The organism is Blautia sp. Sow4_E7 (genome assembly GCF_052116245.1).
GTDB lineage: Bacteria > Bacillota > Clostridia > Lachnospirales > Lachnospiraceae > Blautia_A.
In genome coordinates this window covers 1-52,853 of the sequence record NZ_JBQKLL010000012.1, presented here as the reverse complement: position 1 = coordinate 52,853, position 52,853 = coordinate 1, and the positions used below count along the sequence as shown (strand labels likewise).

Below are 52,853 nucleotides of genomic sequence, written 5' to 3'. Positions count from 1 at the left end.
CGCAAATGCGAAAAAGGCGCACTAGACAAGCGAAGGGCAAAGTGGTATTCTGATAAAAGCCCGATAAGCTATGTGTCACCCCTAAAAAAGGCATTGTTTTTCTTCTGTGAAGGCAGAGTGGGTAGGCAGAAATGCCGCCCGCTCAAAACTCCGGAATTATGAAAAATCGGTTAAAAATGGGTAATAAAGTGTACTTAGATCAGCTCGCATAGTATAATTAAATTGTAGATAATACGCATTAGCGAGAATAAAGGAGTGACAAAGCTATGGCAATTTGGACAAGCAGATACAGCAATAAAGAGCTAGTAGAGAACAAAGACAAGTATTATTGTGTCGGAATCAGTTTAGGAACGCCGAAATTTCCACTTGGCTATACAGTTGAACAGCAGTGCTATTCACTGGCACCAAAAGGATATATGCTGAGAATGGAACTGGAGAAGTTCACTGAGGAGTATTACCGTAAGCTGGAAGGCATCGGAAATGACAAAATCATCGACATGGTAATGAGATTCGAGAAGACGGCCGCAGACGAAGGTAAGGACCTGGTTCTTTTGTGTTACGAGGACGTAAGAACCCCGGAAGACTGGTGCCACAGAACAGTGTTTGCTCAGTGGTACTGCGAAATGACAGGAGAAATTATTGAAGAGCTGCCAGACCCGAATCCACCAAAAGTAAAGAAACCGCCTGTACAGAAGCAGGCAAAGAAAGAAGAAAGCAAGCGCACAGCCGCTCAGAAGGAAGCCAAGACGGAAACGGAAGGCTATGAACAGATGAGTTTATTTGGTATGGCTGGTGCGATGATATAATATCCGGAACTGGTGAAAGCATCACATTCCTCTTCCAGAGGGAAGTTCCTGTTCATTGCAGGGTTCCGGTCCAAAAGAAACGGCATCGTATCTTCGGGTACGGTGCCTTAATTTGTGCAATTTGCCAGAATGGTCTCTGAAATTCCCGGTGTGATATCAGAGATTGTCCTGGCTTTTTGTATAAAGTGAACAAAAAAAGGAGGGAAATTAGAATGGAGAGAGGCGTTGTAGCAGCTACCTGCATAGCACAACACATTGAGACATTCAGAAAGCAGGCCGCGAGTGATGCAAAAGCGGATTTCGGAGAGCCATGCCAGAACTGCCCGATGAATAAGGAGTGCAATTTTGACTGGCTCTCGAACATGGCACCGCTGTTGAAAGATTCAATGGTGAAGATCAGAATGGTTCTTCCGGCGCAGTGTTGAATACAGGACAAGATCCACGTGCATCCCGGCGAGGATAAGGGCAATCATCCGAACAGTCACAAGAATAGCCCAAGATCTTATAGCCAGGAGCTGCGGCACCGAGCATAGAAAACTCGGCGTAATCAACACGAACACCATGCCGTTCTTCCAGGTAAGGGCAGTAATCATGGTGTATGAGAGAAATCCGTCTCGACAATATAATTCACCTCCGGTTTATTACTCGGCTCGTATGAGCCTGTAAAGACAGTATAGTACAGTTTTAGAAAAACGGAAAGAAAGGAGAAGAAAGCAATGGCGTTTTTTATGGACCCAGGGGCAATGTTTTTGGGATGTTTAGGGCCATCGGAGCAGAAGTTTTTAGTCACTCTGATAGAAACGGCAGCAAAGTCCGGGTACACAAGATTTGTTGAGCCATGTGCCGGCACCTTCGCAATGGCAAATCTGGCAGTGCAGAACGGCTTTAAGCCAGAGCAGATTGAGACCAGCGATGTCAACATGATGTCAACGGTCCTTGGGTATGCGATAACAGGGCAGTCATTGGAACCACTGGAAATCCATGCACAAGGATTCAGCGATGAGGAGCTTCTTGATCCTGCAACAGCGTTGTACGCACAGCTGTATCTCAGAACATCAAAGAACGCAGGGAATGATTATTTCTACCAGATACTCACGGACCTACGGCTTAGGAGAGAAGAACACATAGAGAGCATCAACCGGCAGATAGAAGTCATTCGGAATCTGCTTGGTGGAATGAGCTATAGGCCACTGGATATGTGGGAACATCTGAAAGAGGTGCTGGACGATCCGCACGCTTTGGTGATCGCAAATCCACCGACCTATTTCTCAGGTTATGAGAAGTTCTATGACACACAGGGTAAGATGACCTGGAAGGAACCGCCGTATGAGCTGTTTGATCCGGAGACCGGACACCAGCAGTTCTACGATCTCTGCATGAACGCAAAAGCATTGGTAATTTGCTACCAGGAGAAAAGAGTAGGAGAGGCAGTCGGCTATACGATATACGCCCGATCCGGCACAAGAGCAGACTTGAACGCCTACATAACCACGAACCGGGAGGAAGAGGCAACAGCCTTGGCAAATGGCAAGAAAATCAAGCGGCCGGCAGAGAGTAAGCTACAGCCATTAGACTGCAGTATGCTTCCCAGGGACTACGAAATCAAGGAAGACAGCAAAGTGCAGGTTATCCCAATCAAAGCGGCAGAGGCTCAGTATTACAGAGAGCTATGGACACATAATTTCGTTGGCTCATCGGCCACGTTCAACAGGGCATTGCTGATTGATGGGTATGTAGCCGGCGTGTTTGGAATCTCGAAGATGGCATCTGACAGCGTGTTTGTATGGTATGTGATGAAGGTTCCACACAAAACGTACCGCCTCGGAAGACTGTGCTATATGCTGGCACAGAACAGAGCGTTTGTGGATACGCTCCTGGACAATATCGAGCAGGAGAAAGTCACGAAGATGCGGACTGCAATGCTTACCAGGTATCCGGAAAACAAAGAAGTCAGGGGCATCATGAAACTGGTAAACAGGGTGGAAGACAAGAAGAATGGATACAAGCTCACATATGAGGCAGAACTGGTTGAAGGCAGGAGTGAGCAGCAGACACTTCAAGAATGGCTAAGGAGGGAGAATGAATGGCAGAAGAACAGGGCAAAAGCATCCAGCAAATCGAAGGGTGCGAAGTAATCTACGATATGGGTTCGGGTTTGGTGATCGCCAAAGTTCCGCTGGATAAAGTCAAGGAACAGGACATCAACGCCAGAATCATGAAGAACGAGATGCAGGACCAGCTGACCGCCAACATCAAGAAACGAGGACAGTTGGAGAGCCTGCCTCTTTTTGTTTTGGTAGACGGAAAGTTAGAAATCATCAGTGGTCACCACAGAGTAAAGAGTGCAAGAGCTGCAGAGATGAAGGAGATCATTGCTATTGTTGATGTGTCTGGACTCTCACGTAGCAAGATAGCGGCGAAACAGCTGGCCCACAATGCAATTTCCGGTTTCGATGATGATAGCACGCTGAGAGAAATCGTGAAGATGATTGACGATGTGGACGATATGATTGAGTCGTTTGTTGGAAAAGAAATCATGGAAGAACCGCTGGAACAGTATGACAAGATGCTGAGTCCTGCGGTTCAGTTTGATTTTAAGAATGTCACTTTTACATTCCTTCCGCATCAGGTGAATGATATGGACGTCCTGGTGAAGGATTTGGAATCTAAAGCTCCGGAAATCGTTGGAGTTGCTTCATACGAGCAGTGTAAGGCATTTGTGGAGACATTAAGCAAATACCAGAAGTTTACGGACATCAGAAACGTAGGAGCAGCTATCCATTCTATGATCGAGAACGCAAACGAGAAAATGAATGCAGTTGGGTTTGATGCAGAAGAGGAATGGACATATCTGGCGAAGGTGTTTGGGAGCAATGCGATTCCTGCGGATGCCGCCGAAGTAATCAAACAGGCCATCAAGAAGGCTGAGAAAGAGGGAACCATCACCAGCAAGAACCGGTGGCAACTGATTGAATACCTTTGCGCTGACTATCTAGGTAAATAGATAAGGCATGGCAGCTAAGGTCAAATACAATCCAGATTATCACGATAACTGGGCGTGGTCTTTGGCTGCTATGGGAGCTACCAATGAAGAAATCGCAAAGGCAATGGGAGTTTCCAAGCGGACGATCATCCGCTGGAGCCAGGATCACGAAAGTTTCGGTAGCGCATTGGCCCAGGGAAAGGGAGTTTCCGATGCGAAGGTAATCAGGAGCCTGTATCAGAGAGCGGTCGGCTATGAGTATGAGGAAGAGAAGAAAATCATTGAGTATGACAAAGACGGAAACGTGAAACCAATCAAAATTGAGAAGACCAAAAAGCAAGTTCCGCCGGATGTAGGAGCGCAGTGCTTCTGGCTAAAGAATCGTCAGAGAGATAAATGGCAAGACCGGCCAGAAGTTATACCAGACACAGGAGCAGACGATGGAGACCAAGTACAGTTTTATCTTCCGGATAATGGGAGGGACGGCTGATGGGGAAAATAATCAGGATTGGACCGCAAAAAGGACCACAGGAAAGATTCCTTGCAACCTCTGCGGATATTTGTATTTATGGTGGAGCAGCGGGAGGCGGCAAGACCTTCGGGTTGCTTTTGGAACCGATCCGGCACATGAACAACAAAAATTACAATGCGGTTATCTTCCGAAGCAATTACACGCAGGTCACATCTCCTGGTGGTTTGTGGGACAGTTCAGGTAAGATTTATAGCCTCGTAAAGGGGGCTTATCCATTAAAGACACCAAAACTACACTGGACGTTCAAAAGTGGTGCTACGGTCAATTTCGCCCACTTAGGTAGTGATTCTGATTGCCAGAACTGGCAAGGTTCGCAGATCGCAATGATAGGATTCGATGAGCTGACGCATTTTTCAAAGCATCAGTTTTTCTATATGCTGTCACGAAACCGTACTGATTCCGGAGTAGCACCGTATGTTCGAGCAACGTGCAACCCTGATGCCGATAGTTGGGTAGCTGATTTTATTAAGTGGTGGATCACACCAGAAACCGGTTATCCGATACCGGAGAGAAGCGGCGTAATCCGATACATGGTAAGGCTGAATGATGAGATCATTTGGGGAGACAGCAAAGAGGAACTGGCAGCACAGGGATATGATGCACAGGATGTAAAAAGCGTGACGTTCATAGCCAGTACATTGCAGGACAATCAGATCTTGATGAAGATGGACCCTGGATATCTGGCGAACTTAAAAGCTCTGCCTACGGTAGAGAGGGAACGCCTTCTGCTTGGAAACTGGAAGATCAAAGCGGCGGCCGGTCTGTTCTTCCGCAGAACTCAGGTCGGAGAAATGCTGGAGGAATTGCCGAAAGATGTTATTTCCTGGTGCAGAGGTTGGGACCTTGCAGCAACCAGCGAAGATGAAGACGGAGATCCGGCATACACAGCAGGTGTTCTGATTGGAAAGAGAAAGAGTGGTAGATACATCGTGGCAGACGTAATCAATAAGCGTTTGGCTGCTTCTGATGTAAGAACAATCATCAAAATGACAGCACAGGCAGATAAGGCAAAATACAAGCGAGTGATTGAAAGACTTCCACAGGACCCAGGGCAGGCCGGAAAAGAACAGGCTCAATCCTACGTGAAGTTCCTGGCAGGCTTTCTGGTAAAGACCATAGGTGAGTCTGGAAGTAAGGAATCCAGAGCAGAGCCGTTTGCAGCGCAGTGGCAGGCTGGAAATGTAGATGTGTTGATTGGAGAGTGGAATGAAATGTACTTCAATCAGCTGGAATCATTCCCGGAATCAAAATTTAAGGACATGGTGGACGCCAGCAGTTCAGCTTTCAATGAAGTTGAGAGTGGAGCTACATTCTCGGCACCACCAAAAGACACGCTCAGCAAGAGCAGTTATTGGAGAGGATGAGATTAAGCATGAATGGAATGAGAGTAAACAATACTGCAGCATCTGCCAGTGCGATCGCAAGCATGGGCGGTTATGGCTGCAAAAAATACAATGTTCCTGGAGGAGACGCAGAAGAGTTCAAGGCAGACGGCATAGGAACTTTTGTTTCCGTGATACAGGCATTTGAAGATACAGAAATTCTGACCGTAAAGGCTTGTTGGGACGCACCGACAGATGTAGACGGCATTACTATTCCTGCCGGCATGTGCCTGTATGTGAAGGCAGAAAGCGTAACCATATCAAGCGGATGCGGCGTGATCTATTACGAGATGGCTTCATAAAGGAGGCGGTGAGTATGATGTTGTCATTGCAGAATAGCATAAACAGCAGGAATGGACCGGGAGGAAACAAGAACCGATCCGTTTGGTTGCATGTAGGAGTAACTGGTGTAGCGTTCCAAGCAGTAAATCAGCCATGTGGAACACAAGGACCATTGGCTAAGTCGGCGGTTGCTGGCTACATCGTCAGAGAAACAGTTCAGATTGCTGACTCTGGATACGGAGTGAGCTTCAGAATAAAAGCCTGCGGGCAGAAAAGGAGGCTGATGTAAAGTGAGTAAAGAAATAGGACGCATCGGCCAGAGGCGTTACGGTGGAGTTATCTATGAAGAGTTTCTTCCGGAACTGAGAGGAAGCAGAGGAGTAGAGATTTACCGAGAAATGTCAGAGAATGATGATGTAGTCGGTGCGATCCTTTATGCGATAGAAATGCTGGTTCGGCAGACCGATTGGATTGTAGAACCGGGAGGAGGCACAGCAAAAGACCGGGAAGCAGCTGAGTTTGTACAATCATGTATGGATGATATGCAAAGTACATGGGTTGATACAGTCTCAGAGATCCTGTCATTCCTTACTTATGGCTGGAGCCTACATGAAATTGTGTACAAGCGTAGAATGGGAAATACAAGAGATACCAGAACCAGAAGCAAATACAGCGATGGTTTGATCGGATGGGCGAAGCTCCCTATTCGATCTCAGGAAACTCTGTACCAGTGGGAATACGATGAAGCAGATAATCTGGTAGGTATGACGCAGATGCCACCGCCGGACTTTGGGCTACTGACAATCCCGATGAGTAAGGCACTGCTATTTAGAACCAAGGTACGAAAGGACAATCCAGAGGGTAGAAGCATTTTGAGAAATGCGTACCGGTCATGGCATTTCAAGAGAAGAATCCAGGAGATTGAAGGCATTGGCATTGAACGTGATCTTGCCGGACTGCCGGTGATTTACACTCCGGAAGACATGGATATATGGAACTCTGAAGACGAAACCATATCAAGGATTAGAGCAGAGCTGGAAAATATGGTTCGAGGTGTCCGTAGAGATGAAAGAGAAGGCCTCGTTCTTCCCGGGGGCTTCAAGATGGAACTTTTAAGCACTGGCGGCTCCAGACAGTTTGACACCAATGCGATTATTGACCGCTACGATACTAGAATTGCTATGACAGTTCTGGCAGACTTTATTTTCTTAGGGCATCAGCAAAATGGTTCATGGGCTTTAAGCTCAGACAAGACAGAATTGTTTGCGATGGCCTGCGGTGCGTATCTGGATATTATTGCAGAGACGTTCAATAGCCAGGGAATACCGAATCTGATCGATATTAACGGAGACCATTTTGCTGGAATTACAGATTATCCAAAGCTGACGCATGGAGACATTGAAGATGCCGACATTGCGAAGGTATCTGCGTTTGTTAAGGATATGGTTGGAATTGGAGTTTTGGTACCGGATGATGGTCTGGAAGATTATATCAGGCAGATCGGGAAGCTTCCGGAAAGAACGGATGATACTAGAGAGTTGAGCCAGACAAGGGAAGAACAGCAGGGACAGAATGAACCACCAGAACCCGAAACAGCCGCAGGCAAGGAACCGAAAGAAGACGATGAGGAAATCTCCGAGGAAGCGGTAGAAGCGGCCAAAAAACGCTTGGGAAGAGTGTAGGTATGGCATTTTTGATAAGACCGCCAGGTCAAGTGAAAAAGGCGAAAGCAAAGCTGAAACCGAAGTCAAAGAATGCTCAGGAGATTCTAAACAGACTGCAGGGTTTCTTGAACCAGAATACCAGCGAACCAGTAGAAATCCTCTGCAGCTTTTGGGAAGACCAAAGAAATGCCATCACCTATAAAGAACTGAGGGAAGTGGTGCAAAGTGGTATGCTCACACAGAAGCAGTTCGAGGATTGGCAGCAAGATTATTCAGTCCTGGTTGAGAAAAAGATGGCAGGTGTATGGATGTCTGCAATGGCGGCAGGTGTTGCCGGTCAGCCGATGTTTGATAGCTTATCATTCAGCATCAATACGCAGGACCCTGGAATTGTATCGTGGATCAAAGACAGGGGAGCTGAATTTGTGACATCGTGTACAGCAGAGCAGAAAAAGGCCATCCAGTCGTTGTTGGTAAAGAAGATCACAGATCAGCACACGGTTGACGAACTGGCAAGATTCATTCGCCCATGTATAGGCCTTACAGATGGTGACACAAAAGCGGCATTGAAGCTGTACGATACCGTAAAGGCCACATTGCAAACTAATCATCCACGAATGAAGCCGGAAAACATCCGGAAGAAGGCACTGGATGCGGCACAGAAGTACGCAGAGCAGAAACATCGGCAGAGAGCTTTCACTATAGCTCAGACAGAACTGGAATTTGCGTACAACCGAGGAGCCGACCAAGGAGTAAGACAGGCACAGTCCCAAGGCCTTATAGGAAAGACAATCAAGAGATGGATCACATCCGGAGATGATTCGGTTTGTTCCATTTGCGCTGCATTAGACGGTACCGAAATCGAGATGGATGATAATTTCGATTTTAAGGGCCGTCTTTTGTTTGCCGGTCAGAAAATGCTACCGCCAGCACATCCACGTTGCGCTTGTGCTGTTGAGTACATTGAGATTGAGCCACCTGTATTTCAGCCGGAAAACATGACTGATATTGAAACAGAGGTGGGTGCAGAAGAACAGAAAGAGTTTTTATCCGGCGAAGAGGCCGAGGAATACTTCGGAAAGCGGCCAGACAGATCGTTGCGGAGAAGTGATCGGGAAGAATATGACAGGCAACTGGATTATTTCAAAACTCAGTCACCGTATGGAAAGTGGAGCCAGCAGACAACATCACAGGAAGAGGCATCAATTACAAATTACTGCGGACCAGATTACAGTGCGATTAATGGATTACTGAGAAGAGAAATGACAGAAAACCAGGTTAAGTTGTGGGATGATCTCGGCAACCGTAAAATTTCAGAGATGATTTCGGATATCAGTTCTGCCATATCAAAGTTTGAGCTTCCGGAAGACATTAAGGTGTTCAGAACTTGTGAGAACGATGTTCTGGAGAAGTTGCAGACAAGGATAGGAAGTACGTTCCATGATGATGGTTTTGTCAGCACATCCGTTGTCAGAGAGAAACAGGCAAGCGGAAATATCTTCATGGAGATAAGCGTTCCTAAAGGGCAAGGTGTAGGAGCCTGGGTAAATCCATTGTCCGGAAAACCAGAAGAGTATGAATTTCTGCTGAACAGAGGGACTGATTTTCTGGTGACTGACATAGGCCAGGACGGAGCGGACACAATAATCCGAATGAAAGTTACTGGCAGAACAGAAACGGAATGGTCGTACGCAACGAAGGAAGAGGTGATAGAGCAATGGAAACGAAGAGGAGTTTACAGCGAAGAAAGCGCAAAACTTCTATGACGAAAGAGGAATTAGCCAGCGCCTTTGGTTTAGGGACGAGCAAGTTTCAATGTACAGCAGATCAGCTGACAGAAAATAAGGTTGAAAAGAGGAGAAAAGTGAAAATGAAGAAATTTTCAGATATGATCCAGAAATCCGGCAATCAAGAAAAACCGAAAGCCAGGGAATCTCCGGTAAAAAAGAGAATGTTTAAGATCACAAAGCGTGATGATGAGCAGATGCTTGCCTTCGGGTGGGCGAATGTATCCATTCGATCAGATGGAGAACTGATTGAAGACTGGCAGGAAGATATTGTAGAGCCGGAAGATCTGGAGCAGGCAGCGTATGAATTTGTGCAGCTATACCGAGAAGGTGGAGAGATGCACGAAAGAGGCGGCGTTGCTACTTTGGTTGAGAGCGTAGTATTTACCGAAGAGAAACAGCGGGCCATGGGTATTCCGGAAGGAACGCTTCCTGTTGGCTGGTGGATTGGCTTCAAAGTGCTTGATGCAGATGTATGGGAAAAGGTCAAAGATGGCACATATTCCATGTTCAGTATTGAGGGCGAAGCAGAAAGAGTAGAGGTAGAGGATGAGGATATTGATTGATATTGGCATTTATCTACTGGGTGTGTTCTCAGGCATAGCCTGTATCGCTCTTGCAGCTGCAGGCAGGAAGAACTTCGATGAAGTAAGAGATGAAAACAGCGGCGTATAGCGATTTTCAGCACGCCAAACCTATCAATCCTACCATAGAAGCCGTAAAAAAGGCTCTGGTAGGATTTTTCAAACTGAATATTGTGATAATTCAGAGAGGCATCCTTGGCGGGTGTCTTTTTGTATTATAAATCCAGAAGAAAGGAGGAACAGCATGGCAACAAAGTTAAAAAACCTCAAAGTCAAGAAAGTTGACTTTGTGGATGAGGGAGCCAATCCGGATGCACATATTGAGCTGTTCAAACGCAAGGATGGAAAACCGGAGGAAGATCCCAAGGGACCAAAAGAAGATGATGAAGAGGAAGAGAAGCAGAATGAAGGCGGCGTAATGAAGCGCCTTTTATCAGCTATCGCAAAGATGGTCGGAATAAATCCGGGCGAGCTGAACAGTGCGATAGAAGAGATCGAGAAAGGTAATTCAGAGTCCTTCAAGGAAAAGATGGCACAACGAAAGGCTCAGAAAATCGCAGATGAAATATGGGACTTTTGTTATGCACTGCAGTCTTCCTTATGCTCTGTTTTATGGGATGAAGACCTGGACGGAGCAGGAGCCACAGCAGCTATGGTTGAGAACCTGGACGAATTCTATTCCGTAGTGAAAGATGCAATCAGCCAGTGGTCCGATGGCAAGGTTTCCAATATAGCAAAGAACGATCAGGAAATTTCCGAAGAAGAGCTGGCAGTTATGAAGTCAGCACAGGTAAGACTGAACGAGGCAATTCAGAAAGCTTCCGAGGAAAAAGAAGACGGACCAGAAGACGATGAACCGAAAGGAGACGGAGAAGAAATGAAAATCGACAAGAGCAAAATGACAGAATCTGAAAGAGCGTTTTTTGAAAGTATTGAAAAACGCTATGGTACAGAGGAGGGCGCTGGCACACCGGAAACACCGCCAGCAGTAACTCCGCCAACACAGGGAACTGCTCAGTCCTCAGAAGAGGCAGTAGCAAAAGCCCTTCAGACCCTGGGGCTTGCAGGAGCTACGAATACCGGAGATGCCGGAACTGCTGATACCGGAGATGATATTTTTAAGGGCTTAAACCCCGGCTTAAAAGCACAGGTTGAAGCACTTATGAAATTTAAGGCTGATGCAGAAGAAAAGGAAATGAAAGAGATTTGCAAACGGTATGCAATTCTCGGAAAGACAGAGGAAGAGCTTCTGCCGGTACTCAAGAGTACAAAGGCAGTGAGCCAGGAAGCATACGATCAGGTAATCAAAACACTGGACGATGCGAAAGCCGCTGTTGAAAACTCCGGAACATTTTCTGAAATCGGAAAATCTGGACACGCTGGAGTAGCAAAAGGAGCGGATACCAGTTCTGCAGAAGGGAAAATTGCCAGCATCGCCAAAAGCTATGTTGAGAAAAACCCGACCATGAATTATGTGGATGCAGTTGCAAAAGCATGGGAAGACAATCCTGAGCTGGTACTCCAGTATGAAGAGGAAGCAGGACTTTAAGAAGGAGGAAGAAGACGATGGGTAAGAATTATAACGGAACACAGATCAGCCAGAGCGTAACAGTTTCCGAGGTGGCCGGAGCTACCGTTGAAGACTGCAGAAATAAGATTTTTGTGTATGACGAAAACGGAAAAGCAATCCTGGCTACCGGAGGAACAAAGCCGTTCATCGGTGTGGCTCTGATCGAAGCAGGTATCAATGATATGTTCGGAGAAGTATCTGGAAAGGTGGAAGCAGGAGATGACATCGACATCCAGATTAAAGACATCGGATCAGTGCTTGCAGGAGAGGCCATTGCTAAAGGCGATGAAATTACAGCTGGGGCAGACGGAACTGCCGCAAAGGCAAAAGCCGGGGACTATGTCCTTGGTATTGCACTCAGCAAAGTTGCCAAAGACGGATATGCCAGAGTGCAGATCAGCAAATATCAGAAAAATGAGTAAGCAGGAGGTAAGAAAGAATGGGTAGAAAAGTAACAGCAGCCGATATTCAGGTGGAAATTGCAAAAGGAGCCTTTAGACCGCACACAGCACTGTCTAATATGGCTCTTTCTTATTTCCAGAGTGACAAAAATTATTTTGCCAGAACAATTTTCCCGATGTGTCCGGTAAGTCTGTCAGCTGACAATTACTATATTTTCAGCAAAGAAGATTTACTGAGAGACAGCTGGAAGAGAAAACCGGCATATGGCAAGGTTGAGCCAGCAGTTCTCGGCGAGAATGGACAGACCTATGCCTGCCAGGTAGATCAGATGATCGTAGGCATCGATCAGATTCGTCAGACAGACCTTATTAGAAGACAGGGACCGTCTATCAGAGATCCGAGACAGCAGAGAACCAGAATGATTGCAACCCAGGCAAACATTCACCAGGACGTTCTGTTCGCAAAGAATTTCTTCAAAGCTGGCGTGTGGGAGAATGAGTTTGCCGGTGTAGACAGCGTATCCGTAACAGGAAAGCAGTTTATTAAGTTTACAAACGGCAACTCCGACCCTATTTCCTTTATCGAGGAAAGAGCAACTGAGATGGAAGAACTTACAGGACGTAGGCCGAACCGCATGGCTCTCGGTGTGAATGTTTACAATGCACTGAAAAAACATCCGGCAATTCTGGAAAGAGTAAAATACAGCGGATCAACAGCTAACCCGGCCATGGTCAATGCAAATGTTCTGTCTCAGCTGTTCGAGATGGAACGTCTTTCCGTGCAGCGTTCTATCATGAATAATGCAGCACTTGGGGAAGAGGCAAAAATGCAGTACATCGGCGATCCGAACGCATTCCTGCTGGCATACGCTACAGATTCACCGGCAGTAGATGAGCCGAGTGCAGGATATATCTTTACTTGGGATATGTTAGGAAACGGAAATGTGCTTCCAATTCGTCAGTATGAAGGCGAGCAGGGAACTCACAGTGAGTTTATCGAAGGCCTCATGGCAACCGACATGAAAAAGACCGGAGATGATCTGGCAATGTTCTTCAAGGACGCTGTCTAAGGAGGGTAAATATGAAACTGATTGCAAAGAAACCTTGCAGCTTTGGCGGCAAGGCTTTTTTCATCAATGACGAGATCCCGGCCAATGCCGTTCTGAATCCAAAACAGCAGGAAGAACTTGGAGTGTTGTCTATTGTTTCTGATGGAGAAACCGCAACTGGTATTCTGGAAACAGGCTTCCAGGAAACAGATATTGCAATTCCGGTCTTCAAAAGCTATGACGGAGATACTGCACAGGTAATGGGGATTCCACTGAATGCCGGGGAAATACAGGAAGTTTTCTCTATCATGCAGATGAACGTAGAGGAAGCTACGAAGGCAATCGAAGCCGCAAAATCTGAAAATATGCTGATTGTGATTCGTGCCTGCGATTCACGTGCTGGAGTAAAGAAAGCGGCTCAAAAGAAAGCAGACAACTTATCCTCCACCAATGGGAGTACAAACGTTCCTGCAGGCGGTAACGAGTTCGTAGACCATAGTACGGAAGACGAAACACCGTCTGGAAAATAATTCGGAGGTGAACCCTTATGGCAAAAGGCACATATACCTATGAACCAGGGAATATCACAACTGCAGGGCTTGATCTGATGAGGTTTGAACTGGGAGATACGATGGTAGAAGGTGGGGCAGATACCTGTGCATTGACAGACGAAGAAATTTCAGCGGCTTTGGAAAAATATCCGAAGAAGTGGAAAAGAGCAAAGCTTATGTTGCTGGAAAGCATCTGCAGAAGGTTTGCGTTTGAAGTGGACACGAAAGAAGGTCCACTTTCTTTTTCACTGTCTGACCGGGCAAAAGTCTGGAAAGAAGATTACCTAAGTCTGAAAAAGGAAGTAAGCCTGGAATCAATAGCAGTTCCATCACCGCCGACCGGAAACAGCTATAAAGACCCGTATTTCTATACAGGTATGCTGCGGAATCCAAGAACAGGAAGGCTGGATGAATGATGAGAAGAGCAATGATGTATCTGCGGCCAGGAAATCTATATAAAGAGTTTGTGATCGAAGATAACAAAGCTGATATCGGTAAAACAGGAAGAGCCACAGCTTCGTTTTCTGGTGATGGAAGCCGGACGCTAAAGGGAGCACTTGCGGAAGCAACACCGAAGCAAAAGGTTGAGTGGCAACAGCTTCAGCATCCGATTTCCCACACGATCATACAGGATGGGCGGCCGAAGGCAAAGGCAGAAGACAAGCTGGTATTGGGAGAAAGAATATTCTTGATTCAGGGCATAGATGATCCGGGAAGTATCGGAGTCTGCACCATTTACTATGTCGAGGAAAGGATGGATGTGAAGTGAGGTTGTGGATAGATACGGCAGCACTTGGAACAGCAGGCCAAGCAGTACAGGCAAAGGTTGGCGAAATGAAAGCCAGAGTAAATCAACAGGTGTTGTCAAGAGGAACAAGAGCGGTCAACCAGCTCAGAAACGCCGAATTGGAAGTCCTCAGAGGAAAAGGAAGCGGAAGAACTTATAGGAAATATCCGTATAAGTCAACCTACCAGGCATCCGCTCCTGGAGAACCTCCGGCAAGGCGTACAGGCAATTTAAGATTGCATTGGACAGGAAATGTAAAAGGCGGTGGCGGCGATATTACCCTGGAGCTTGAAAGCGCAGAGTTTTATGCTGGTTATCTGGAAAACGGTACAAGAAAGATGGCACGAAGACCATTCAAGGACCGGATCACACAGAAAGCATTGCCGCCGATCAAGGCAATCTTTAATGAACCATATTTGTAGGAGGTGATGCGAAGAAATGAGTCTGATTATGGACAAACAGGAAAAGGTGTTTGACTGCACCACAATTAAAAGGGGCGATCTGATAAGCGCACAGCATTCCTGCTGGAAAGAACCGAAATCCGGAATTGTATCTGCAGTTACGCCGGAGGAAATCAAGATATTGTATCAGCCGGACATTGCGAATGTTACCAGCTTTCTCACAATCCAGGCAGATGATGTTGCGACAGGCCAGTGGAAAATCCGCTGGTCTGAAAATCTGGAAAGCATTGAAGAATATGATCCGGAGAAAACGGAGGTAAAAAGCGAGTGATTCTTGAAGAATTGATGCATGAACGATTTGCCACGTATTCGTTTTTTAAAGACCAAATGGCGGTATACGCTGGACTGCCTGCAGTGTTTTACCAGGGAGCACCGGACGATAGACAGAAAGGGTGGGAAGGAGAACAGTACCCGAGAATCGTATATACGATTGATATGCAGGCAGATGAAGAGAGAAAAAGTGCTGGTGTCATGCAGGTTGATCTCTACTGCGATGAGAGAAAAACTCTTCCGGAAGATATCGAGCCATACATCAGAAAGTGCCTGGTAAATCTCATCGTGAAGCCGGAAGGAAATTCACATTATGCGTTTGCCTGGGCGAGAACAGAAATGTTTTCCCTGGAACGGAGTGCGAGAGATAGAGGCGTTGACACAATGATAGTTGGAGCCTCTGTCCGGTTTGATATTCTGGAGTACAGCCGGCAGGAAACAGCAAATCCAGACCCAGTACAGGCATTGAGCAGATGGTTGAAGAACCTGGAAAAAGAAAGCCTGGTTATAGGAAAAGATCATATTGAAAAATTCTTTGAGCCGAGTGGAGAACACCCAGCTTTTTACGTTCGTGTGCAGTCGTACAAAACGAACAGAGCGACCTATGCGCTTACATGGGTGGATTGCAATTTGGCAATTCATATCATCGTGCCGGAGCCAGAAAACCGTAGCCTATGGGCGAGATACATTGCGGACAGACTGAATATGGCAGGGGAAGTAATCATGTTGGATGATAGCCCAATGCTGATATTCGAGGTGTCCGTAGAGAATAACGCCGATTATTTGACAAGAGGACAGGTTATGGTGAAGGCACAATATTCTATTCCAAGGATCAGTGAGGTTGAACACCCACTGAGCAAGATTAAAGTAAGCCAGAAGGAGGAAAAGTGAATGGCAACAAAAAAAGCCGTAGAAGCTGCGAATACAGCTGAAAACAATGAACCCTTAAATTCCATTGCTGAGGAAGAAAAAAACGAAGCCAGACCCGGTAACGAATCCACAGCAGTATCAGAAGGGGAATCTACCTACACAATCAATGAGTTTGCAAAAGCAGCGGCAACAGCGTTTGAAAGGCCTTACAGTCCGGATATCGTTCGTGCCGCTTTTCTTTTGGCAGGAGCAAAAGAGGCAACTAAGAAAGAAGCCTCAGTTATTATCAAGAAATTCTTAGGCGAGGAGGTAAAAGAGTAATGAGCGGATCTTTTAGAGCAGGAGAAGAAAAGGAACGTCCTGGCGTATACAGACGGCATGTTAACGCAGGGGGCACAGAAGTTGCTGGAGCAGCGGAAGGTGTCGGCCTGGCTGTTGTAAGCGGAACATGGGGACCACTGAATAAGCCGATGGTTACCGATGCTTCCGATGATGTTGCTTCAATTATCGGAAGCGGCAAGGGAGCGAACGTAATCACACAGATGAGAATTGGCGGTGTAAATGACATTGTAGTAGTTCGAGTAGGATCGGGCGGAACACCTGCAACTATCACACTTAAAGATGATAAAGAAGCAGATGTTGTTACGCTGACAACATTATATCCAACTAGCAGAGCATTTACAGTAACCATTAAAGAATCGCTGGAAGACGATACACAGAAAATGGCGATCATCCAGGAAGGAACCAAGGAACTGGAAGCAGTATCTTTTACTGCAGGCCCTGCCGAAGTGGATGGAATTATCGCCGCTCTCAAAAACAGCGCATATGTAAAAGCTGTTAAAAAAGCTGAAGAAACTGGAAAGTTAAAGGCAGTTTCTCAGGCGAAGTTTGCTGGAGGAGCAGATCCTACGGTAAATACAGAAGCTTACGGCGCAGGATTTGAAGCGAGCGAAGAAGAAAGCTGGGATGGCATTGCCGTAGATTCCGAGGAGCCGGCAGTACATATGCTTCTTTATACATTCATCAACAGAAAGTTTGAGGAAGGAATGTATCCGTATGCCTGCGTTGGCGAGCCTAAGAGCGTGGATATTGACACGAGAATCCAGCACGCTGCAGCTTTTAACGATTTTAAAATGCACTATGTGCTGAACAGTTGGGTTGGTGCAGATGGAGTTGTGTATGAAGGATATTTAGCGGCTGCAAGAATTATCGGAATGATTATTGCAGTTGCTTCTAACGCATCTCTTACCCATTCAGTAATCACCGGGGCTACAAGCTTGAATGAGTCACTGAAAAATGGGGTCATTAAGAAAGCACTAAAAGCAGGATGTCTGGTCCTGTCTCTTAGCAAGAGCCGCCAGGTGTGGATTGAAAAAGCAATCAATACTCTTACTGTTCTGTCAGCAGATCAGGATGCAGGATGGAAAAAGATCCGCCGTATGAAGACCAGATTTGAGCTGGAGAATCGTGTAGATGCAACCCTGGAAGCGATGGATGGCTCCATTGACAATAACGATAATGGTCGGGCAACCGTAATGTCTGCAATCGTTGATGTTCTGGATGCAATGGCTGGCGAAAACAAAGTAGAAGCCGGAGGAACAGTTGCACTTGATGCTTCCAACCCGCCGAAGGGAGACAGCGCATGGTTCAGCATTTCAGTTGACGATATCGACAGCATGGAAATTATCTACCTCACCTATCGTTACAGATTTGCTCCGGAAGAAGAGGAAGAATAAGAAAGGAGATAAGCTACTATGAGCATTATCAATACACAGGCAACAGCAGATGCAAGAAAAGTCCGTACCGGTAAAGACGGTGCGCTGTACAATGGCAAAGGAAAACTTCTGGCTACTGTAGAAACATTTCAGGCGCAGATGGCAGTAAGCAACCAGAAGTACCATCCGCTCGGAGCATTAAGAGAGCAGGAGGTCCTGGACTCCATTGGAACTACTCTCACATTCACTGAATGTGTAGTAGAAGACAGCGGATTCATCAGCGATCTTCTGAAAATGCAGAGTACTGGTGTTCAGCCGGATTGGAAGTTCCAGGGCGTATTAAAGGGAAGCAATGGAAGCGAAGAGCGTTTCATTTATCCGAACTGTGTGCCTTCCGGCAATATCGATCTGCAGAATATTGCAATCGGAAGCATCGTAAAACGTCAGTGGTCCCTGTTTGTAAATGGTGAAGTAAAGCCACAGGGAAAATTAAAGGCCTGAAAAGAAGAAAATTGAATAGAAAATAGTAATTGGGCCGCAGCGTTAAGTTTGCGGCCCTTATTTCATTTAGGAGGAAAAATAAATGGCAAAGACTACAGAAAATGTAACAGAAGTTCAGATGTCACCAGAAGAGGCAAAAGCAAACGTAAGAATGTATGAAGATGATATCCTGGGAGGCTTAATGGCTGCAGCTTCTTACAAGACTGATATGGACGAAGTGGCGACAATCCAGATTGTTAGACACAAGGCAGTTGTCCTGGAGTTCAGAATCCGTCCTCTGTCAGAAGATGAGTATGCAAAGATCAGAAAGAGAAACACCAACTACAAGAAAAACAAGGCAAATGGCCTGAGAATTGCAGAAAGTGTAAACTCAGCAGATTATCGCTCCGAGCTGATTTACGAGGCAACTATCGAGGAAGACAGAACAAAGATCTGGGACAGAGCTGATGCGTGGGATAAATGTAATGTAGTCAATGGTATCGGTCTGGTTGATGTTGTTCTGAAAGCCGGAGAGAAAGATGCGATCCTGGAAAAACTGGATGAGATTTCTGGCTTCACACCGTCCATGGAGGATGTGGCAAAAAACTGATAACTGCCGGCGGCAAGACAACCTTACTTCATATCATCTTCCAAAGACATCATATTCCGTTTGACGAGGTATTGAGCAAGCCAAAATGGGCGCAGGTCTTAATGCTGGAGTCAATGCAGATTCAGCTGAAGGAAGAAGAAAGGCAAAGGAAAAAGAGGCAAGGGATCATAGAAGACGAGGAAGGAGGTGAATGATTTGGCAGAAACCGTAAGAATTGAGATCCCGGTGAGCGTGCAGGACAACACATCAGCCGGAGTGCAGTCGGCAACCAGAAATATGTCCAACTTCGAGAGAAGTATGAAAAGGACTGAACAGCAGTTAAATCGAATGGATCGGGCACATCATGTAAGAGTTGATGCTGACGATCAGGCATCCGGAACAATCAACAGACTGTCGAGTGCCACTGAAAGTTTAGATGGAACAGCTGCAGATGTAGATATTTCGGCCAACGATACGGCAAGCCAGATTGTAGACCAGGTCGAAGACCAAGTCAGCGCATTGGACGGATCAGCTGCAGATGTAGATGTTGGAGCCAATGACACCGCCACCCAAGTAGTAAATGCGGCCAGTGATGCTGTCGAGAACTTTGACGGACAATCCGGTGACGCAGAGATTGGAGCCGATGATGGAGCTACACCTGTTATACGAGCTGCAGAGGACGCAGTAGAAAATTTTGACGGAAGTTCCGGAGAAGCAGAAATAAGTGCTGACGATGGAGCTACGCCAGTGGTACGAGTAGCACAAGATGCTGTTGAGAATTTCGATGGTATGTCAGGAGATGCGGAAGTCGGAGCTGACGATCAGGCATCTCCGGTAATCGATGCGGCCAGGGACAAAGCAGAGTCCTGGGCCGGTTCCGTTTTTAATGCTACCATAGGAATCATTGATAATGTTACCGCACCAATACAGAGCGTGCTTAGAGCAGTAAGCAATCCTGTTGTTCAAGGAGCATCATTACTGGGAGTTTCGCTAGGGGTATCAGATACCGTAAACACATTCAAGGATTTTGAATCCATGATGTATCAGGTGAAAGCCATATCAGGAGCCACAGGACAGGACTTTGAAGATTTGACTGCAAAGGCGAAGGAGATGGGAGCAACCACAAAATTCACCGCTACGCAGAGCGCAGAGGCGTTCAATTACATGGCGATGGCCGGTTGGCAGCCTACTCAGATGATAGACGGTATTTCTGGTGTAATGAATTTGGCGGCGGCTTCTGGCGAAGACCTGGGAACCACCAGTGACATTGTAACCGATGCCATCACAGCTTTTGGACTACAAGCCGGAGATGCAGGGCATTTTGCGGATGTGCTGGCCCAGGCAAGCGCAAATGCCAACACAAATGTAGGTATGCTCGGTGAGAGCTTTAAGTATGTTGCACCTGTGGCCGGAGCGATGAATTATACAGTAGAAGACACATCCTTGGCTCTCGGTCTCATGGCTAACGCAAGTGTGAAGGGAAGCATGGCCGGCACTTCTTTGAAAACAGCTATCGCAAATATGGCAGCACCTACGAGCAGTATGGCGGCAGCTATGGAAAAGTACGGAATCAGCATAACGGACAGCGAAGGAAACATGAAAAGCCTTAAAGGGGTCATGGACAATATCAGAAGTAGTCTCGGTGGTCTTGCAGAAGATGAGCAGACTGCGGCAGCTTCCACCATTTTCGGGAAGGAAGCCATGGCTGGCATGTTAGCTATCGTCAATGCGTCCGAAGATGATTACAACAAGCTGAGTACGGCTATTTACAACTCTAAAGATGCAGCTCAGGACATGGCAGATACGATGATGGATAATCTGGCCGGTTCAATGACCTTGATGCAGAGCGCAGTAGAAGGAGTACAGAACTCTTTCGGAAAAAGGCTTTCTCCATATCTGAAAACTGCGGTTGAAGGAATTACTGCAGAAATGCCGGCAGTAGAAGAAGCACTGAACAATATCATGGATGTTGTGGACGGAAAAGCTACGTCACTTAAACGAAGCATTAAGAGTATGACAGGCTCCCAGGAGTGGAAAGATGCAGATTTCTTCGGGAAAGTTGATATTGCCTGGGACAAGATCATTGCAGAACCGTTTATGAGCTGGGCTGGATCAGAAGGCAAGTCGATGCTGTCACAGGGAATCGGGAAATTGTTTTCCAGTGCATCAGCAATTCTACCTGGCGGTGAAAAAGCAGGTCTGACAAGCTGGTTAAGTGCCGGATTAATTGGAGTTGGAGCATCAAAGCTAATCAGCGGAGGAAAGAATGTCGTAAGCGCATTAACACCTATCGGATCAGCAATAAAAAATATCGCATCAGCAGCCTCCGAAGCAGATACAGTCGGAGGATTTTTTACGTCCTTAACAGGAATGACTTCTAAAGCGGGAATGATCGGACTTGGAGCAGCAGCTATTGCGGCGGCTATTGCCGGTATCGCAGTGGCGGTAGATAATTACAATTCCAAAGTTCTGAACGATAATTTAGAAGAACATTTCGGAAAGATCAAATTGTCCGCAAAAGAAGCGGAAGAAATTGCTTCCGGTATCCTTAATCAAAAGTATCTTACGAATGTAGAACTTGCTCTAAACGAGGTAAAAAACGCAGACAGTCTGAGAGAGGCAGCACAAAAAGCCTTGGAGTCTAACGATGTGCTGGAATTCAAGAGTCGGGTAGGAATCACTCTCACTCCGGAAGAGAGAGAGGATTATACGAGCAATATTAAAACGTTTGTGGATTCTAAAATCGAAGAACTGCAGAGCAGGACGTTTGCCGCACATATTCATGTTCAGACCTACATTGGTGGAACAAAAGAAGGTGATACCCTCGCAAAGAATATTGAAGACTGGGCGAGAGCAGACAACTTGGAACTTACTAATCTGTCGAATGATCTGCAGACTGCTGTAGAAAAAGCCCTGACTGATGGCATCATCGATGTTGATGAAGAACAGGCAATCAGTGCTTTGCAGGAAAAAATGAACAATATTACTGCCCGTTGGAAAGAATCGGAAGCTCAGGCAAAGTGGGACTGGATCAACCAGGAGTACGGAAATCTGAATGCAGCTGATCTGGAAAGCGTGTCCTTTACTGATTTACTGGAAGCCATGAGAGGTCAAAGGCAGTCAGCAAAAGAAAGTGTACAGGCAGATGTTGAACAGTGGTACTCAGAGCTTAATTCAATGGAATCGGCCGGCAGGATTACAGATGCTCAGAATAAGCAGTACGAAGAAATGACCGGCTGGTATGTGAAAGGACAGGAAGGAAGTGAGCTGACTAAGAGCTTGCAGCTGGGAGCAAACACACTGAACTCTGCATATGCAGAAAAAATTCAGAGTAATAGACAGAGCCTTGCAGAAAATGCACAGTATTCTTTGGAATCAGCACAGAATATGCTGGCAAGCGGAGATACTTTCTCTGCGTCAAATGCACTGATGTATGGCTTCAATGAGCTTGGCAATGGAAAAACACTTGGATTCACTACAGACGCTACACAAAATGCTTTGAGTACGATGTATGAAAGCATGAAACCAGACGTAACGCAGATGCAGGGATTGATTGATGATTATAGGGAAGCCGTAAAAGCGGTTCCACAGAGCTTGATGGATTCTTTCAACGAAGCCGTTGAAGTCGGAGCGGCGGCAGGTGATACTGCGGCTACATGGCAGAATTACGCTAATCAGATTTGGCAGAATGGAAGCGATGAATTAAAGGCATCACTTACAGACCCAAGCAATCCTATGTACGAGACTATCCGTTCTCAGCTTCCACCGGAATTGACAGAGGCAATAGATCGAGCGGCGGCAGAGACAACTACAGAGGACGTAACCCTGGAAGGCTTAAAGGCATCGGTTTACGGTGACGTAGATATAGACAAGGACAAATGGGTGTCTGCTTTAAATGAAAAGTTGGGAGATTTGGCAACAACAGAGGAAGTTACCGCAGAGGGTGCGACTATCAAAGTTGAAGCTGGGGACTGCTTATGGGATATTGGCAATGCCCTTGGTGTTGACTGGCGGACTATAGCAGAAGAGAACGGCATCGAAAGCCCATACGTTATTCATCCTGGAGATGAAATCAAGATTTCCATGGACACATTAACTGCCGAAGTAGATGGAGATGCAGCACAATCAGCAATCGATCAGGCAATGTCTGCGTTGACAACTGAGGGCGCTGAATTTTCTGTTACTGCAGAAGGCGTTCAAGTGGATTTGTCCGATGTTCAAGTAGATTCAGAATCAGCAGCCGCTCAGATTGAAGCGGCACTTGGCATGGAATCAGGAACACTTGCGGCGAATGGAATCGAGGTGCAGACAGGAGCAACGGTAACTGTACCATCAGAATTGGTGCAGGTAGATGCATCTGGTCTGCAGGGAGCAACCCAGGAGGCAGTAAATCAGACAGACACAGAACCAGTTGAGAAGGATACGTCCGCAAATGTTAATGTTACGGACACAACAACAAATGCTGAAGATGTACAGGGAAAAGTGGAAGAGGATCTGCAAGGAGCTGTCGGGGATGCTTCGGTCGAAGGAAGTGCGAATGTTACATTCTCTGATGTAACGGCTGATACGTCTGGAGTCTTGGAACAGGTAACAGCAGAACTTGAAAGCGCAGTAAGCAGCGTGCCAGCCAATGGTCATGCAGAAATTACCCTGGATCAGACCAATAATTCATCAGAAATCTATTCTCTTGCGACAGGAGATGTAGAGTCTGCATTTTCGCAAACAATTCCAACAGATGGCCATGTAGATGTTGCGCTCGATCAGACAAACAATGCAGACGCCATTTATTCAGAATGTGCCGGACAGGTACAGAGTACATTTTCTCGGGGATTCTCAGCCTCAGCAGATGTCGCAGTTACACTGAACTGGCATATTACGAATCCATCAGCCAGCATTTCCACATCAAGTAGCGGATCATCTGTATCAGCTACTATTGCAGGTCATGCAAATGGAGGCGAAGTTGGATTAAGCGGAGCAGAATTGTCATGGGTGGGCGAGGAAGGCTTAGAGTATATCATTCCTACAGTGCCAGGACGCAGACAAAGAGGAATCAGTTTGTGGATGCAGGCAGGAAAAACTCTCGGTATGCTTGGCCCTGACGGAGAAATCTCAGCTCATGCCAATGGTGGAGCGGTAGGTGCCGGAAGCAGTATTATTCCGGAGGATTCCATACAGTTGGCGCAGGTTCCAGAAAAGGCAGACAACACAGTCTGGAGCATTATGGGGCAAGCAGTATCTAACGAGAGTAGCAAGGATGCGTCAGAAGGAGATGGTACGACCTTCACTATAAATAATGCGCAGCAGAATGATGGTGGAGGAAAAGTTGAAGTCAATGTAAATATGAATCCGGTCATTAAGATTGAAGGAAGTAACATGGATGAAGAAAAGATTTTCCAGGTTCTGCAGAACAGAATCCGAGAGATGGCAGATGATCTTGGCGATGAGATTGCAGAACGCATGGGTAAAATCTTCAACAATATGCCGGCAGTACAGGAGGCGTAAGAGATGAATGCATCGATCAGACCTTCCGGCGGGGCTGTTACTCAGTTTCCAATGATGCCGGAAAAAATTACTCTTGGGGCAGATGCAAAGTTCATGACCTATTCTATCATATCCCTGGGGGACGTAAAAATCCCCAGGGGACAGGGAATCAAGGAAATATCATGGTCCGGAATCTTCCCGGGGAAAGCGAGAAAAAATTATCCATTTGTATCATCGTGGGTTGATCCCAATACGCTGATTAAACGAATGGAGCAGTACCGAGACAATGGAACCATTTGTAAATTGTTGGTAACAGGAACCTGTATAAACTACAGCGTTTACATTTCCAGCTTCAAAGGCAAATATTCCGGCGGCCTCGGTGATTTTTATTATGATATCAAATTCATTATTGCAAGGGAGATTAAGATTTACACAACGAAAGAGCTGAAAATCGGAACATCTTCCAAAACTCAACGGCCGGCATCGAAGAAAAGCAACAAGAAGTCCACGACCGGAAGTAAGACAACAACCTACACTATCAAATCCGGAGACACGTTAAGCAGAATCGCTCAGAAGAAACTCGGTAAAGCTTCACGATACCCGGAAATCTATAAGCTGAATAAAAGCAAAATCGAAGCAGCTGCAAAGAAACATGGCAGGAAATCATCCAATAACGGGCATTGGATTTATCCAGGAACGAAGCTAACTATTCCAAAGAAGTAGGAGGTGGGTTCTTGATAAATGTAAATAATGTTTCGTATACGGTAATTGTTATCACTGAAAAGAAGTTGCAGCTGAATATTACTCAGGCAGTTGAGGAGCTTGGCTGGGAAGAAAACGAAGATGAGCTGGCAATGAAGATACATTTCAATATGTATAATGCGTTGTACAACAAAGAACGTCTTTCTTCTCTTGTAAAAATTAACTCTGTTGTGGTAGTGAAGGCCTACTGGGGGAGCGGAAAGGGCATTGTTGCCATGGGAAATATCGTGGAATGTGAAAGAAAGGTTTCAAAAAGTGATGATGTTTTTAATGTCGTTGCCTATGACAACCTTTTTAATTTGCAGAAAAGTAGCGACAATGTTTATTTTGCTTCCGGAAAAAAGACAAAAAGTATTCTGACAGCAATTTTCAAATCATGGGGCATTACCATTTCAAAGTACACCGGTCCGAATGTAGCACACAAGAAGATACTGCTGAAGAACAAAAAACTGGGAGATATTATCCGGGAAGTACTGGATGAAGCCAAGAAAAAAGGTGGAGGAGCTGCAATAGTGCGGAGCACAGAATCAAAGGTTCAGGTTATAGCAAAGGGCAGCAACACAGACATTTATCATTTTTCTGGTGATGTTTCCTCTCAGGTAAGCCACAAGATTAGTATTGCAAACCTGGTTACAAGGGTAAAAATTGTTTCTTCCGGAAAATCTGACGAAGCAGCAAAGGTAGAAGCAACCGTTAATGGAAAGACGCAGTACGGAGTGTTTCAGACGATTATCACTCATTCAAAGAGCGATAAGCTGGATGATGCCAAGAAGGAAGCAAAAGAAATCCTGGAAGAAAAGGGAAGCCCGAAAGTTACCAGTAAACTTATTGCACCGGATATTCCATGTGTCCGGAAAGGAGATATAATCCATGCAAAAGTCGGTTCTCTGAACGGATATTATCTGATAAATAGCATTCAGCATAATGCCAAAAATGGTCAGATGACTATGGATGTTAAAAAGACAGCCGGTCCTACCGCAACACCAAAGAAGAAAACGTCAGGCACTACGAAAAAGAAGACATACAAAGTAGGAGATGTCGTGAATTTCAAAGGTGGTACACATTACGATAGCAGTTGGTCAGATGCAAGAGGCTATAGAGCAACTGCAGGAAAGGCAAAGATTACGTTAGGACCGAACTGCGCAGGCAACGGAAAAGCTCATCCATGGCATTTAGTACACATGGATAGCAAGAGCAATGTTTACGGATGGGTTGATGAAGGCACATTTGAGTAGGAGGTGAAGCCGTGGCAGATACCGCAGGAGGAAATCCTGGAATGAATAAGCTGGCAAGAGTATTGCAGCAAAGAATAAAAGAAACTATGGAAGATGGAATAGGGGACATAGAGCCAGACTTCGGTGTCATAGGAAAAGACGGAAGTTTGACAACTAATATGTTCCCTATTCCTATTCCAAAAGGAGAGTATTACCTTGGACGGCTGGTTTCCGGATTAAAAATAAATATCTCCGGAGGAAGCCATGGAGGACACAACTCTGGAAACGGAAGCCACGAACATTCAGTAACTTTGCCAAAGGTGAAAGCTGGAGATACCGTTCTTGTAACATGGGTAAAGAATACTCCTGTTGTAGTCGATGTAGTAAAGAAATCATAGGAAGGAGGATTTATGGCAGACCAGTTATTTCCGGTATTTGACCTGCCGGAGATACCGGACGATCCCGAATACGAAGAAAGATACCGCTCTTCGGTGGCGTTTGACTTCGACAAGGGAGATTTCGTGAGAGACGGATCAAATAAAATGGTTCGTGCAGACGGCAGGGAAGCATTTATGCAGTGGTGCTGGAAAGTTATTCAGACAGAAAGGGAAGCATTTCTGGCGTATAGCGATGATATTGGCACCGAGTTTGAAGATATGGAGGATTTCCCGGACAAGGATTCGAGGGAAAGCGAGATTGAGCGGACGATTACTGATGCGTTGCTGGTTCACCCGGCAACAGAGTACGTCCGCAATTTTATTTTTGATTACAGCTCTGGAGATGCGGTGGTTTCGTTCATCGTCAAAGGAGCGCAGTGGGAAGAGGAAGAAACAATATCAACTGTCTTTGAGAAAGGGGTGAGCTAAGATGGTAGAAGACTTTACATTGCCTGCATTTCTACAGGATTGCGATGTAGATACAATTCATCAGAGAATGATGGATATGCTTCCAGATGATATTGACAAAACGGAGGCTGGTTTCCCATGGGATTTCACCAGGCCAACAGCATTGATCGCATCGGAACTTCTGGAATATTACATCCCGGAAACATTGAAGTTGATGTTCCCACAGTGGAGCAGTGGAGAATTTCTTGATTACCTTGCAAATATGGCAAGGTTAGCGAGAAAAGCACCGAACTTTGCCAGTGTTACGATTGAAATTACCGGAGAACCAGGAACTATTATAGCAACAGGAACGGTGTTTGCGACACCAGCAACAGAAGAAGTGGAGTCTATAGAATTTGCCACCGAAGAGGCGTGCGTACTGAACGAAAATGGCACTGGAACTGTAATCGCCAGAGCAATGATTGCCGGCGTTGAATCAAACGTGAATGCAAACACAATTACGATGATGTCAGTCCCAGTAGAAGGAATTGTATCAATCACCAATCCTGTAAAAGCAACCGGCGGCACAGAGGAAGAAACGGACGATGAACTGAGAGAAAGAATCATGGAGGCAAATGAGCAGATGGATGATTCATATATCGGTAATGAGTCAGATTACAAACGCTGGGCCGAGTCGGTAGCCGGAATAGGAACGGCCATTGTCGTACCAGAATGGAACGGACCAGAAACGGTAAAGATCATCGTGCTTGACGGAAACGGAGAAGCTGCAAACGAAACACTCCAGAAAGCAGTATATAACTACATAATGAGTCCTGAAAGCCCGCTGGACAGGCTTGCACCGCCGAATACTATTTTGACAGTTTCCGCCCCGGAGCTGGTAGAGATAGATTATACCATCAAGAGTATTGAACTGGAAGATGGATACGCTCAGGAAGAAGTCCTAAAAGATTTTAAAGCTGGCCTTGCGAAGTATTACAAGACCGTAAATTCGGAAGGAGAAGTGAAATATAACTGGGTACATTCGGTACTTACCAATACACCTGGCGTTGATGATTTTGAGGAGTTGCTTATGAATGGTGGCATTTCAAACATCGAAATCAAACTGGATCAGTATCCGAACACAAAGTCTGTCGTGGTGAAGGAGGGAAGCTAAATGTTTGATTTAGAGAACTTCCCAACCAGAGAGCTTGCAAGGGACATGATGGGTATGATTTCCCCCATTTATGACAACTCATATGTGGGAAAATGGATTTTCGAGGTTATGAGCGTACCTCTGTCATTGGCACAGGACACAATTAACGAATTAAGGGAGCAGGCATTTCCGGAAACGGCAACCTGGTCCCTTCCTTATTGGGAGCAAAGCTATGGACTTCCAACCAATGAAGCGTTGAGTATTGAAGAACGCCGGAGTCGAGTTATTTCAAAAAGAAACTACAGGAAGCCGATGAATCCGGCCAGAATTGAGATGCTGCTGAAAGAATTGTGCGGAAGAGATGTCAAGCTAATAGAAAACACAGCACCTCATACCTTTGAAATCAGCGTAAGCCCTGGAACTTCGGAAGCCAATTTAGACCAGATCATAAAGCTGGTGAATGAGGTGAAGCAGGCGCAGAAAAGTTTCCGGGTAGTTTTTGACACACAAACGACAATCAAAATTCGTGCAGATCCTCAGTCACAGAAATTCCCTTACCGAATGACAACAAGGGGAAGGAAAGCAGGAACCTATCCACAAGTTAATTGTCTAGGCGTTTCGGAACAGGCTTCCGTTATTGTGTCTACAGACGGAGCCGGCAAGGAATTTCCTTACGTTGTTGCTGGAACTAAACCGGATAGAGCATACGACGCCCGCCTGACTTCGTTACAGCTACAGGCTTCGACAGAAGGTAAGGGAGTCGAGTTTCCCTACCCTATTGCTGGTACAAAGCCAGATAGGAGCTTCCAGGCAACAATAGAACCTGGGGCAGTAAAAATGCAGATTGACAGCACAAAGGCAGAGGTTCTGTATCGTGTCTGTGGAAGCAAAAGAAAATTGTAAAAGGAGGAGTAGCAATGTTATCAGCTGCGGCACTGGCCGGATTTAGAAATCATGTAAAGAATACAGTTGCTTACGCCAAATACAAGATCGGTTCCACCTATTACCGGTCCGAGATTACGGATATCACCATCAACAGCGATGGAAAAGTAAAGATTGAATTTACGTTAAGCCCATCTGTATCTAACGAAGTAAAGGTGACAGAGGTACAGCTCTATAGTACCAGTGGGGAACTTTGGTGGAGCAAAGTAGAAAATATCACCAAGAAAGCCAAAAAGGAAGGTATTTATTACCGAGTAACCATCAACATTTTAGAGGAGTAGGAAGGAGGTATGCACAATGTACGAACCGACATATTGGAAAGATGAAGTCGTAGAAAATCCGTATCGGTACAAAGAAACTCAGAACTCGGATGGAAGCATTGAACACGTCCCTGATCCGGGAGAAGTCCTGCAGGAAGGCACTGAGCAGAGCGCAACTAATTTCAATCACATGGAGCAGGGAATCCTGGAAGCACATGAAATGAGCGCAGAGGCTGTCAGGATGCTGAAAAGTGTTATGAGAAAAGTGGAGGGACTTGACGGCGAGAAAGTCACAGTCACCCTGACAAATTCCCAAACATATCCGTTTAACAACTCAGTGAAAACCATTCAGCTGAAAACTCCACGCAATTATAAGACGTATCTTATCACAGCAGAAGTTATCAGCGTGTCTGGTGGTGCTGTGGGAGATATTGAGTTTACGGACAAGCTGCTGAATGGATTCAAGGTAGCTTACACCGGATCTGCGAAATCAGTAACCATGGACCTGTATGTGAGAGGAGGAATGTAATCATGGCAAATGTGATTATCCAGGACGAAAGAAGACAGGCAGACATCGAGTATGTTGCCAAGAAGTACGGAATCGACACCAACAACCCGGCAATGAGAGAAGCTGCAGAAGTAACTGCGGTCAGAAGCCGTGAAGCAATGGAGATGGGAAGAACACAGAGGAGGTATTATTGATGAAGATTACACATTTACCGGAAGACGGAAAGAATTTCATTCCATACGAGGTATCTGGAAAAACGATCGACTTTGACGATGGAGAGCTGATGTTCAATGTCTCAAAGAAAGAGCGTGACTATGAGGTTGTGATCGATATTTGCGAAGACTACACCGGTGGACTGGTAATGGGAGCCGATGCAGGTGACAAGTATGTTGCACAGATCATTATTCCTGCAAGGGAATATACAGAAGTGGAAAAAGAAAATCCGAACTATGATCCGGAAAATGAAGAGGGAACCGAACAGCCTACTATCAAAGAGCTGAAGCCGGTTCCTTTTTCTATGGATCGTTGCGAACTGAGATTATGGGAAAGAGAGGTCTAAATCATGGCAAATTTTGATGATATGAAGCTGGCAGTCGAGGCACTGTCCGGAGGAAAGAACACAGTTTTATTGGATGATCGTGGGATGCCGTCCATCATGGTTGCATTTCCAAAATTTAAAATCTCAGATGTAATTGCCGGAGGAAGTGAGAACGTCCATCCGGCATTTTCTGTAGGTGGTGCGGAAAAAGATGTTGTGTATGTCTCCAAATTCCAGAATATTGTAATGAATGACAGAGCATACTCACTTCCGTTTAAAGACCCGAAGACCAGCGTGAACTTCGACCAGTCCGTCAACTACTGCAGAAACAAAGGAACCGGATGGGGACTGATGCCGTATTCCTTATGGAGTGCTATTGCTCTGTGGTGCAGAAAGAATGGCACTATGCCGAGAGGTAACAATAACTATGGTTGCGACCATGGATATCCCCATGAGAAAGGAACACCGACATCTTATGACAGCGCAAAGGTCGGACGAGTTGCTACTGGTTCCGGTCCGGACACCTGGAGCCACAACTGGCTTCCAGATGGAATCTTCGATCTGAATGGAAATGTATGGGAGTGGTGCGCTGGCATGAGGCTTGTTGATGGAGAAATCCAGATTATTCCGTATGCAAACAGCATGATTTTGACAACCAGTATGGCGGCCGGCTCTACAGAATGGAAAGCAATCGCAGCTGACGGTTCACTGGTGGCTCCTGGCACTGCCGGTACTTTGAAATGGGATGTTGTTTCTGGAAAGATTCAGCTTACCAAAGGAACTATCACACCGAAAGACACAGGAAACTGGCTGCTATATAACAATATGACACTTGGTGAAGGACTTACAGCAGCTCCGGAGTTGGCAAAAGCTCTCCTCCTGTATCCAGATGAGCCGAACGGAGATTACGGTGGAGATTACCATGGAGTAAATACTTCCGGAGAGCGTTTGCCGCGCTGCGGGGGCAGCTGGGGCAGCACTTCCAATGCTGGCGTGTTCGGCGTGGACCTGGGCGGCCCTCGGGCTAACGCCAACGGCCTCCTCGGTTTCCGCTCCGCTTTTGTAAACTGAGGACTGTAAACTGATTGCCGCCTGGGAAGGCGGCGTTTGTAGTGAAAGGAGAAAGAATGTGGCAGAACAGAGATCCGACAGCATGACAGCAGAGATGGAAGAGGAAGGACTAACGATATTACAGAAAATTGAAGACATGGAAGTCTACGCTCTCCCTCTCATCGAAAGATGGTCCATTGCACACCAGAAATTATTAGGTGACGATATAGCTCATTGTATGAACAGAATGTCGCAGCTGGCGTCGGCATTAACGGTTGCATACTACAAGAAAACTTCCATCAGCGAGCTGGATGAGGCGAACAAAGCCCTCCAGTCTCACATCAGAGTGGCCTACCGCCTGGGATATTTAAAAGGGAAATCTTCCAGGAGTGAATGGGAAGGCCGTTCTGCAGAAATCGGAAGAATGATTGGAAAATATAAAGAATGGGTATACGGCGATCAAAAATCGTCACAACAGAATAAAAGTGCAAAATCAAGGTACAGCCGGTAATGATCCGGTTGTGCCGCCGGGAATAGGCTATTTCGTTTGCCGATCTGCGGGGGCAACTGGAACAACACTTCCAATGCTGGCGTGTTCGGCGTGGACCTGGGCGGCCCTCGGGCTAACGCCAACGGCCTCCTCGGTTTCCGCTTCGCTTTACTCTCATATGCCAGAACCGGTCAGTTCAAGGACTGCCGGCAGTGCGAGAGATTTAAAGGAGTCTATTTCCGCTCCGACCGTGTGGAAGGAGAAAAATGGTTCTACTCGTGCGTGAGTAGAGCCGTCCCTGTGGAGACACACAAAGCAGGAGACACCTATGGAGGCCGCAAGTAACGAGAGTGAAAGCTGCCACACATAGTCAAATATAAAGGAGCGATAACGCAACATGAAGATTAAGAATGTTTTTGATCTTATCTTCTCCATGGAAAATCTGTATGGAGCCTTAGAAGATGCTTCAGATCAAAGGAGATACAACAAGGATGTAATGCTCTTCAATTTCAACGCCTGGGATAATTTGAAAGAGATTAGAGATTCTGTTTACGATGGGACGTATACCATAGACAAATATTATATTTTCTATGTGTACGAACCGAAGAAAAGGATGATAATGTCCATCAAATTTAAACACAGAGTTGTTCAATGGGCGATATACAGAGTTATCAATCCTATGCTGATTAAGGGATATATCAAGGATTCTTACGGATGTATCCCGGAAAGAGGACCGCTGACCGCTATGTTTCGGCTTAAATACTGGTTGGAACAGGTGAACCGTAAGGATGAGCAGTGGTATTACTTAAAGCTAGATATAAGCAAATATTTTTACCGGATATCGCATCGGATACTAAAGAAAATACTTGCAAAGAAAATTAAGGACCAGCGGTTGCTGAAATTGCTGGAATCAATTATAGATTGCAAACATACACCGTTAGGATTGCCGCCAGGACGTTCACCAGGGGAAGTACCTTTGGAAGAACGCCTTTTTGATGTCGGAATGCCTATCGGAAATCTGCTATCACAGGTGTTTGCGAATGTGTATTTGGACGCACTGGATCAGTTCTGCAAGAGGGAATTGCAAATTCATTGTTATGTCCGATACATGGATGATGTGATTATTCTCAGTAGTAGCAAGGCACAGCTCCAGGAATGGAAAGTCAGAATTGCTTCTTTTCTGGAAACGGAGTTGGAACTGCAGCTAAACAATAAAACTTGTATCCGGCCAATAAATCAAGGCATTGAATTTGTCGGATACAGAGTATGGCCTGACAAAGTGGTACTCAGGAAGAAAACAACACTTCACATCAAGAGAGTTTTGAAGGCAAAGAAAGAAGCGTACAGAGTGAAGGAGATTTCTTTTAAGCAGGCAACAGACACGCTGCAGAGTTACTTAGGAATGATGAAATATTGTGACTGTGATGCACTGAAGGAGAAGATCCTGGATGATTTTGTCTTGACGCACGCAGACATGAAACAAATCTACGAGGAAGGAGGGGATCAGGATGAGAACCACTATCGCAGAGGTGATGGATGGTCAGTCGAAGATTATCCAGTTACAGACGAAACTCATAGACCGACTGGCACTTGCGTTGCTGCAGTATGGAACTATTGAGGATGAGGAACTGGCAATGATTAAAGAAGCAGCGGATCTGCAGAAAGGACTGGAAGAATGAAACCTAAAAGCAGAATCAACCGGCGGGCCGGTCCTGGATTCTTGATATATCAATGAATATTGCAGAAATCGAGGTAGAAAAGGAATGACATTAAAAGAACTCATGGAAACTGGCGGAGGAATCCTTTTCATTGTCCTTACATTAGTGCAGATAGCACCAATCAAGTTCAATCCCTGGACAGCACTGGCTCGGGCAATCGGGCGAGCGTTAAACAAAGAAGTCATGGATAAGATTGAGGAGGGGGATGCGAAAAATGCACGCTACAGAATTATTCGATTTAACGATGAAATTCGACATAATGTAAGGCATACGGAGGAACATTTCAATCAGATTATCGATGATATTGATACTTACGAAAAATATTGTAGAACCCATCCTAAATTTCCGAATGGAAAGGGAGTTCATTCAGTAGCAAACGTCAAAAAGATTTACGAAAAATGCAGTGATGAGAACTCTTTTCTGTAATTTAGGAGGTTGCAGGTGAAATGAAAAAAACTAAAAAAATGGTTGCGGCCGTAAAGAAGGTCGGAACCTTGAACCTGGTACTGATTCTGGTCGGTGCCTTTTTTGTTTGGTTTAACTGGCAGATGATCCTGGTTTTCCGGGAATATGGAAGTATGCCGGAAACCTATGCCTGCGCTGTTGTGGCAGCAACAATAGGTGAGTGTGGAATCTGCGGCTGGATTCGGACGAATAAAGACAAACGGCTGGATCGAAAATGGCAGAAAGAGGACGAAAAAGAAAGTCAAGAACAATATGTCCCCGACATGAATGTCGGGAACCTGGATAAGGAGGACGAATAATGATATTTGCAGAAGCATTAAAGGTAATGAAGGGTGGAAGAGGAGTAAAACTTCCATCATGGGGAGGATATTGGTGGTGGGATGAAGAGTCTCAGACAATCCTTATGTACACAAAAGACGGTGGCTGTATGGACATAAGGGAAACACAGAAAGTTGAGTATACAATTCAGAATATTCTTTCTGATGAATGGATTGTTGCGGATGGTCGGAACTGCCCGATTCTTGGCGGAGAGGCAACGTTTTCTTTTGGCGAAGCCATTAAGTATCTGAAAAGAGGAGCTAAAGTGGCACGTAAAGGCTGGAACGGTAAGAAACAGTATATCCAGCTTGCAACTGGGATTTCCTACAAGACAGCGGATGAAGAGATTATAAACTGCGAACATGACGCTATCGGAAACATGGCTATAGCATTTGTTGGAACATCTGGAGTACAGATGGGATGGCTTGCATCACAGGCAGACATGTTAGCAGAAGACTGGGTATTTGCATAAAGGAGGGCAAACTATGAGCTTAGAGATTTTTTTACTGTTACTGCTGATTGTATCTATTTTTACAGGACTCTTCACAGAGGGAATCAAGAAATTGATGGATGAGGTAAACAAGAAATACCTCTCCAATTTCTTGGCCGGTTTCGTTGCAGTCGTACTGTCAGTTCTGGTAGATGCGGGATATATCATTCTGACGGAGGCACAGATCAATGCAAAGATGGCTGTATATTTAATCGCTCTGGTACTGTTATCCTGGCTGGCATCAATGGTGGGATACGACAAGGTGATCCAGGCTATTACGCAGTGCAAGAAGTACAAAGAGGAGTAGACATGGGGAATGTAGCAAAAATCGTAGTGGGGGTGCTTGCCATAGGCGGCACCTTTTTCATTCTGTTAGTCAGAGAATTTGGGGAATTTATTGACGAAGTTTCGCCCTACAACTGGGGAGAAAGCGAGGTGCTGAAAGATGAGTATAAACGTTGAGGCGGAGAAAAGAGCCTATAAGAAATTCAGACAGGCCGGCATGACTGCAGCTGGGGCTTGCGGCCTGATCGGAAACCTGGAAGCGGAGAGTGATGGTTTCTACACAAACCGGGTTGAATACCTGTGCCTTAAACGGCTGAAAGAAAACGGAAAGGTTTATACTGATACCACTTATACTGCTGCAATCGACAGCGGAAAGATCTCCTGCGAGGAGTTCTTACATCCGCTTTCCGGAAAACAGTATGGGTACGGATTGGCCCAGTGGACAAGTCCTGGCAGAAAATCTGGTCTTTGGAGTTTTGCCAAGCAGAGAGGCGTGTCCATCGCGGACGAAGATATGCAGCTGGATTTCTTACTGAAAGAACTGAGAGAAAGCTACAGCCCGGTTTTGGCTATTCTCAAATCAGCAACAACAATCCGGCAGGCATCCGATGTTGTTTTAAAGAAGTTTGAAATTCCGGCCAACACAGGGGAAAGCGTATGCGAAAGTAGAGCGGCAAGAGGCCAGAAATTCTATAACGATTATGCAAAGGAGGAAAAAATCGTGAGCGTGAAAATTAGTAATTGTGGACATGATGAAAATGGACGTTATGCAGGAGGCCAGGCGGGCGATCAGACTGGCACAGAGTATCAGATCATCAACTGGTACAACAGACCTTGGCTCTGTGTTTTACGATTTGAGGACCAGGAAGTAGCGGCAATGATTGCAGAGATGGCAACACAGGCCGCAAACAATAATATGATCGGCTATGACCAGGGAACTGCAGGGAATAGTAATGATCGCTATACCTTCTGGGAGCAGCTGGCCGCAAATGGTTATGATCCATCAAAAATCAAAAAGCCATGCGAAACAGACTGCAGCCAGAGTACCGCAAGCATTGTGAAAGCAGTCGGATACCGTCTGAATAAGCCGAAGCTGAAAGCAGTTAGCATTTACTTGACTACATATAACATGAGAAGCGCATTCAAGACAGCGGGAGCAAAGGTTCTCACCGATCAGAAATATCTGACAAGCGGTACATGCCTAAAGCCTGGAGATATCCTGCTGAATGACAATCATCATGTGGCTATCGCAGTGAGCGGAGATGCCAGTTCCAATGCAACTCCGGCAAAGAAGAATTATTTGGAAAAGGGAGATTCTGGATCAGAAGTAACCACGATGCAGAAAATGCTTATCAAGGTTGGATACTCTTGCGGATCTGCAGGAGCGGATGGAGACTTCGGCTCTGGTACGGATGAAGCACTTCGCAAGTTCCAGAAGGACAATGGGCTGGTGGTTGATGGACAGTATGGAACTAACTCCAAAGCCAAGCTGACTGCTCTGTACAACAAAAAGGTTGGAACCACCACATCCACCAAGAAAGACGTAACGACAGTAGCCAAAGAGGTGATTGCCGGTAAGTGGGGTAGCGGAGATGATCGGAAAAAGAAGCTGACTGCGGCCGGCTATAATTATGACACCGTCCAGAAGAAAGTGAATGAGCTGCTGAAGGCAAGTACAAAGAAATCTGTAGCCGAAGTTGCGAAGGAAGTCGTTTCCGGAAAATGGGGAAACGGAGCTGATCGGAAGAAAAAACTGGAAGCAGCCGGTTACAATTATGCCGAAGTCCAGAAAGAAGTAAACAAGCTGCTGAAATAACAGCGGAGAAATGGTGCTTTTGAAGAGAGTCTGCACCTCTGAGGAAAATATATCACACACGCCCTGGTCCTTCGGGACTGGGGCATTTTTTATTGTAAAATGCGGAGCAAGTTAGAGGTAAAAATCAATATACAAAATAACCAAAATTTTAATGCTATTTTTGACGAAATGTGCCTGAGCAACGATAGAGATTTTTTCAATACTTAATATGCCTAAAGGCTAAAATTCGGTATAGAAGCGTGTATGAGCGTATAGACATATATGCAAAATAAGAAAACAGATCACAAATATGTTCGCAAAATCGAGTTTTCCACATTATCCACACTCAAATGAGGATAAGATACAAATGCGTAAAGCCTTATAAATAAAGGAAAATCTTCATATTATAATAAAAAACGTGTGACATTGTCCCATCAATGTCACGAAACCGTCACGTCACTATTACTCTATATCTATTTCTGTATCTAAATCTTTTTCTATCTTTTTATTTTATTCTCACTATTAACTATCAAATGTTGCAGTTGCGAAAATAATTTGCATAAAAAGAGCAAAACTATTGACAAATACGCAAGTGCGAGTTATAATATATACATAATCAAACAAAACACAAGAACCAAACAGGTAGGTGTTATTTTTTTACCCAAATAGTTCGCAAGTGCGAGAATGATTAAATAATCTGAAAGGAGAACACCAGTTGGCAAAAAGAAAGAAACCGGAAGACAAAGAAAAAGAACTGCTTGAGAAACGACTTCTTAAAATCCAGTTTTACGAGAGCCTGACCAGCATCGTAGTTGCCATAGTAACAATGCTCTTAGCAGTTGTTACGGCGATCTTAAATTGGATTAAGTAAATCGAACCAAACAGTTCCTTGGTAGCAGGGGAGCGGTAACTCCCCTTGGCTATCAAGTCTACCATATAGGAGGACAGAAAGCAATGAAAAAGCTGAGAAGATTTTTGACAGTGTTGCTGTTTATCAATTTTTCATGGGGGATGGCAACTGGGATGGAGCCGTTAAACTTCTGGTTGGTAATGGCAAATGGTACAGCAGTGATCGGCCTGGCAGTAGATGAGATGGAGGAAAGAAGATGGAAACACTGATGAAGAAAGCAAAAGATATGATCGAGAAATTGGATTTTGATGGTTGCGTGAAGTTATTCAATCAGCTTCCGAAAGGGAATCCGATGATCGACCTGGTGTTTGACAGAATGGAAAGCCTTGATCCAGAAAGATTTGAGGAGTGGTTATAGAGAGGAGAGGGAACATGTAAAGACCAGAATTCTTAAATACCGTTACAATCGGTGACACAAGAAGAAAATACAGAGAAAATCAGAAATCACTTGACAATATGATGCTCCTGGTTTCCTCAGGAACCATCCAGGAAGTATTTAACGGAGATAACGAATGGGTTTTCAATCAGGTAATGACAGAGGCTATTCTCCAGCAGGAATACATCAGAGAGCGAGAAAGAGCTAACTGGGGATGGAACAGAGGTGTTGTTGATTTCAGCAAGCAGGGAAGTTGCATTTTATAGAGAGGATGAAAAGATGGCTTTACAGAGAAATTATTACCGGGATCGTTGGAACGAAAAGAAGGTATGGGAAGTTGTAAAACTGGTTGGTGGCTATTATCTCCGGCAGTATATCAGCGGTCAACAGGTAGGAAGAGGGATGAAGACATCGAAGAAATTTATCAAGAGCATCGGTGTTTTTGAATTTGAAGAAGTAGGAGGAATTGCAGGATGAAATGGGATGTTAAACACGACAGAGCAAAGAAGGTAATTGATCGGTTCCTGGATAACGCAGGATACTGGCAGGAGTCAGAAGACCTGGTTGCAGGTCTGACGGATGAAGAAAAGGAACTGGTAAATGCGGAAGTCGAGCTGATGATCGCATCCATCAGAAAGCGTTACAAATTGCAGGAGCGTTTGCCAGAGCAGGCAGCTGAAGCAGAAAAGCCAGCAGAGAAAGCGGTAGAGGAAGCAGTAGAAGAACCGGTTAAAAAGCCAAGAGCAAGAAAGCCGAAGACAGAGAATGCGATACAAGAGAAGCCGGCGGCAAAGAGAACAAGGACCAAGAAAACAGAAAAGAAGGAAGCGTAAGGGCATGGGAAAAACAATCAGATGGAGCATGAAAGACCAGGCTGGTTGCGTACAGAGAGGGCAGATGCCCCTCTCTCAGCTTCCTGGAATCCTTCGAGATTTTGAGAATAGCGCAGCGGAAACACTGAGAAGAACCGGAGCCGACCACGTGCTTTATGCAGTGAAGATATACAACACAGAGGATGAGCTGACAGCGGTGCAGTTTTATATGAATCCGATGTCAGACGAGGAGTTTTCAAAGGTGGCCGGCAAGGGGCGAGGAACTATGGTATATGCGTTGCATAGCAGAAAGGTAAAGGTGGCAGGATGAAAAAGAAAATTGAAGAGTTGTTTCGACTGGCAATGAAAGCCCAGGAGAAAACAAGTGCATTCGTATCATTCGAGACATCAAATCATGGATGGGGATGTGTAGTAATGATTATGGATGACGGCTTCGAGGTAAATCATGGATATGATGGATGGTACGAAATGGATATGTTTTATTCGGATGAAAAATCAGAGGAACAGTACCAGAAAGCAAAAGAACATTTAATCAGATTACTAAGAAAAAAGAGAAAGGTGGCAACAGCATGAATACGGTAGCAAAGCTGACACAGAAGCAGATTGAAAAACTTGCAGTGGAGATCCGGACGTTTCTCCTGGAACACGATATGTGGGTGGACACTCAGATTTATTTCAATGGAAAATGCTTCGACACACACGACAAGGAGACAGGCGAATTTTATTACAATGATCCGGAACATCTGGTTGTGAGAGAAAACGAGGACCCAAGAAGATATTTTGAGAATGTGGCAGAAGATCATATCCTCAGCATGGCTTTTGAAGGCACCGTTTGTCATATGCTCTGGTACGGTACAAACCCAGGAATCAAGAAAAAGTTCGACAGAATCTTTGAGAAGAAAGGACTTTACTACGAGTTCGGGGACCATTGGAATTTTACTTGTTATTACATAGGAGAGTGAGAAGATGGCATATTCAGATATTCAGCAGACAGAGTTTAATAGAGCAACGGAAAATCTGATTGAGATTACATGGACATATGTTAATCTGCAGAAAGAATTTCCAAAGCTGAACGAAACAGACAGCATGGGTTGGAAGCAAATGTTTGTGGTTTGGGCCAATGAGTTTGAAGAAAACTACGGGCGAACCGATTGGGATAAGTCGGAGAAAACATACCAGGAAGCCATTGAAGAATTTGCAAAGGAGAAGATTTTTCAATGGGTAGGAATCAGGAAGTACATCTGCATAGGCCGACACATCGAAGGAATAACGCTGAACCCTTATGAGTGGTTGATGGAAAAAGGCCGGAAGGTAAAGCTGTTTGAAAACGAGGTAGAAGCAAAGGCATATTTGAGAACTAATGGCTATAGCGATGAAGACTTGGAATTTTTAAAATTTGAGGAGGTTTGGCACTGATATGGTAGAGAGAATTGAGGACACCTGCATTAGAATCCGTTCAGAAATGAATGAATGGATGGATTGCATTTTCATTGTGAGTGAAGAAGATGCTGTGAGAGCAGAGAAAGTTCTGCAGGAAGCATGGGATAGTTACTGGGAAGACGGTGATGGCTGGTGTTATGGAAACTATCTGGAAGATAAGTTGATTAATGCTGGCATTGCATTTGATGTGTACTATTCGGACACTGAGGGGTGAAAACATGGCAGAATACAAAGAAATATCAAGTGGGTTGAAAATGCTTCTTAGCAAAGCAGAGAAAATGGGCTGGAACTGGGATACATATATTGAACCGGATAATAGAAGGACATATGTTGAAATCGGGCAGGCATCTCCGGCAGGAGAAGACTTTTCGATGATAATTAATTTCAAAGAAAAGGATCAGGCAAAGAGCTTCAAGGAAAATCTGCAGATGTATTATGAAGACTTCGATGTGGATGAACACATAGAGATGTGGATTGAAGCAAGGCACAATGGCATAAGCGGCGTTCCATCGACCAGAGAGCTAGTAAAAGATGCAGAAGCTATTGAAAATATGATACTGGAGTTATGTGAGGCGTTAAGCCAGGTGCGACTTCCGTTGCTGATCGGAAGTTATTCACCGGAAAATGGAAGCAAGCCAGAGATAATCGACAGGGATTATTACCGGCAAGGATGGATATTCAAGGATGAAGATGCTTTTCAGAACAGGCCAGACGATGTTTGCTATATTCCGGAATTGTCGGACGAAAAGTATACAAGGAACGACATACTGAAAATACTTGCCGGAGATGAAGAATTGGCCGAGACAATGTTCGAGGAACTGGATTGGCAGCATCCAGAAAGTTTGCTGGAAGACTGGAAAGCAAATGGTGAAATTGCTTGGTGTCCGCATTGCGCAGGATATGTTCAGACTTATGATGAAGAGATTGAAAAGTGCCCGGTATGCGGCACGGAATTGGAGGATTAAGATGGATGATATTATCTTAAAAATAACGGCAGAAATCGTGATTACACAAGAAGATGTAGACGATATCATGTCAACTGCGTTAGACAGTTCAACGTTGCAGTGTTGGTGTTCAGAAGTCAACGTAGTAGGGAGGTATCTTGGAGAATATGCCAGCGAGCAGATCAGCAGAGGCGGCTAGTTGGAATTGTATGAAATTGAGGAGGAAACATATCGCTCCCTGACGTTAGAAAATTTTAAGGCAGGGTTGCTGAAATACTTTTCAGAAGACTATATGCCAGTTGCAAGACGGTATGATGGAACCTGGGGAGTTGATCCAGGAATGATTGATGAAATTGCAGCAGACGAAATTATCCAATACGCATTGTTTGAAGAAATTGTATATAGCTGAGGTAAGAGAATGAGCAAAGGAATTGTGACAGAATATCCGGAAATCTGCATTTTCTGCGGAAGACAGGCAGAAGCAGAACACCATTTAATCTTTGGAACTGCAGGTAGAGAACTTAGTGAAAAGGATGGCTTGAAAATCCCAGTTTGCAATAATTGTCATAACATGGGACAGAAGCTCTGCAGAATCCACGAAAATCCAATGGCTGAGAGATTATCAAAAATGCTCGGACAGGCTATTTGGGAAAAAGAGTGGATTTTTGCCAATAGCCAGCAGGAATCAAGAAAAGCCAGGGAAGCATTCCGGAAGAGATACGGAAGATCATATTTATAGGAGGCGAGAGTATGGGAGCTATATTAATGTTACTGTTTTTGTTATACGTTGGGTACAGAAAGTGAGGAAAAGAACTGTGAACGATCAGGAAATTTTGGAAGCATTAAAAAAATCAGTAGCAATGCCGCCGGTCCTTTGCATGAACGAAAGAAGCGTGTTGTTTGTTGATTATGTGGATGGACATGGCGAGGCAAAAACCCAGGTAAATAATTGGTTCCGTTGCCCTTGCTGCAGTAGCATTGTGGGAGAGAGAAGAATTGTGGCTGAAAGAGTAGTCGATCAGAGAAAGAAACCCTACTGTGAGAAATGTGGCCAGAAGATAAAATGGACTGTAGGAGAGGAAGAACAGAGCAGACTTGTTACTGTAAATACTCCAGACACAGAGTACACAGTGCTGGCAAAACGGATTGACGATGGAAGATATGTACAGCTTGGAGGAGTATTTGGAAACGAACTACTTTGTAGAAAACGCTTCGAGGAAAAGGTGAGAAACCGGGAAATTTTCTACGGAATTGATTTAAGCACCGCAGTATTTGCAAAGAGAGAGACATTGACAGAAGAATGGGAGGCAATGGGAAATGTTGATCTGGAGATGTAAGAAGTGCGGGTGGATCGGAAGAGACTCCGACCTGGGTTTGCATTATGGAAACGATGAGTTGTATTGTCCACGTTGCAAGGAGATAGATGATATTTCAGAAGTTGAATTTTCTAGTTGCTTCAATAGCCAAGAACTTGAAAAGTTGTGGCAGTTTTTTGGAGAAATCCCCATTGACGATGAAGATGCAATTCTGGAAGAGTTCTTGGGATTTTCAGAAGGAACGGACAGAATAGAAATCTGGCACTGGTTTGATGAGAATTATCCGGAAGGTGTAGCCGTCTTGATGAATGGAGGAAGACATGGTAATTGAAAGAAGTATAATAAGAAAAGTCGGAGAGTACAACAATATTGCTATCTGTGATGAGAGAACAGTGAAAATCGAGTTGACAGAGGCAGAGATTGAAGAAGCGTACCGGATCAGGGAGAGAGAATACCTGGAAGAGGATATAAAGAATGCAATTGAAGAGTTCTGCGATTATTGGGGGATTCCTAAAGGCATTGCTGGAGGCTTAAATGACAATCCGGATATTATCTGCAAGATCGCAAGTTTGTATGAAAAGAATCAGGACACAAATGTAGCATCTGCTGATACGATGAAAGAAGTGGTAAAACAGGTTTTGAAAAAGGAAGGAGTTTGGAAATGAGCAGGGTAGTTTATCCGGCAAGGGAAACCGTAACGGAGATCAGAGGCGAAGGTGCGGCAGAGATCATCAATAAAATGATGGAGAAGGAAGGAATGACGCAGATCCAGCTGGCTCAGAAAATGGGAATCACCAGACAGAGAGTGAGCAGATTGATTTCTGGGAATATGAGATATGAGAATTTCGTTAGGATTGTCAATGCTGCTGGGTATGATGTGAAAATCGAAAAACGCAAGTGCGAGAAAAACTTGAAATAAAAGAGCAAAACTATTGACAAATACGCAAGTGCGAGTTATAATATATACATAATCAAACAACAAATAAAACATCTTGGAGGTAGAGATTATGTATAACATGAACGATTACAGAGCAGCATTAGCAGCAAGAGACGAGAAAGAACTTTTTTCAGAGGAATGGAATGCTGGACAGGCAAAAGTTCAGGCCATCGTAGCTGTTATGATTGCAACCGGCAGCAAGGAAATGGTAATGGAAATCAGAGATGAGCTTTATAGCATGAACGATAGCGGAGTAAGTTTTTACGATCATGCAGTACAGTTTGACTTATGGTTGCTTGAAAGCAATGGATATGCGAAAGTAGCAGATGAAATCAAGAATCTGGAATGGTAGGTGTTATTTTTTTACCCACAATGCTCGCAAGTGCGAGAAATAAAAAATGAAGACTCGCAGATGAAGGAGGGAGAATGAATGAGCTATCAGAGAAAGACAAAGGATCGGTGGGACATAATGACAAACTGGGGATATGGCTGGGAATGTGAGAACAGCGAATATACCAGAGCTGATGCAAAGAGAAGCCTCAAGGAGTACAGAGAGAATCTTGCAGGAAGAGCAGATGTAAGGATGGAAAAGCACAGAGAGCCGATCACAGCATAATTTTAGGAGAAATATAGCATGGCATTATTAGAGGTTAAGACAAGATACGCAACATATACAGATTGTACATTAAGAGTAGGACAGTATCAGATGGATGGCAGTATCGCAGTTGAAATCATCAGCAGAAGAGAGGGACCGGTTGCAAGAATTACCGTTTGCCTGTGTGATCCAACTTTAGCAGAGAACGAGGCATATGTGGACACAAATAATTGCCCTTGGGTAGTGAATTTCCTGGAGACGAAAGGACTGGCAAAATCGACAGGAAGAATGAGACGTAGCGGATATTGCACTTATCCGGCAATGAAATTTGACAGAGAGAAAATGGAAGAGTTTGAGGGAGGGTGCTGAAATGGAAAGATTATATTGCACAATTAACGAAGAGCAGGCCAGAATCGCACACGATATGATGTCCATGAGCGATTACAAGGTAGGCAGTAAGACCGAAGAATACAGAGGGTATGTCGATAAAGTCTATGACTTGGCCGAGAAAGTTGCAGAAGCAAGACCGAGAGAAGCGGAAAGAGTTGAAGCATTGGCGAAGAGATATTCAAAGAGAATGGCTGAGTATATGAACCGGGAGAGTAATATCGGCTGCAGATGCCCTTCTGTTATGATTTCGGGAGCCGGCAATTTCCCAGTGAAGAAGAAAGAAAAACAGGTACAGGCCTGGGAGAAAAACCATCAGTTTTATGCTGAGACGCAGAAAATTCCGGATAAGATCAAGGGCATTTTGAGAGGAAAGGATATTATCAAGTCCTCAGATGAGGATGCCATAGAACGCCTGGAAGAGAAACTGGATGCTTTAAAAGAAAACCAGGAAAGAATGAGAGCTGTCAATAAAGCCATCCGTTTGAAGGACACCAAAAAGGGAGACGAGGAGCTTAAAATCCTGGGATATTCCGATGAGCAGATCCAGGAACTCAGAACACCGGATTTTATGGGAAGGGTTGGATTTCCAGCATACGCCCTGCAGAACAATAACGCAAATATCCATAGAGTAGAGGAAAGACTGAAAGGTCTGAGAGAAGTTAAAGGCAAGGGAACAAAAGAGACGGAATTTGAGCTGTTCAAGGTTGTTGAGAATGTGGAAGCTATGAGGCTACAGATCATCTTTGATGGAAAGCCGGAGGCAGATGTCAGAGCCGTTTTGAAAAAGCATGGCTTTAAATGGGCACCATCCCAGGGGGCATGGCAGAGAATGTTGAATCCGGCCGGCAAATACGCATTGAACCGAGTGAAAGAAGAACTGGAGGCTGTATAATGCCAGAACTTCTCACAGCAGAAATCGCCAATGAATACAGAATATTGGCAGAAAATCTTCCGGAAAATGGTAGGCAAGATACAGGCGAGAGAAGAGAACTGCGGCAGGAACTTCAAGGGAGGTGCGGACTATCAGAACTGCAGGCAATCAATATTTTGAATGGGTTTCATGTCAAAGACTACATAGCAATAAAAGAAAGGGAGTATGCAGAGAATGAGCGAAGAAAAGCAGAAAGAGATCAAGACACTTAAAGGATGGGAAGAAAGCGGGAAAAACCGGGATGATTTTTGCAAGCCTGGGGAGTTGGTGGACGAAGATGTCTACTGGTACTTCTTGAATATTTTGCCACCGAGAAATATGGGAGCAGGATATCTGCAGGTAGGAGAACCTTACGACAGTAGATTAAACCCGAAGACAGGAAAATATATGGCAACCTATTCTACATTCGTGAAAGTAGGGAATAAGGTATGGAAATATTGCGGAAATTGTTTTCCTGGAGAAAGCGCTGATATTGAAAGCGAGGACAAGAGATGATTGTTGGTTATTGCATCCTTAATGGGAAAAAGTGGGTCATGTTCGAGGACAAACAGTGCGCAGCTGGAGAAGTAAAGTTGACCGATGGATTCAAGGATAAGCTGATCCGTTGGAACAGCGATAAGCTGATCGGAATGGAAAGCATCAGCAAGGAAGAGATTGATTTGAGAAAAGTCGTGAAGCGCATGAGAGGAGCCAGGCCTTGGCATCCTCTTCTGCAGGCTTTGAGAAAGGAGCTGGAAGGATGAACGAAATTAAGATCACGCCGGAAGAAATCGGAAAGGCCGCAGAGCTTATCCGAAAAGTAGCAGAGGGAACAACGCAACCTGCAGAGCCGCTTACCAGTTGGGAAATCGCAAAAATTTTCCAGAGTACGCACACGAGAATTTTCAATCGGATTTCTCGGTTTTACAATGCAGAAGCGTCCGAAGACGAAAAGAAGGAGTTCGAGATTGCGTATAGACCGTATAGAAACCAGAGAAAACATCCAATCTGGAAACTGAGTGAAAAAGGCTGCCAGCTTTACATTGAAAAGATATGTGCCGAGGAAAAACGTAGTAAGGCTTTCGTGGAAGGACTTGGGAAATTTAATGATTTAATCGCACAGCATTTCCATGGAGTAAAAACGCAGGAAAATATCCTGATGAAGGGAAGATCCAGAACAGAGTGCAGTTACATAAAGAATCTGTTCGACCAGTTTATCGAAGGCCCGGCAATCGAGAATAGAGAAATCGAAGAGCTTGGGGCAAAATACGAAGAGTTTTATAAGGCAATGGGCGGGCTGAATGATGATGTAGTAGCCAAAAGAAAAGTAGAGGACTCGGTAATGGGAGTTGCAATCGAGGCAGAAATGCAGGGATTTATCTATGGATTCAAAGTATTTGAGATACTTTTGAATAGAGAATTAGCCACAGCATAGGAGGAAAAGAACATGGCAAAAGCAAAGTTTATGAATGGTGAGTTTTCAGCAAAGTTTAAAGGAAAGAGAAAATTCGTTGCAGAGCAGATGGAAGCAATTAAGGATTATGCGGCAAGAGATGATATGCAGATCAATATTTGTCCGGTAATCCAGGAGAGACCTTCCGGAAAAAAGAATACTGAGGAGCAGATCACACCAACCCATTTCATCAGCGGAAACCTGGAACACGCAGTAGTGGCAATTTACGACAATGCCGGCATCCCGTCATTCATGCACAGATTCCGCAAGGTGACAAATAAGGAGCTGTTCGGTGGAAGCGATAAAACAAATGCAGCGTTTATCATTGGAGATGAAGAATACGATGAAATTTACATTTCTGTCTATGAGAACTGCGAAATTAACGGAAAGCCTTATAGCCTGCCAATACAGAAGCCATGGACAGGAATTACCAATGATGAGGCGGCGAGAGCTTGTTTTTCAAAGGGAGAGGGATGGCATCTTATGACAAGAGCTGAATGGGGATTGCTTGCGAACCTCAGCTTGAAGAATGGTACTTTGCCACATGGCAACACAAACTATGGAAAGTATCATGCAAACCCGGAAGAACATGGAGAGTCAGCTGGAGAATCCGGAAAGACCAAAACCGGATCAGGACCGGCAACCTGGACACACGATCATACAGTAGAAGGCGTTCACGATTTGACCGGAAACGTATGGGAAATGGTAAGAGGCCTGAGAATAAAAGATGGACAGCTGGAGATGGCAAAGAATAACGATGCAGCATTGGACATCGATCTTACTCTTGAAGGAGATAACTGGGAACCGGTAAGAGATGATTCCGGAAGGTCTATTAGAGTAAGCGTTTCAGATGGCGGTATCAAATTCCTTGCTGAAAGTGATCACGAAGAGGGATACGATGGATGTAAATGGGAAGATGTTAATATCGATTGCGAGAGTGAAGCACTGAAAGAGCTGGCTCTGTATCCTGGAGAGCCGGAAGCCTACTGCTATATTGATAGCACTGAGGGAGAATATTTGCCGATCTGCGGGGGCTACTGGGGCAACACTTCCAATGCTGGCGTGTTCGGCGTGGGCCTGGGCGGCCCTCGGGCTTGCGCCCTCGGCCTCCTCGGTTTCCGCTCCGCTTATTTTAGAAAACTGAAAACTGAGTAACTGATATGGCGGCTGGAAAGCCGCCGTTCATATATGAGAATGAGGAGAAAAGCCATGGAAGAAAGAAGAGATATAGTTTATATCGGAATAGATCACATCCATACGCACCCGGAGAATCCAAGAAAGGATCTCGGAGATTTGACGGAGCTGGCAGAATCGATGAAAAAACAGGGGTGTTTACAGAATTTAACGGTTGTTCCGGTAGAAGAACAGCCTGGAGAGTATTATGCGTTGATTGGGAACCGCCGGCATGGAGCATCAAAGTTAGCAGGCCTGGAAGAATTGCCATGCAGGATCGCTGAAGGATTAAGCCGAAAAGAACAGTTGTCAATCATGCTGGAAGAAAATATGCAGCGCAGCGATTTGACAATTTATGAGCAGGCCCAGGGATTTCAGCTTATGCTTGATTTGGGAGATACCGAGGAACAAATTGCTGAGAAAACTGGATTCAGCAAGACTACCATTCGCCGTAGGTTAAATATTGCGAAGCTAAACCAGGATGAACTTAAAAAGAAGGAGCAGGATGAAAATTTTCAGTTAACGCTGAAGGATTTATACGAACTGGAAAAAGTGAAAGATATTAAGACGAGGGATAAAATTCTCAGAGAAGCAACCAGTTCAAGAGACTTGGTGAGCAGAGCGCAAGCAGCTGCAGCAGAAGCTAAACGAAATGAAAATGCAAAAAAACTGAAAGAGATGTTGAAGAAGAAAGGCATTAAGGCTGCCCCGAAGTCAGCAGAAAATGAAATTTGGAGCGGAAAATGGAATACTATTAAGGAGTATGAGTTAGACAAAGACGTTCCGGAGCAGATCAAACTTCCAAAGACAGAAGAAGAAAAATTTTTCTTAGTATATTATCGTAGCTTGAGAATTATTACAAAAATTCCAAAAGGAAAGAAAGAACTTTCACCTTGGGAAAAAGAGCAAAAGGAAAAGGATCAGGCAAAAAGGAAAATCAAAGCGATATTAAAAGAAAGCAGTGCCAGAAGAAAAGAATTTCTGGAGAATATTATTTCGGGGAAAATCAGCCCGGTTAAAGATGAATCTGAAGTAAAAGAAAAGATATGGGAAGCTATGATGGCACTTGGCAGTTACATTTATGCAAGCACAGTGCGAGATTTCTATTTGAAAAAGAGCTACTATGAATCTTCACCAGAAGAGAAAAAAGCAGCAGATGAGTCAGCGGGAAAACTTAGTTCCTTACATCAGATGATGATTATTTTGCACAATTCAATGAAAATTTGCAACGAACCGTATGATTACAACTTGGTCTTTAATAAAAACAAAGGAGACGCACTCTTGAAAGGATATGAGGTGTTTGAGCCGTATGGTTGGTATTTTGAAGATGAAAAGGAACGTCAGGTGCTGGATGGAACATCTGAACTGTACAGAAAGGAGAAGAAAGAGTGAGCAGAAGACCAGAGATAACAGCTACGTTGTCTCTGGCACTTGAAAAGAAAATCAATCCGTACAATGATCCCCGGATATATTGGGCTAAGGAAGTGACATTTGATTACTCCACAAACCATGCAGTCAGAGTTGATTATATGAGATATAAACCGGTTAATAATACGGTGTCCGGAATAGAAAAAGGAGACTTTTACTGTTATGAAGTGAAATCATCTGTAGAGGATTTTCGCTCGGGGCATGGCTTGAATTTCATCGGAGATTATAATTACCTGGTAATGCCGGAGAAGATTTACGCAACGATTTCATTGGAGGTCCCACACTACGTTGGTGTATATGTTTTGGATGGAACAGAATTAACCTGCATAAAGAAAGCCAAGAGACATGATCGGAGCAGACCAGTATCAGAAATGCTGCTTATGATGTTTAGATCAGCAGCAAGAGACAGGAGGCGGACATGCAGTGAAATTACGCAGGAATAATGAATATATGTTTCAAGTTGTAGAGTGCAATACTTATATGAAAAGAATTAAGGACGGAAAATATATCCGGCACTCTGAACAATACTCCGATGTTTATTACTATGTTGACGAAAATGCCGAAGAAAAGGAAAGAAAAGTAGAACCGGAAGAATGGGGCGGTAGCGATTTCGTAAAAACATATTACGAGGCAGTGGAGAAGAGATTTGTAGGCGTTGTCATAGGTATGAAGTTTATTACGCTGAAAGCAGAATTGTTTTGTGATAGTGCTTGCAGGCCAGATGGAGTAGAAGTTGATTTTGTAAACCGAAATGATATAGAGCAGAAAAAGGTTGCCATTGTAGCATATGGGTGTAATAAAACAAGGCTTGTTCCGTTGGAACAGTTAAAGATCATAAGGAAAGTAGAGGAAGGCGAGACATGAAAACAGGTAAATATGCGAAAGATGGAAGAGAGATGCAGGTGGGCGATGTTGTACACTTCAGATGCAAAAATCATCCGCTGAGCGGAAAAGGTGTAGTATTCATGGGAAAGGAAGTAGATGGCTTAGGAGAAGATCCGTTCCGCATCAGAGATACAAGAACCGGAAGAAATAATGGACGGATATACCCTTATTACGATGATGCAGTATATCGAATTGACGGAAGAGAGGGTGAGTAGTCATGGCAAAGCAGATGGTTTTGAACCGAAAGATGTACAAGGAAATTAAGAAAATGGACCACCAGGATATGTCCAACTACTTGTCGCGGTATTACATGAACGCATATAACCAGGGCAAGGAAGACTCCGAAGGATTGAAGGCAGATGAGCTAAGAGAAATCCTTTTGACAGTAAAGGGAATCGGACCAGCAAAGGCAGAGAACATTATGGAAGCAGTTGGAAAAGCCCTTTAAGAAAAGGGGTGAGGGAGATGTGGCAGCGAGGAGTCGAATGCGATGGCAAGTGCTATACTGATGAAGGAATATGTCCGAGAGCTGAGTGGTGCGATAAAACCAGGAAAGGTGAGTTCGCGGCAACAGCGCTGGCCGGATTTTTCTTTTTGGTGGTGCTGGTAATGCTTGCACCAGGAATGATCGCATTAAAATTGATGGACTGGGTATATGGAAAATTATATTGGAGGGAGAGTTGACAAATGGAAGAAAAGAAGGTATGGTTAGAAGTGCCAAGATTTACTGGCGAAAATGTACCGGTGAATGTAGCTGCAAGAGTAATGAAGAAAGATCCTCAGTTTGTGAGACAGGGAATCATCCAGGGATTACTCACATTTGGAGTAGCTTTCAAGAAAGACGGAAGTAGCCAGTATGATTATTACATATCACCTATGAAATTCTGGCAGGAAACGGGTTATGTTTATGACGGAATCGAGGTATAAAATTGGTCTGAGAAGTGCTGAAAAAGTACCAAAATTGGTGAATAGGAAACAAGTAGGTAACAAAATGTTCGATATGTCTTAATTTTGCGGGCTTTACCGTTTATGTAGAGGAAGCTGCTAAGGCTGGTAAGTTCTGATAATTGAATAAAAAGTTATATAATATTTAATAAAAACAAAGCACTTTCAACAAAAATGGGAGTGCTTTTGTTTTGCCACAAAGTTAACACAAAGGAATTCAAATAGTTGTTTTTAAATCTTCTGAATTTGCATTGCAGCAAGAGTAATGATAGGGTAGTTATGCAGGAAACTGTGTAAGTACCCTTTTTTTCACTTTTGGTGGAGTGACTTTTGTACTAGAGAGATTTACTATTATAGTACAGTTAATTTGATACTATAAGAGGTGGGAGGTCACAAAGTATGAAGAAGAAAATTTGGGCAGTATTGTTATCATCAGCAATAGCACTTTCTGGTGTGCCAGTGAGTGTATTAGCAGCGGAAGATGCTGCTATAGAAAATGATTTTTCCGATGGTCAGGAAGATTACGGTCTGGAATCAAATCGGGAAGATTTTCCTCAAGAAATAAGTGATAAAGAGTTTGATTTTACTTCAGACATAGATTCTTATGAAGGTAGTGTTTCAATTGATACTAATTCTATAAATAGCGGTAGCTGTGGTGATAATGTTACTTGGTCATTGTCTGGAAGTGTTGTCACTATTACAGGTAATGGTAAGATGAAGGATTTTTCATATGACGAAGTAAAACCCTGGAATGATGCAACTGAGGTAATTGTTGAAAATGGTGTTACTGGTATTGGAGAGTATGCGTTTCAAAATTGTCCAAAGTTACAAACTATTAAAATTCCAGCATCAGTTACTTTAATTGGAAGTATGGAAAGTTCAGATTATTTTCAAGGATGTATTGACGCATTTGATTATGACGGTGGCAGCTTGATTAATATAGAAGTAAGTGAAGATAATTCTATTTTTTCCGTAAGCGCCAAATATTCCTGCGGATTTTCTAATACTCTGATTTCCTCTATAATTGTAGGCGAAAGATATTTAAACTATTTCACTACAATTACGGAGGATAGGTTATGGCAACTACTCGCAAAGCCCGTGTTCCGATGGCGGAACAGATCAGGCTTATCAATGAATGCCGCCAAAGCGGTATGACAGATGCTGACTGGTGCCGTGAAAACGACATCGCAGTAAGCACTTTTTATAACTGGGTCAGCCGTTGCAGGAAAGCAGCAGCGGATCAGATCCCGGCACCGAATTAT

81 protein-coding genes (1 of these 81 running past the window's edge) are annotated in these 52,853 nt (G+C 44.6%); all 81 read left to right on the top strand.

Annotation, left to right across the window (positions count from 1 at the left end):
- A protein-coding gene (locus ACTQ50_RS09230) for a hypothetical protein (RefSeq protein WP_195588871.1) crosses the window boundary here: on the top strand, positions 1–25 show its final stretch. 692 nt of this gene lie to the left of the window's left edge; the window shows 25 of its 717 coding nt (coding positions 693–717); its start codon lies beyond the left edge, outside the window; the stop codon is at positions 23–25.
- A 241-nt stretch (positions 26–266) separates the two neighbouring features.
- Positions 267–806, top strand: coding sequence for a hypothetical protein (locus tag ACTQ50_RS09225; RefSeq protein ID WP_441483950.1), 540 nt, complete (start codon positions 267–269; stop codon positions 804–806).
- Positions 807–1,018: 212 nt separating this feature from the next.
- Positions 1,019–1,231: a hypothetical protein gene (locus tag ACTQ50_RS09220; RefSeq protein WP_441483949.1), complete on the top strand. Its 213-nt coding sequence runs from the start codon at positions 1,019–1,021 to the stop codon at positions 1,229–1,231.
- A gap of 318 nt (positions 1,232–1,549) precedes the next feature.
- The gene (locus ACTQ50_RS09215) at positions 1,550–2,941 is read left to right on the top strand and encodes a putative antirestriction adenine methyltransferase (protein ID WP_441483948.1); all 1,392 of its coding nucleotides are present in this window, start codon (positions 1,550–1,552) and stop codon (positions 2,939–2,941) included.
- Positions 2,890–3,810 (top strand): ParB/RepB/Spo0J family partition protein, encoded by a 921-nt coding sequence (locus ACTQ50_RS09210; RefSeq protein ID WP_441483947.1) that lies wholly within the window; start codon positions 2,890–2,892, stop codon positions 3,808–3,810. The genes ACTQ50_RS09215 and ACTQ50_RS09210 overlap by 52 nt, the downstream gene beginning before the upstream one ends.
- 7 nt (positions 3,811–3,817) lie before the next feature.
- A complete protein-coding gene (locus ACTQ50_RS09205; RefSeq protein ID WP_177290837.1) occupies positions 3,818–4,279 on the top strand; it encodes a LuxR family transcriptional regulator in 462 nt (153 codons plus the stop codon).
- The gene (terL, locus tag ACTQ50_RS09200; protein ID WP_177290838.1) at positions 4,279–5,685 is read left to right on the top strand and encodes a phage terminase large subunit; all 1,407 of its coding nucleotides are present in this window, start codon (positions 4,279–4,281) and stop codon (positions 5,683–5,685) included. The genes ACTQ50_RS09205 and terL overlap by 1 nt, the downstream gene beginning before the upstream one ends.
- An 8-nt stretch (positions 5,686–5,693) precedes the next feature.
- Positions 5,694–6,005, top strand: a complete 312-nt coding sequence (locus tag ACTQ50_RS09195; protein WP_412667965.1) for a hypothetical protein — start codon at positions 5,694–5,696, stop codon at positions 6,003–6,005.
- A gap of 270 nt (positions 6,006–6,275) precedes the next feature.
- The gene (locus ACTQ50_RS09190) at positions 6,276–7,667 is read left to right on the top strand and encodes a DUF935 domain-containing protein (protein WP_226814941.1); all 1,392 of its coding nucleotides are present in this window, start codon (positions 6,276–6,278) and stop codon (positions 7,665–7,667) included.
- Between the two features lie 2 nt (positions 7,668–7,669).
- Positions 7,670–9,415 (top strand): ADP-ribosyltransferase, encoded by a 1,746-nt coding sequence (locus ACTQ50_RS09185; protein WP_441483946.1) that lies wholly within the window; start codon positions 7,670–7,672, stop codon positions 9,413–9,415.
- Positions 9,416–9,519: 104 nt separating this feature from the next.
- Positions 9,520–10,002, top strand: a complete 483-nt coding sequence (locus tag ACTQ50_RS09180; protein WP_441483945.1) for an XkdF-like putative serine protease domain-containing protein — start codon at positions 9,520–9,522, stop codon at positions 10,000–10,002.
- Positions 9,986–10,111 carry a hypothetical protein gene (locus tag ACTQ50_RS09175; protein ID WP_441483944.1) on the top strand — a complete coding sequence of 42 codons (126 nt, stop codon included), beginning with the start codon at positions 9,986–9,988 and terminating at the stop codon, positions 10,109–10,111. Before ACTQ50_RS09180 ends, ACTQ50_RS09175 begins: the two co-directional genes overlap by 17 nt.
- Before the next feature lie 153 nt (positions 10,112–10,264).
- Complete coding sequence (locus ACTQ50_RS09170; protein WP_441483943.1) at positions 10,265–11,569, top strand: hypothetical protein; 1,305 nt, start codon at positions 10,265–10,267, stop codon at positions 11,567–11,569.
- Positions 11,570–11,586: 17 nt separating this feature from the next.
- A complete protein-coding gene (locus ACTQ50_RS09165; RefSeq protein WP_441483942.1) occupies positions 11,587–12,012 on the top strand; it encodes a hypothetical protein in 426 nt (141 codons plus the stop codon).
- 17 nt (positions 12,013–12,029) lie between these two features.
- Positions 12,030–13,061: a hypothetical protein gene (locus ACTQ50_RS09160; protein WP_441483941.1), complete on the top strand. Its 1,032-nt coding sequence runs from the start codon at positions 12,030–12,032 to the stop codon at positions 13,059–13,061.
- Positions 13,062–13,072: 11 nt separating this feature from the next.
- A complete protein-coding gene (locus tag ACTQ50_RS09155; protein ID WP_441483940.1) occupies positions 13,073–13,570 on the top strand; it encodes a hypothetical protein in 498 nt (165 codons plus the stop codon).
- Between the two features lie 17 nt (positions 13,571–13,587).
- Entirely contained in the window at positions 13,588–14,007 is a 420-nt protein-coding gene (locus ACTQ50_RS09150) for a hypothetical protein (protein ID WP_441483939.1), read from the top strand.
- Positions 14,004–14,360 carry a hypothetical protein gene (locus tag ACTQ50_RS09145; protein ID WP_441483938.1) on the top strand — a complete coding sequence of 119 codons (357 nt, stop codon included), beginning with the start codon at positions 14,004–14,006 and terminating at the stop codon, positions 14,358–14,360. The genes ACTQ50_RS09150 and ACTQ50_RS09145 overlap by 4 nt, the downstream gene beginning before the upstream one ends.
- Entirely contained in the window at positions 14,357–14,800 is a 444-nt protein-coding gene (locus tag ACTQ50_RS09140) for an HK97 gp10 family phage protein (RefSeq protein WP_441483937.1), read from the top strand. Before ACTQ50_RS09145 ends, ACTQ50_RS09140 begins: the two co-directional genes overlap by 4 nt.
- A gap of 16 nt (positions 14,801–14,816) precedes the next feature.
- Complete coding sequence (locus ACTQ50_RS09135; protein ID WP_441483936.1) at positions 14,817–15,110, top strand: DUF5026 domain-containing protein; 294 nt, start codon at positions 14,817–14,819, stop codon at positions 15,108–15,110.
- On the top strand, positions 15,107–16,000 hold the full coding sequence (locus tag ACTQ50_RS09130) for a hypothetical protein (RefSeq protein WP_441483935.1): 894 nt from the start codon (positions 15,107–15,109) through the stop codon (positions 15,998–16,000). The genes ACTQ50_RS09135 and ACTQ50_RS09130 overlap by 4 nt, the downstream gene beginning before the upstream one ends.
- Positions 16,001–16,300, top strand: coding sequence for a hypothetical protein (locus ACTQ50_RS09125; protein ID WP_441483934.1), 300 nt, complete (start codon positions 16,001–16,003; stop codon positions 16,298–16,300). It begins immediately after the preceding gene.
- A complete protein-coding gene (locus ACTQ50_RS09120; RefSeq protein WP_441483933.1) occupies positions 16,300–17,715 on the top strand; it encodes a phage tail sheath subtilisin-like domain-containing protein in 1,416 nt (471 codons plus the stop codon). The genes ACTQ50_RS09125 and ACTQ50_RS09120 overlap by 1 nt, the downstream gene beginning before the upstream one ends.
- 18 nt (positions 17,716–17,733) lie before the next feature.
- Entirely contained in the window at positions 17,734–18,195 is a 462-nt protein-coding gene (locus tag ACTQ50_RS09115; protein ID WP_441483932.1) for a hypothetical protein, read from the top strand.
- Between the two features lie 82 nt (positions 18,196–18,277).
- Positions 18,278–18,784, top strand: a complete 507-nt coding sequence (locus ACTQ50_RS09110) for a phage tail assembly chaperone (protein ID WP_441483931.1) — start codon at positions 18,278–18,280, stop codon at positions 18,782–18,784.
- A gap of 195 nt (positions 18,785–18,979) precedes the next feature.
- Positions 18,980–24,265: a phage tail tape measure protein gene (locus tag ACTQ50_RS09105; RefSeq protein WP_441483930.1), complete on the top strand. Its 5,286-nt coding sequence runs from the start codon at positions 18,980–18,982 to the stop codon at positions 24,263–24,265.
- A gap of 3 nt (positions 24,266–24,268) precedes the next feature.
- Positions 24,269–24,967 carry a LysM peptidoglycan-binding domain-containing protein gene (locus tag ACTQ50_RS09100; RefSeq protein WP_177290855.1) on the top strand — a complete coding sequence of 233 codons (699 nt, stop codon included), beginning with the start codon at positions 24,269–24,271 and terminating at the stop codon, positions 24,965–24,967.
- Between the two features lie 11 nt (positions 24,968–24,978).
- Positions 24,979–26,241, top strand: coding sequence for an XkdQ/YqbQ family protein (locus ACTQ50_RS09095; protein WP_441483929.1), 1,263 nt, complete (start codon positions 24,979–24,981; stop codon positions 26,239–26,241).
- 11 nt (positions 26,242–26,252) lie between these two features.
- Positions 26,253–26,618, top strand: a complete 366-nt coding sequence (locus ACTQ50_RS09090; protein ID WP_173735132.1) for a hypothetical protein — start codon at positions 26,253–26,255, stop codon at positions 26,616–26,618.
- A 12-nt stretch (positions 26,619–26,630) separates the two neighbouring features.
- The gene (locus ACTQ50_RS09085) at positions 26,631–27,086 is read left to right on the top strand and encodes a DUF2634 domain-containing protein (protein WP_173716212.1); all 456 of its coding nucleotides are present in this window, start codon (positions 26,631–26,633) and stop codon (positions 27,084–27,086) included.
- 1 nt (position 27,087) lies between these two features.
- Entirely contained in the window at positions 27,088–28,218 is a 1,131-nt protein-coding gene (locus ACTQ50_RS09080) for a baseplate J/gp47 family protein (protein ID WP_441483928.1), read from the top strand.
- Complete coding sequence (locus ACTQ50_RS09075; RefSeq protein WP_441483927.1) at positions 28,219–29,100, top strand: putative phage tail protein; 882 nt, start codon at positions 28,219–28,221, stop codon at positions 29,098–29,100. It begins immediately after the preceding gene.
- 14 nt (positions 29,101–29,114) lie between these two features.
- Positions 29,115–29,420: a hypothetical protein gene (locus ACTQ50_RS09070; protein WP_441483926.1), complete on the top strand. Its 306-nt coding sequence runs from the start codon at positions 29,115–29,117 to the stop codon at positions 29,418–29,420.
- A gap of 16 nt (positions 29,421–29,436) precedes the next feature.
- Complete coding sequence (locus tag ACTQ50_RS09065; protein WP_177290860.1) at positions 29,437–29,928, top strand: hypothetical protein; 492 nt, start codon at positions 29,437–29,439, stop codon at positions 29,926–29,928.
- A gap of 2 nt (positions 29,929–29,930) precedes the next feature.
- Positions 29,931–30,101, top strand: a complete 171-nt coding sequence (locus ACTQ50_RS09060; RefSeq protein WP_173716207.1) for a hypothetical protein — start codon at positions 29,931–29,933, stop codon at positions 30,099–30,101.
- Positions 30,101–30,466, top strand: a complete 366-nt coding sequence (locus tag ACTQ50_RS09055) for a hypothetical protein (protein ID WP_173716206.1) — start codon at positions 30,101–30,103, stop codon at positions 30,464–30,466. Before ACTQ50_RS09060 ends, ACTQ50_RS09055 begins: the two co-directional genes overlap by 1 nt.
- A gap of 3 nt (positions 30,467–30,469) precedes the next feature.
- A complete protein-coding gene (locus ACTQ50_RS09050; RefSeq protein ID WP_441483925.1) occupies positions 30,470–31,516 on the top strand; it encodes an SUMF1/EgtB/PvdO family nonheme iron enzyme in 1,047 nt (348 codons plus the stop codon).
- 58 nt (positions 31,517–31,574) lie between these two features.
- Complete coding sequence (locus ACTQ50_RS09045) at positions 31,575–32,006, top strand: four helix bundle protein (protein ID WP_418423118.1); 432 nt, start codon at positions 31,575–31,577, stop codon at positions 32,004–32,006.
- 376 nt (positions 32,007–32,382) lie between these two features.
- Positions 32,383–33,603 (top strand): reverse transcriptase domain-containing protein, encoded by a 1,221-nt coding sequence (locus ACTQ50_RS09040; protein WP_441483924.1) that lies wholly within the window; start codon positions 32,383–32,385, stop codon positions 33,601–33,603.
- Positions 33,604–33,748: 145 nt separating this feature from the next.
- Positions 33,749–34,129: a hypothetical protein gene (locus ACTQ50_RS09035; protein ID WP_118608230.1), complete on the top strand. Its 381-nt coding sequence runs from the start codon at positions 33,749–33,751 to the stop codon at positions 34,127–34,129.
- Between the two features lie 20 nt (positions 34,130–34,149).
- Complete coding sequence (locus ACTQ50_RS09030; protein WP_441483923.1) at positions 34,150–34,467, top strand: hypothetical protein; 318 nt, start codon at positions 34,150–34,152, stop codon at positions 34,465–34,467.
- Positions 34,467–34,958 (top strand): DUF2829 domain-containing protein, encoded by a 492-nt coding sequence (locus ACTQ50_RS09025; RefSeq protein ID WP_441483922.1) that lies wholly within the window; start codon positions 34,467–34,469, stop codon positions 34,956–34,958. Before ACTQ50_RS09030 ends, ACTQ50_RS09025 begins: the two co-directional genes overlap by 1 nt.
- Positions 34,959–34,971: 13 nt before the next feature.
- The gene (locus tag ACTQ50_RS09020) at positions 34,972–35,283 is read left to right on the top strand and encodes an aminopeptidase (protein ID WP_118608232.1); all 312 of its coding nucleotides are present in this window, start codon (positions 34,972–34,974) and stop codon (positions 35,281–35,283) included.
- 2 nt (positions 35,284–35,285) lie between these two features.
- Positions 35,286–35,438 carry a hypothetical protein gene (locus ACTQ50_RS09015; RefSeq protein ID WP_441483921.1) on the top strand — a complete coding sequence of 51 codons (153 nt, stop codon included), beginning with the start codon at positions 35,286–35,288 and terminating at the stop codon, positions 35,436–35,438.
- Positions 35,422–37,077 carry a phage tail tip lysozyme gene (locus ACTQ50_RS09010; RefSeq protein WP_441483920.1) on the top strand — a complete coding sequence of 552 codons (1,656 nt, stop codon included), beginning with the start codon at positions 35,422–35,424 and terminating at the stop codon, positions 37,075–37,077. The genes ACTQ50_RS09015 and ACTQ50_RS09010 overlap by 17 nt, the downstream gene beginning before the upstream one ends.
- A gap of 694 nt (positions 37,078–37,771) precedes the next feature.
- The gene (locus ACTQ50_RS09005; protein WP_171030219.1) at positions 37,772–37,927 is read left to right on the top strand and encodes a hypothetical protein; all 156 of its coding nucleotides are present in this window, start codon (positions 37,772–37,774) and stop codon (positions 37,925–37,927) included.
- Positions 37,928–38,010: 83 nt separating this feature from the next.
- The gene (locus tag ACTQ50_RS09000) at positions 38,011–38,175 is read left to right on the top strand and encodes a hypothetical protein (protein WP_171030218.1); all 165 of its coding nucleotides are present in this window, start codon (positions 38,011–38,013) and stop codon (positions 38,173–38,175) included.
- Entirely contained in the window at positions 38,163–38,324 is a 162-nt protein-coding gene (locus tag ACTQ50_RS08995) for a hypothetical protein (protein ID WP_237963349.1), read from the top strand. The genes ACTQ50_RS09000 and ACTQ50_RS08995 overlap by 13 nt, the downstream gene beginning before the upstream one ends.
- Positions 38,325–38,621: 297 nt before the next feature.
- Positions 38,622–38,819: a hypothetical protein gene (locus tag ACTQ50_RS08990; RefSeq protein ID WP_237963348.1), complete on the top strand. Its 198-nt coding sequence runs from the start codon at positions 38,622–38,624 to the stop codon at positions 38,817–38,819.
- A complete protein-coding gene (locus ACTQ50_RS08985) occupies positions 38,816–39,175 on the top strand; it encodes a hypothetical protein (RefSeq protein ID WP_441483919.1) in 360 nt (119 codons plus the stop codon). The genes ACTQ50_RS08990 and ACTQ50_RS08985 overlap by 4 nt, the downstream gene beginning before the upstream one ends.
- 4 nt (positions 39,176–39,179) lie before the next feature.
- Positions 39,180–39,485 carry a hypothetical protein gene (locus ACTQ50_RS08980; protein ID WP_441483918.1) on the top strand — a complete coding sequence of 102 codons (306 nt, stop codon included), beginning with the start codon at positions 39,180–39,182 and terminating at the stop codon, positions 39,483–39,485.
- The gene (locus tag ACTQ50_RS08975) at positions 39,482–39,748 is read left to right on the top strand and encodes a hypothetical protein (RefSeq protein WP_173735125.1); all 267 of its coding nucleotides are present in this window, start codon (positions 39,482–39,484) and stop codon (positions 39,746–39,748) included. The genes ACTQ50_RS08980 and ACTQ50_RS08975 overlap by 4 nt, the downstream gene beginning before the upstream one ends.
- Positions 39,745–40,137: a hypothetical protein gene (locus tag ACTQ50_RS08970; RefSeq protein WP_441483917.1), complete on the top strand. Its 393-nt coding sequence runs from the start codon at positions 39,745–39,747 to the stop codon at positions 40,135–40,137. The genes ACTQ50_RS08975 and ACTQ50_RS08970 overlap by 4 nt, the downstream gene beginning before the upstream one ends.
- Before the next feature lie 4 nt (positions 40,138–40,141).
- Positions 40,142–40,591, top strand: a complete 450-nt coding sequence (locus tag ACTQ50_RS08965; RefSeq protein ID WP_441483916.1) for a hypothetical protein — start codon at positions 40,142–40,144, stop codon at positions 40,589–40,591.
- Position 40,592: 1 nt separating this feature from the next.
- Complete coding sequence (locus ACTQ50_RS08960) at positions 40,593–40,829, top strand: hypothetical protein (RefSeq protein ID WP_441483915.1); 237 nt, start codon at positions 40,593–40,595, stop codon at positions 40,827–40,829.
- A 4-nt stretch (positions 40,830–40,833) separates the two neighbouring features.
- Complete coding sequence (locus tag ACTQ50_RS08955; protein ID WP_441483914.1) at positions 40,834–41,580, top strand: hypothetical protein; 747 nt, start codon at positions 40,834–40,836, stop codon at positions 41,578–41,580.
- 1 nt (position 41,581) lies between these two features.
- On the top strand, positions 41,582–41,758 hold the full coding sequence (locus ACTQ50_RS08950) for a hypothetical protein (protein WP_441483913.1): 177 nt from the start codon (positions 41,582–41,584) through the stop codon (positions 41,756–41,758).
- 6 nt (positions 41,759–41,764) lie between these two features.
- Positions 41,765–41,968: a hypothetical protein gene (locus tag ACTQ50_RS08945; protein WP_441483912.1), complete on the top strand. Its 204-nt coding sequence runs from the start codon at positions 41,765–41,767 to the stop codon at positions 41,966–41,968.
- A 9-nt stretch (positions 41,969–41,977) separates the two neighbouring features.
- Entirely contained in the window at positions 41,978–42,298 is a 321-nt protein-coding gene (locus tag ACTQ50_RS08940; RefSeq protein ID WP_441483911.1) for a DUF968 domain-containing protein, read from the top strand.
- A 76-nt stretch (positions 42,299–42,374) separates the two neighbouring features.
- Complete coding sequence (locus ACTQ50_RS08935) at positions 42,375–42,896, top strand: hypothetical protein (protein ID WP_441483910.1); 522 nt, start codon at positions 42,375–42,377, stop codon at positions 42,894–42,896.
- The gene (locus ACTQ50_RS08930; protein WP_441483909.1) at positions 42,877–43,206 is read left to right on the top strand and encodes a hypothetical protein; all 330 of its coding nucleotides are present in this window, start codon (positions 42,877–42,879) and stop codon (positions 43,204–43,206) included. The genes ACTQ50_RS08935 and ACTQ50_RS08930 overlap by 20 nt, the downstream gene beginning before the upstream one ends.
- The gene (locus tag ACTQ50_RS08925) at positions 43,196–43,540 is read left to right on the top strand and encodes a hypothetical protein (RefSeq protein WP_441483908.1); all 345 of its coding nucleotides are present in this window, start codon (positions 43,196–43,198) and stop codon (positions 43,538–43,540) included. Before ACTQ50_RS08930 ends, ACTQ50_RS08925 begins: the two co-directional genes overlap by 11 nt.
- Positions 43,537–43,794 (top strand): helix-turn-helix domain-containing protein, encoded by a 258-nt coding sequence (locus ACTQ50_RS08920; RefSeq protein WP_441483907.1) that lies wholly within the window; start codon positions 43,537–43,539, stop codon positions 43,792–43,794. Before ACTQ50_RS08925 ends, ACTQ50_RS08920 begins: the two co-directional genes overlap by 4 nt.
- Before the next feature lie 88 nt (positions 43,795–43,882).
- Positions 43,883–44,164 (top strand): hypothetical protein, encoded by a 282-nt coding sequence (locus ACTQ50_RS08915; protein ID WP_178643665.1) that lies wholly within the window; start codon positions 43,883–43,885, stop codon positions 44,162–44,164.
- Positions 44,165–44,242: 78 nt separating this feature from the next.
- Complete coding sequence (locus ACTQ50_RS08910; protein WP_178643663.1) at positions 44,243–44,428, top strand: hypothetical protein; 186 nt, start codon at positions 44,243–44,245, stop codon at positions 44,426–44,428.
- Between the two features lie 18 nt (positions 44,429–44,446).
- Positions 44,447–44,776, top strand: coding sequence for a DUF4313 domain-containing protein (locus ACTQ50_RS08905; protein ID WP_178643661.1), 330 nt, complete (start codon positions 44,447–44,449; stop codon positions 44,774–44,776).
- 1 nt (position 44,777) lies between these two features.
- Positions 44,778–45,689 (top strand): hypothetical protein, encoded by a 912-nt coding sequence (locus ACTQ50_RS08900; protein WP_441483906.1) that lies wholly within the window; start codon positions 44,778–44,780, stop codon positions 45,687–45,689.
- Complete coding sequence (locus ACTQ50_RS08895; protein ID WP_418423084.1) at positions 45,689–45,940, top strand: hypothetical protein; 252 nt, start codon at positions 45,689–45,691, stop codon at positions 45,938–45,940. The genes ACTQ50_RS08900 and ACTQ50_RS08895 overlap by 1 nt, the downstream gene beginning before the upstream one ends.
- Positions 45,903–46,223: a hypothetical protein gene (locus ACTQ50_RS08890; protein WP_441483905.1), complete on the top strand. Its 321-nt coding sequence runs from the start codon at positions 45,903–45,905 to the stop codon at positions 46,221–46,223. The genes ACTQ50_RS08895 and ACTQ50_RS08890 overlap by 38 nt, the downstream gene beginning before the upstream one ends.
- Complete coding sequence (locus tag ACTQ50_RS08885; protein WP_118608243.1) at positions 46,220–46,471, top strand: hypothetical protein; 252 nt, start codon at positions 46,220–46,222, stop codon at positions 46,469–46,471. The genes ACTQ50_RS08890 and ACTQ50_RS08885 overlap by 4 nt, the downstream gene beginning before the upstream one ends.
- Positions 46,468–47,142: a hypothetical protein gene (locus ACTQ50_RS08880; protein WP_441483904.1), complete on the top strand. Its 675-nt coding sequence runs from the start codon at positions 46,468–46,470 to the stop codon at positions 47,140–47,142. The genes ACTQ50_RS08885 and ACTQ50_RS08880 overlap by 4 nt, the downstream gene beginning before the upstream one ends.
- 12 nt (positions 47,143–47,154) lie before the next feature.
- Positions 47,155–48,315: an SUMF1/EgtB/PvdO family nonheme iron enzyme gene (locus tag ACTQ50_RS08875; protein WP_441483903.1), complete on the top strand. Its 1,161-nt coding sequence runs from the start codon at positions 47,155–47,157 to the stop codon at positions 48,313–48,315.
- Positions 48,316–48,369: 54 nt separating this feature from the next.
- On the top strand, positions 48,370–49,725 hold the full coding sequence (locus ACTQ50_RS08870) for a ParB/RepB/Spo0J family partition protein (protein WP_138343326.1): 1,356 nt from the start codon (positions 48,370–48,372) through the stop codon (positions 49,723–49,725).
- Entirely contained in the window at positions 49,722–50,204 is a 483-nt protein-coding gene (locus ACTQ50_RS08865) for a hypothetical protein (RefSeq protein ID WP_441483902.1), read from the top strand. Before ACTQ50_RS08870 ends, ACTQ50_RS08865 begins: the two co-directional genes overlap by 4 nt.
- Positions 50,185–50,625, top strand: coding sequence for a hypothetical protein (locus tag ACTQ50_RS08860; RefSeq protein WP_441483901.1), 441 nt, complete (start codon positions 50,185–50,187; stop codon positions 50,623–50,625). Before ACTQ50_RS08865 ends, ACTQ50_RS08860 begins: the two co-directional genes overlap by 20 nt.
- Positions 50,622–50,861, top strand: a complete 240-nt coding sequence (locus ACTQ50_RS08855; protein WP_178643641.1) for a hypothetical protein — start codon at positions 50,622–50,624, stop codon at positions 50,859–50,861. The genes ACTQ50_RS08860 and ACTQ50_RS08855 overlap by 4 nt, the downstream gene beginning before the upstream one ends.
- Before the next feature lie 2 nt (positions 50,862–50,863).
- Positions 50,864–51,094, top strand: a complete 231-nt coding sequence (locus tag ACTQ50_RS08850; protein WP_441483900.1) for a hypothetical protein — start codon at positions 50,864–50,866, stop codon at positions 51,092–51,094.
- 17 nt (positions 51,095–51,111) lie between these two features.
- Positions 51,112–51,330, top strand: coding sequence for a hypothetical protein (locus ACTQ50_RS08845; protein ID WP_441483899.1), 219 nt, complete (start codon positions 51,112–51,114; stop codon positions 51,328–51,330).
- A 3-nt stretch (positions 51,331–51,333) separates the two neighbouring features.
- Positions 51,334–51,573, top strand: coding sequence for a hypothetical protein (locus ACTQ50_RS08840; protein ID WP_118608251.1), 240 nt, complete (start codon positions 51,334–51,336; stop codon positions 51,571–51,573).
- A 417-nt stretch (positions 51,574–51,990) separates the two neighbouring features.
- The gene (locus ACTQ50_RS08835; protein WP_441483898.1) at positions 51,991–52,746 is read left to right on the top strand and encodes a leucine-rich repeat protein; all 756 of its coding nucleotides are present in this window, start codon (positions 51,991–51,993) and stop codon (positions 52,744–52,746) included.
- The coding region (tnpA, locus tag ACTQ50_RS08830) for an IS66 family insertion sequence element accessory protein TnpA (protein ID WP_441483897.1) at positions 52,668–52,853 on the top strand (186 nt) is incomplete at its 3' end. The genes ACTQ50_RS08835 and tnpA, both read left to right, overlap by 79 nt.

What these genes read in the sequence shown, in the direction of transcription:
- ACTQ50_RS08925 (WP_441483908.1), top strand. Translation starts at nt 43,196, where the DNA reads ATGGTAATTGAAAGAAGTATAATAAGAAAAGTCGGAGAGTACAACAAT.
- ACTQ50_RS09070 (WP_441483926.1), top strand. Translation starts at nt 29,115, where the DNA reads ATGTTATCAGCTGCGGCACTGGCCGGATTTAGAAATCATGTAAAGAAT.
- ACTQ50_RS08955 (WP_441483914.1), top strand. Translation starts at nt 40,834, where the DNA reads ATGGCAGAATACAAAGAAATATCAAGTGGGTTGAAAATGCTTCTTAGC.
- ACTQ50_RS09060 (WP_173716207.1), top strand. Translation starts at nt 29,931, where the DNA reads ATGGCAAATGTGATTATCCAGGACGAAAGAAGACAGGCAGACATCGAG.
- ACTQ50_RS08915 (WP_178643665.1), top strand. Translation starts at nt 43,883, where the DNA reads ATGTATAACATGAACGATTACAGAGCAGCATTAGCAGCAAGAGACGAG.
- ACTQ50_RS09110 (WP_441483931.1), top strand. Translation starts at nt 18,278, where the DNA reads ATGGCAAAGACTACAGAAAATGTAACAGAAGTTCAGATGTCACCAGAA.
- ACTQ50_RS09120 (WP_441483933.1), top strand. Translation starts at nt 16,300, where the DNA reads ATGAGCGGATCTTTTAGAGCAGGAGAAGAAAAGGAACGTCCTGGCGTA.
- ACTQ50_RS08910 (WP_178643663.1), top strand. Translation starts at nt 44,243, where the DNA reads ATGAGCTATCAGAGAAAGACAAAGGATCGGTGGGACATAATGACAAAC.
- ACTQ50_RS08965 (WP_441483916.1), top strand. Translation starts at nt 40,142, where the DNA reads ATGGCATATTCAGATATTCAGCAGACAGAGTTTAATAGAGCAACGGAA.
- ACTQ50_RS08960 (WP_441483915.1), top strand. Translation starts at nt 40,593, where the DNA reads ATGGTAGAGAGAATTGAGGACACCTGCATTAGAATCCGTTCAGAAATG.
- ACTQ50_RS09080 (WP_441483928.1), top strand. Translation starts at nt 27,088, where the DNA reads ATGGTAGAAGACTTTACATTGCCTGCATTTCTACAGGATTGCGATGTA.
- ACTQ50_RS09115 (WP_441483932.1), top strand. Translation starts at nt 17,734, where the DNA reads ATGAGCATTATCAATACACAGGCAACAGCAGATGCAAGAAAAGTCCGT.
- ACTQ50_RS09075 (WP_441483927.1), top strand. Translation starts at nt 28,219, where the DNA reads ATGTTTGATTTAGAGAACTTCCCAACCAGAGAGCTTGCAAGGGACATG.
- ACTQ50_RS08980 (WP_441483918.1), top strand. Translation starts at nt 39,180, where the DNA reads ATGGGAAAAACAATCAGATGGAGCATGAAAGACCAGGCTGGTTGCGTA.
- ACTQ50_RS09220 (WP_441483949.1), top strand. Translation starts at nt 1,019, where the DNA reads ATGGAGAGAGGCGTTGTAGCAGCTACCTGCATAGCACAACACATTGAG.
- ACTQ50_RS08895 (WP_418423084.1), top strand. Translation starts at nt 45,689, where the DNA reads ATGCCAGAACTTCTCACAGCAGAAATCGCCAATGAATACAGAATATTG.
- ACTQ50_RS09210 (WP_441483947.1), top strand. Translation starts at nt 2,890, where the DNA reads ATGGCAGAAGAACAGGGCAAAAGCATCCAGCAAATCGAAGGGTGCGAA.
- ACTQ50_RS08920 (WP_441483907.1), top strand. Translation starts at nt 43,537, where the DNA reads ATGAGCAGGGTAGTTTATCCGGCAAGGGAAACCGTAACGGAGATCAGA.
- ACTQ50_RS09215 (WP_441483948.1), top strand. Translation starts at nt 1,550, where the DNA reads ATGTTTTTGGGATGTTTAGGGCCATCGGAGCAGAAGTTTTTAGTCACT.
- ACTQ50_RS08985 (WP_441483919.1), top strand. Translation starts at nt 38,816, where the DNA reads ATGAAATGGGATGTTAAACACGACAGAGCAAAGAAGGTAATTGATCGG.
- ACTQ50_RS09205 (WP_177290837.1), top strand. Translation starts at nt 3,818, where the DNA reads ATGGCAGCTAAGGTCAAATACAATCCAGATTATCACGATAACTGGGCG.
- ACTQ50_RS09100 (WP_177290855.1), top strand. Translation starts at nt 24,269, where the DNA reads ATGAATGCATCGATCAGACCTTCCGGCGGGGCTGTTACTCAGTTTCCA.
- ACTQ50_RS08880 (WP_441483904.1), top strand. Translation starts at nt 46,468, where the DNA reads ATGAACGAAATTAAGATCACGCCGGAAGAAATCGGAAAGGCCGCAGAG.
- ACTQ50_RS09135 (WP_441483936.1), top strand. Translation starts at nt 14,817, where the DNA reads ATGAGTCTGATTATGGACAAACAGGAAAAGGTGTTTGACTGCACCACA.
- ACTQ50_RS08905 (WP_178643661.1), top strand. Translation starts at nt 44,447, where the DNA reads ATGGCATTATTAGAGGTTAAGACAAGATACGCAACATATACAGATTGT.
- ACTQ50_RS09150 (WP_441483939.1), top strand. Translation starts at nt 13,588, where the DNA reads ATGGCAAAAGGCACATATACCTATGAACCAGGGAATATCACAACTGCA.
- ACTQ50_RS08990 (WP_237963348.1), top strand. Translation starts at nt 38,622, where the DNA reads ATGGCTTTACAGAGAAATTATTACCGGGATCGTTGGAACGAAAAGAAG.
- ACTQ50_RS08900 (WP_441483906.1), top strand. Translation starts at nt 44,778, where the DNA reads ATGGAAAGATTATATTGCACAATTAACGAAGAGCAGGCCAGAATCGCA.
- ACTQ50_RS09170 (WP_441483943.1), top strand. Translation starts at nt 10,265, where the DNA reads ATGGCAACAAAGTTAAAAAACCTCAAAGTCAAGAAAGTTGACTTTGTG.
- ACTQ50_RS09180 (WP_441483945.1), top strand. Translation starts at nt 9,520, where the DNA reads ATGAAGAAATTTTCAGATATGATCCAGAAATCCGGCAATCAAGAAAAA.
- ACTQ50_RS08835 (WP_441483898.1), top strand. Translation starts at nt 51,991, where the DNA reads ATGAAGAAGAAAATTTGGGCAGTATTGTTATCATCAGCAATAGCACTT.
- ACTQ50_RS08890 (WP_441483905.1), top strand. Translation starts at nt 45,903, where the DNA reads ATGAGCGAAGAAAAGCAGAAAGAGATCAAGACACTTAAAGGATGGGAA.
- ACTQ50_RS08950 (WP_441483913.1), top strand. Translation starts at nt 41,582, where the DNA reads ATGGATGATATTATCTTAAAAATAACGGCAGAAATCGTGATTACACAA.
- ACTQ50_RS09165 (WP_441483942.1), top strand. Translation starts at nt 11,587, where the DNA reads ATGGGTAAGAATTATAACGGAACACAGATCAGCCAGAGCGTAACAGTT.
- ACTQ50_RS08850 (WP_441483900.1), top strand. Translation starts at nt 50,864, where the DNA reads ATGGCAAAGCAGATGGTTTTGAACCGAAAGATGTACAAGGAAATTAAG.
- ACTQ50_RS08995 (WP_237963349.1), top strand. Translation starts at nt 38,163, where the DNA reads ATGGAAACACTGATGAAGAAAGCAAAAGATATGATCGAGAAATTGGAT.
- ACTQ50_RS08885 (WP_118608243.1), top strand. Translation starts at nt 46,220, where the DNA reads ATGATTGTTGGTTATTGCATCCTTAATGGGAAAAAGTGGGTCATGTTC.
- ACTQ50_RS09040 (WP_441483924.1), top strand. Translation starts at nt 32,383, where the DNA reads ATGAAGATTAAGAATGTTTTTGATCTTATCTTCTCCATGGAAAATCTG.
- ACTQ50_RS09225 (WP_441483950.1), top strand. Translation starts at nt 267, where the DNA reads ATGGCAATTTGGACAAGCAGATACAGCAATAAAGAGCTAGTAGAGAAC.
- terL (WP_177290838.1), top strand. Translation starts at nt 4,279, where the DNA reads ATGGGGAAAATAATCAGGATTGGACCGCAAAAAGGACCACAGGAAAGA.
- ACTQ50_RS09160 (WP_441483941.1), top strand. Translation starts at nt 12,030, where the DNA reads ATGGGTAGAAAAGTAACAGCAGCCGATATTCAGGTGGAAATTGCAAAA.
- ACTQ50_RS08840 (WP_118608251.1), top strand. Translation starts at nt 51,334, where the DNA reads ATGGAAGAAAAGAAGGTATGGTTAGAAGTGCCAAGATTTACTGGCGAA.
- ACTQ50_RS09065 (WP_177290860.1), top strand. Translation starts at nt 29,437, where the DNA reads ATGTACGAACCGACATATTGGAAAGATGAAGTCGTAGAAAATCCGTAT.
- ACTQ50_RS09055 (WP_173716206.1), top strand. Translation starts at nt 30,101, where the DNA reads ATGAAGATTACACATTTACCGGAAGACGGAAAGAATTTCATTCCATAC.
- ACTQ50_RS09175 (WP_441483944.1), top strand. Translation starts at nt 9,986, where the DNA reads ATGAGGATATTGATTGATATTGGCATTTATCTACTGGGTGTGTTCTCA.
- ACTQ50_RS09195 (WP_412667965.1), top strand. Translation starts at nt 5,694, where the DNA reads ATGAATGGAATGAGAGTAAACAATACTGCAGCATCTGCCAGTGCGATC.
- ACTQ50_RS09020 (WP_118608232.1), top strand. Translation starts at nt 34,972, where the DNA reads ATGAGCTTAGAGATTTTTTTACTGTTACTGCTGATTGTATCTATTTTT.
- ACTQ50_RS09035 (WP_118608230.1), top strand. Translation starts at nt 33,749, where the DNA reads ATGACATTAAAAGAACTCATGGAAACTGGCGGAGGAATCCTTTTCATT.
- ACTQ50_RS08930 (WP_441483909.1), top strand. Translation starts at nt 42,877, where the DNA reads ATGTTGATCTGGAGATGTAAGAAGTGCGGGTGGATCGGAAGAGACTCC.
- ACTQ50_RS09145 (WP_441483938.1), top strand. Translation starts at nt 14,004, where the DNA reads ATGATGAGAAGAGCAATGATGTATCTGCGGCCAGGAAATCTATATAAA.
- ACTQ50_RS08855 (WP_178643641.1), top strand. Translation starts at nt 50,622, where the DNA reads ATGAAAACAGGTAAATATGCGAAAGATGGAAGAGAGATGCAGGTGGGC.
- ACTQ50_RS08975 (WP_173735125.1), top strand. Translation starts at nt 39,482, where the DNA reads ATGAAAAAGAAAATTGAAGAGTTGTTTCGACTGGCAATGAAAGCCCAG.
- ACTQ50_RS09050 (WP_441483925.1), top strand. Translation starts at nt 30,470, where the DNA reads ATGGCAAATTTTGATGATATGAAGCTGGCAGTCGAGGCACTGTCCGGA.
- ACTQ50_RS09155 (WP_441483940.1), top strand. Translation starts at nt 13,073, where the DNA reads ATGAAACTGATTGCAAAGAAACCTTGCAGCTTTGGCGGCAAGGCTTTT.
- ACTQ50_RS09085 (WP_173716212.1), top strand. Translation starts at nt 26,631, where the DNA reads ATGGCAGACCAGTTATTTCCGGTATTTGACCTGCCGGAGATACCGGAC.
- ACTQ50_RS09030 (WP_441483923.1), top strand. Translation starts at nt 34,150, where the DNA reads ATGAAAAAAACTAAAAAAATGGTTGCGGCCGTAAAGAAGGTCGGAACC.
- ACTQ50_RS08875 (WP_441483903.1), top strand. Translation starts at nt 47,155, where the DNA reads ATGGCAAAAGCAAAGTTTATGAATGGTGAGTTTTCAGCAAAGTTTAAA.
- ACTQ50_RS08845 (WP_441483899.1), top strand. Translation starts at nt 51,112, where the DNA reads ATGTGGCAGCGAGGAGTCGAATGCGATGGCAAGTGCTATACTGATGAA.
- ACTQ50_RS09185 (WP_441483946.1), top strand. Translation starts at nt 7,670, where the DNA reads ATGGCATTTTTGATAAGACCGCCAGGTCAAGTGAAAAAGGCGAAAGCA.
- ACTQ50_RS09015 (WP_441483921.1), top strand. Translation starts at nt 35,286, where the DNA reads ATGGGGAATGTAGCAAAAATCGTAGTGGGGGTGCTTGCCATAGGCGGC.
- ACTQ50_RS08870 (WP_138343326.1), top strand. Translation starts at nt 48,370, where the DNA reads ATGGAAGAAAGAAGAGATATAGTTTATATCGGAATAGATCACATCCAT.
- ACTQ50_RS09125 (WP_441483934.1), top strand. Translation starts at nt 16,001, where the DNA reads ATGGCAACAAAAAAAGCCGTAGAAGCTGCGAATACAGCTGAAAACAAT.
- ACTQ50_RS09000 (WP_171030218.1), top strand. Translation starts at nt 38,011, where the DNA reads ATGAAAAAGCTGAGAAGATTTTTGACAGTGTTGCTGTTTATCAATTTT.
- ACTQ50_RS09010 (WP_441483920.1), top strand. Translation starts at nt 35,422, where the DNA reads ATGAGTATAAACGTTGAGGCGGAGAAAAGAGCCTATAAGAAATTCAGA.
- ACTQ50_RS08940 (WP_441483911.1), top strand. Translation starts at nt 41,978, where the DNA reads ATGAGCAAAGGAATTGTGACAGAATATCCGGAAATCTGCATTTTCTGC.
- ACTQ50_RS09025 (WP_441483922.1), top strand. Translation starts at nt 34,467, where the DNA reads ATGATATTTGCAGAAGCATTAAAGGTAATGAAGGGTGGAAGAGGAGTA.
- ACTQ50_RS08970 (WP_441483917.1), top strand. Translation starts at nt 39,745, where the DNA reads ATGAATACGGTAGCAAAGCTGACACAGAAGCAGATTGAAAAACTTGCA.